General features: G+C 70.3%; 53 protein-coding genes (1 of these 53 running past the window's edge). 30 read left to right on the top strand and 23 right to left on the bottom strand.

From position 1 onward, the window contains the following. The 4 genes in view from AC0HS0_RS17145 to AC0HS0_RS17130 are tightly spaced (at most 45 nt apart) and all read right to left on the bottom strand, a layout consistent with a single transcriptional unit that may run on beyond the window. On the bottom strand, positions 1 to 884 hold the start of the coding sequence (locus tag AC0HS0_RS17145; RefSeq protein WP_472965348.1) for a beta-xylosidase/alpha-l-arabinosidase. 1,435 nt of this gene lie to the left of the window's left edge; the window shows 884 of its 2,319 coding nt (coding positions 1-884); the start codon lies at positions 882 to 884; the stop codon falls past the left edge of the window. A gap of 45 nt (positions 885 to 929) precedes the next feature. Then, complete coding sequence (locus tag AC0HS0_RS17140; RefSeq protein WP_472965347.1) at positions 930 to 1,811, bottom strand: carbohydrate ABC transporter permease; 882 nt, start codon at positions 1,809 to 1,811, stop codon at positions 930 to 932. After that, positions 1,811 to 2,914 carry a carbohydrate ABC transporter permease gene (locus AC0HS0_RS17135; RefSeq protein ID WP_472965346.1) on the bottom strand — a complete coding sequence of 368 codons (1,104 nt, stop codon included), beginning with the start codon at positions 2,912 to 2,914 and terminating at the stop codon, positions 1,811 to 1,813. Before AC0HS0_RS17135 ends, AC0HS0_RS17140 begins: the two co-directional genes overlap by 1 nt. Before the next feature lie 11 nt (positions 2,915 to 2,925). Beyond that, a complete protein-coding gene (locus AC0HS0_RS17130) occupies positions 2,926 to 4,212 on the bottom strand; it encodes an ABC transporter substrate-binding protein (protein ID WP_472965345.1) in 1,287 nt (428 codons plus the stop codon). A gap of 237 nt (positions 4,213 to 4,449) precedes the next feature. On the opposite strand from AC0HS0_RS17130, the gene AC0HS0_RS17125 reads away from it, so the two are divergent. Then, positions 4,450 to 5,448: a LacI family DNA-binding transcriptional regulator gene (locus AC0HS0_RS17125; protein WP_472965344.1), complete on the top strand. Its 999-nt coding sequence runs from the start codon at positions 4,450 to 4,452 to the stop codon at positions 5,446 to 5,448. A gap of 137 nt (positions 5,449 to 5,585) precedes the next feature. On the opposite strand, the gene AC0HS0_RS17120 is transcribed toward AC0HS0_RS17125, so the two are convergent. After that, positions 5,586 to 6,551 (bottom strand): Gfo/Idh/MocA family protein, encoded by a 966-nt coding sequence (locus tag AC0HS0_RS17120; RefSeq protein ID WP_472965343.1) that lies wholly within the window; start codon positions 6,549 to 6,551, stop codon positions 5,586 to 5,588. Positions 6,552 to 6,645: 94 nt separating this feature from the next. After that, entirely contained in the window at positions 6,646 to 7,248 is a 603-nt protein-coding gene (locus tag AC0HS0_RS17115) for a TetR/AcrR family transcriptional regulator (RefSeq protein WP_472965342.1), read from the bottom strand. Between the two features lie 111 nt (positions 7,249 to 7,359). Between AC0HS0_RS17115 and AC0HS0_RS17110 the strand changes: the two genes are divergently transcribed. Then, positions 7,360 to 9,060 (top strand): amidohydrolase, encoded by a 1,701-nt coding sequence (locus tag AC0HS0_RS17110; RefSeq protein ID WP_472965341.1) that lies wholly within the window; start codon positions 7,360 to 7,362, stop codon positions 9,058 to 9,060. Between the two features lie 46 nt (positions 9,061 to 9,106). Further along, on the top strand, positions 9,107 to 10,498 hold the full coding sequence (locus AC0HS0_RS17105; protein WP_472965340.1) for an APC family permease: 1,392 nt from the start codon (positions 9,107 to 9,109) through the stop codon (positions 10,496 to 10,498). Between the two features lie 126 nt (positions 10,499 to 10,624). Here AC0HS0_RS17105 and AC0HS0_RS17100 read toward each other — a convergent pair whose 3' ends face one another. Next, positions 10,625 to 12,100, bottom strand: coding sequence for an MFS transporter (locus AC0HS0_RS17100; protein WP_472965339.1), 1,476 nt, complete (start codon positions 12,098 to 12,100; stop codon positions 10,625 to 10,627). Between the two features lie 88 nt (positions 12,101 to 12,188). Between AC0HS0_RS17100 and AC0HS0_RS17095 the strand changes: the two genes are divergently transcribed. The 5 genes from AC0HS0_RS17095 to AC0HS0_RS17075 all read left to right on the top strand — a co-directional run bounded on the left by AC0HS0_RS17095 (position 12,189) and on the right by AC0HS0_RS17075 (position 15,768). Beyond that, the gene (locus AC0HS0_RS17095; protein WP_472965338.1) at positions 12,189 to 12,578 is read left to right on the top strand and encodes a MarR family winged helix-turn-helix transcriptional regulator; all 390 of its coding nucleotides are present in this window, start codon (positions 12,189 to 12,191) and stop codon (positions 12,576 to 12,578) included. A 10-nt stretch (positions 12,579 to 12,588) separates the two neighbouring features. Continuing rightward, on the top strand, positions 12,589 to 13,566 hold the full coding sequence (locus tag AC0HS0_RS17090) for a zinc-binding dehydrogenase (protein WP_472965337.1): 978 nt from the start codon (positions 12,589 to 12,591) through the stop codon (positions 13,564 to 13,566). Positions 13,567 to 13,939: 373 nt separating this feature from the next. After that, on the top strand, positions 13,940 to 14,407 hold the full coding sequence (locus tag AC0HS0_RS17085) for a hypothetical protein (RefSeq protein ID WP_472965336.1): 468 nt from the start codon (positions 13,940 to 13,942) through the stop codon (positions 14,405 to 14,407). 96 nt (positions 14,408 to 14,503) lie between these two features. Continuing rightward, a complete protein-coding gene (locus tag AC0HS0_RS17080; protein ID WP_472965335.1) occupies positions 14,504 to 14,980 on the top strand; it encodes a hypothetical protein in 477 nt (158 codons plus the stop codon). 119 nt (positions 14,981 to 15,099) lie between these two features. Further along, positions 15,100 to 15,768 (top strand): phosphatase PAP2 family protein, encoded by a 669-nt coding sequence (locus AC0HS0_RS17075; protein WP_472965334.1) that lies wholly within the window; start codon positions 15,100 to 15,102, stop codon positions 15,766 to 15,768. Between the two features lie 100 nt (positions 15,769 to 15,868). On the opposite strand, the gene AC0HS0_RS17070 is transcribed toward AC0HS0_RS17075, so the two are convergent. Then, positions 15,869 to 16,750 (bottom strand): PhzF family phenazine biosynthesis protein, encoded by an 882-nt coding sequence (locus tag AC0HS0_RS17070; RefSeq protein WP_472965333.1) that lies wholly within the window; start codon positions 16,748 to 16,750, stop codon positions 15,869 to 15,871. A 134-nt stretch (positions 16,751 to 16,884) separates the two neighbouring features. Between AC0HS0_RS17070 and AC0HS0_RS17065 the strand changes: the two genes are divergently transcribed. From AC0HS0_RS17065 to AC0HS0_RS17050, 4 genes are all read left to right on the top strand, one after another. After that, on the top strand, positions 16,885 to 18,138 hold the full coding sequence (locus AC0HS0_RS17065; RefSeq protein WP_472965332.1) for an SfnB family sulfur acquisition oxidoreductase: 1,254 nt from the start codon (positions 16,885 to 16,887) through the stop codon (positions 18,136 to 18,138). A gap of 14 nt (positions 18,139 to 18,152) precedes the next feature. Next, entirely contained in the window at positions 18,153 to 19,538 is a 1,386-nt protein-coding gene (locus tag AC0HS0_RS17060) for an LLM class flavin-dependent oxidoreductase (protein WP_472965331.1), read from the top strand. Between the two features lie 150 nt (positions 19,539 to 19,688). Continuing rightward, entirely contained in the window at positions 19,689 to 21,170 is a 1,482-nt protein-coding gene (locus AC0HS0_RS17055; protein ID WP_472965330.1) for an APC family permease, read from the top strand. A gap of 59 nt (positions 21,171 to 21,229) precedes the next feature. Then, a complete protein-coding gene (locus tag AC0HS0_RS17050) occupies positions 21,230 to 21,970 on the top strand; it encodes a glycosyltransferase (protein WP_472965329.1) in 741 nt (246 codons plus the stop codon). A 21-nt stretch (positions 21,971 to 21,991) separates the two neighbouring features. Here AC0HS0_RS17050 and AC0HS0_RS17045 read toward each other — a convergent pair whose 3' ends face one another. The 3 genes from AC0HS0_RS17045 to AC0HS0_RS17035 are packed head-to-tail and all read right to left on the bottom strand — an operon-like array spanning position 21,992 to position 24,206. Then, positions 21,992 to 22,450, bottom strand: a complete 459-nt coding sequence (locus tag AC0HS0_RS17045; RefSeq protein ID WP_472965328.1) for a DUF3237 family protein — start codon at positions 22,448 to 22,450, stop codon at positions 21,992 to 21,994. Next, positions 22,447 to 22,950 carry a MarR family transcriptional regulator gene (locus tag AC0HS0_RS17040; RefSeq protein ID WP_472965327.1) on the bottom strand — a complete coding sequence of 168 codons (504 nt, stop codon included), beginning with the start codon at positions 22,948 to 22,950 and terminating at the stop codon, positions 22,447 to 22,449. The genes AC0HS0_RS17045 and AC0HS0_RS17040 overlap by 4 nt, the downstream gene beginning before the upstream one ends. After that, on the bottom strand, positions 22,947 to 24,206 hold the full coding sequence (locus AC0HS0_RS17035) for a flavin-dependent oxidoreductase (protein WP_472965326.1): 1,260 nt from the start codon (positions 24,204 to 24,206) through the stop codon (positions 22,947 to 22,949). Before AC0HS0_RS17035 ends, AC0HS0_RS17040 begins: the two co-directional genes overlap by 4 nt. Positions 24,207 to 24,327: 121 nt before the next feature. Here AC0HS0_RS17035 and AC0HS0_RS17030 point away from each other — a divergent pair, with 121 nt between their 5' ends. Continuing rightward, positions 24,328 to 25,089: an alpha/beta hydrolase gene (locus AC0HS0_RS17030; protein ID WP_472965325.1), complete on the top strand. Its 762-nt coding sequence runs from the start codon at positions 24,328 to 24,330 to the stop codon at positions 25,087 to 25,089. 15 nt (positions 25,090 to 25,104) lie between these two features. Here the strand turns inward: AC0HS0_RS17030 and AC0HS0_RS17025 are convergent, their stop codons facing one another. From AC0HS0_RS17025 to AC0HS0_RS17010, 4 genes are all read right to left on the bottom strand, one after another. Continuing rightward, positions 25,105 to 25,494 carry a cupin domain-containing protein gene (locus AC0HS0_RS17025; protein ID WP_472965324.1) on the bottom strand — a complete coding sequence of 130 codons (390 nt, stop codon included), beginning with the start codon at positions 25,492 to 25,494 and terminating at the stop codon, positions 25,105 to 25,107. Then, a complete protein-coding gene (locus tag AC0HS0_RS17020) occupies positions 25,491 to 26,222 on the bottom strand; it encodes an alpha/beta hydrolase (RefSeq protein WP_472965323.1) in 732 nt (243 codons plus the stop codon). Before AC0HS0_RS17020 ends, AC0HS0_RS17025 begins: the two co-directional genes overlap by 4 nt. Positions 26,223 to 26,408: 186 nt before the next feature. Continuing rightward, positions 26,409 to 28,310 (bottom strand): Na+/H+ antiporter NhaA, encoded by a 1,902-nt coding sequence (locus AC0HS0_RS17015; RefSeq protein ID WP_472965322.1) that lies wholly within the window; start codon positions 28,308 to 28,310, stop codon positions 26,409 to 26,411. A gap of 95 nt (positions 28,311 to 28,405) precedes the next feature. Further along, positions 28,406 to 28,798 (bottom strand): SRPBCC family protein, encoded by a 393-nt coding sequence (locus AC0HS0_RS17010; protein ID WP_472965321.1) that lies wholly within the window; start codon positions 28,796 to 28,798, stop codon positions 28,406 to 28,408. A gap of 146 nt (positions 28,799 to 28,944) precedes the next feature. Between AC0HS0_RS17010 and AC0HS0_RS17005 the strand changes: the two genes are divergently transcribed. Further along, positions 28,945 to 29,166, top strand: coding sequence for a hypothetical protein (locus tag AC0HS0_RS17005; RefSeq protein WP_472965320.1), 222 nt, complete (start codon positions 28,945 to 28,947; stop codon positions 29,164 to 29,166). A gap of 227 nt (positions 29,167 to 29,393) precedes the next feature. On the opposite strand, the gene AC0HS0_RS17000 is transcribed toward AC0HS0_RS17005, so the two are convergent. Continuing rightward, positions 29,394 to 30,074: a Type 1 glutamine amidotransferase-like domain-containing protein gene (locus AC0HS0_RS17000; protein ID WP_472965375.1), complete on the bottom strand. Its 681-nt coding sequence runs from the start codon at positions 30,072 to 30,074 to the stop codon at positions 29,394 to 29,396. A gap of 156 nt (positions 30,075 to 30,230) precedes the next feature. After that, the gene (locus tag AC0HS0_RS16995; RefSeq protein WP_472965319.1) at positions 30,231 to 30,821 is read right to left on the bottom strand and encodes a hypothetical protein; all 591 of its coding nucleotides are present in this window, start codon (positions 30,819 to 30,821) and stop codon (positions 30,231 to 30,233) included. A gap of 354 nt (positions 30,822 to 31,175) precedes the next feature. Between AC0HS0_RS16995 and AC0HS0_RS16990 the strand changes: the two genes are divergently transcribed. The 6 genes from AC0HS0_RS16990 (at position 31,176) to AC0HS0_RS16965 (ending at position 35,880) form a co-directional block, all read left to right on the top strand. Further along, complete coding sequence (locus tag AC0HS0_RS16990) at positions 31,176 to 31,985, top strand: COG4705 family protein (RefSeq protein WP_472965318.1); 810 nt, start codon at positions 31,176 to 31,178, stop codon at positions 31,983 to 31,985. Then, positions 31,985 to 32,119 carry a hypothetical protein gene (locus AC0HS0_RS16985; RefSeq protein WP_472965317.1) on the top strand — a complete coding sequence of 45 codons (135 nt, stop codon included), beginning with the start codon at positions 31,985 to 31,987 and terminating at the stop codon, positions 32,117 to 32,119. The genes AC0HS0_RS16990 and AC0HS0_RS16985 overlap by 1 nt, the downstream gene beginning before the upstream one ends. A gap of 35 nt (positions 32,120 to 32,154) precedes the next feature. After that, positions 32,155 to 32,808 carry a DedA family protein gene (locus AC0HS0_RS16980; protein ID WP_472965316.1) on the top strand — a complete coding sequence of 218 codons (654 nt, stop codon included), beginning with the start codon at positions 32,155 to 32,157 and terminating at the stop codon, positions 32,806 to 32,808. A gap of 369 nt (positions 32,809 to 33,177) precedes the next feature. After that, positions 33,178 to 33,489: a hypothetical protein gene (locus tag AC0HS0_RS16975; RefSeq protein ID WP_472965315.1), complete on the top strand. Its 312-nt coding sequence runs from the start codon at positions 33,178 to 33,180 to the stop codon at positions 33,487 to 33,489. A 200-nt stretch (positions 33,490 to 33,689) separates the two neighbouring features. After that, positions 33,690 to 35,432 (top strand): MFS transporter, encoded by a 1,743-nt coding sequence (locus AC0HS0_RS16970; RefSeq protein WP_472965314.1) that lies wholly within the window; start codon positions 33,690 to 33,692, stop codon positions 35,430 to 35,432. Then, the gene (locus AC0HS0_RS16965; protein WP_472965313.1) at positions 35,416 to 35,880 is read left to right on the top strand and encodes a MarR family winged helix-turn-helix transcriptional regulator; all 465 of its coding nucleotides are present in this window, start codon (positions 35,416 to 35,418) and stop codon (positions 35,878 to 35,880) included. Before AC0HS0_RS16970 ends, AC0HS0_RS16965 begins: the two co-directional genes overlap by 17 nt. Before the next feature lie 76 nt (positions 35,881 to 35,956). Here AC0HS0_RS16965 and AC0HS0_RS16960 read toward each other — a convergent pair whose 3' ends face one another. From AC0HS0_RS16960 to AC0HS0_RS16950, 3 genes are read right to left on the bottom strand one after another with little or no spacing between them, the layout of a single operon-like run. Next, complete coding sequence (locus tag AC0HS0_RS16960; RefSeq protein ID WP_472965312.1) at positions 35,957 to 37,525, bottom strand: amino acid permease; 1,569 nt, start codon at positions 37,523 to 37,525, stop codon at positions 35,957 to 35,959. Between the two features lie 58 nt (positions 37,526 to 37,583). Then, complete coding sequence (locus AC0HS0_RS16955) at positions 37,584 to 38,429, bottom strand: EamA family transporter (RefSeq protein ID WP_472965311.1); 846 nt, start codon at positions 38,427 to 38,429, stop codon at positions 37,584 to 37,586. After that, positions 38,429 to 38,998, bottom strand: coding sequence for a dihydrofolate reductase family protein (locus AC0HS0_RS16950; protein ID WP_472965310.1), 570 nt, complete (start codon positions 38,996 to 38,998; stop codon positions 38,429 to 38,431). Before AC0HS0_RS16950 ends, AC0HS0_RS16955 begins: the two co-directional genes overlap by 1 nt. 112 nt (positions 38,999 to 39,110) lie before the next feature. On the opposite strand from AC0HS0_RS16950, the gene recQ reads away from it, so the two are divergent. Beyond that, on the top strand, positions 39,111 to 41,120 hold the full coding sequence (gene recQ / locus AC0HS0_RS16945) for a DNA helicase RecQ (protein WP_472965309.1): 2,010 nt from the start codon (positions 39,111 to 39,113) through the stop codon (positions 41,118 to 41,120). A gap of 88 nt (positions 41,121 to 41,208) precedes the next feature. Here recQ and AC0HS0_RS16940 read toward each other — a convergent pair whose 3' ends face one another. Both AC0HS0_RS16940 and AC0HS0_RS16935 read right to left on the bottom strand, forming a co-directional pair. Further along, complete coding sequence (locus tag AC0HS0_RS16940) at positions 41,209 to 41,784, bottom strand: dihydrofolate reductase family protein (protein ID WP_472965308.1); 576 nt, start codon at positions 41,782 to 41,784, stop codon at positions 41,209 to 41,211. Positions 41,785 to 42,003: 219 nt separating this feature from the next. Next, positions 42,004 to 42,816 (bottom strand): DeoR/GlpR family DNA-binding transcription regulator, encoded by an 813-nt coding sequence (locus tag AC0HS0_RS16935; protein ID WP_472965307.1) that lies wholly within the window; start codon positions 42,814 to 42,816, stop codon positions 42,004 to 42,006. 122 nt (positions 42,817 to 42,938) lie between these two features. Here AC0HS0_RS16935 and melA point away from each other — a divergent pair, with 122 nt between their 5' ends. The 9 genes from melA (at position 42,939) to AC0HS0_RS16890 (ending at position 54,444) form a co-directional block, all read left to right on the top strand. Next, on the top strand, positions 42,939 to 44,291 hold the full coding sequence (gene melA / locus AC0HS0_RS16930) for an alpha-galactosidase (protein WP_472965306.1): 1,353 nt from the start codon (positions 42,939 to 42,941) through the stop codon (positions 44,289 to 44,291). Positions 44,292 to 44,443: 152 nt separating this feature from the next. Continuing rightward, the gene (locus tag AC0HS0_RS16925; RefSeq protein ID WP_472965305.1) at positions 44,444 to 45,325 is read left to right on the top strand and encodes an SIS domain-containing protein; all 882 of its coding nucleotides are present in this window, start codon (positions 44,444 to 44,446) and stop codon (positions 45,323 to 45,325) included. A gap of 62 nt (positions 45,326 to 45,387) precedes the next feature. Continuing rightward, complete coding sequence (locus AC0HS0_RS16920; RefSeq protein ID WP_472965304.1) at positions 45,388 to 46,734, top strand: ABC transporter substrate-binding protein; 1,347 nt, start codon at positions 45,388 to 45,390, stop codon at positions 46,732 to 46,734. Between the two features lie 19 nt (positions 46,735 to 46,753). Beyond that, the gene (locus AC0HS0_RS16915) at positions 46,754 to 47,713 is read left to right on the top strand and encodes a carbohydrate ABC transporter permease (RefSeq protein WP_472965303.1); all 960 of its coding nucleotides are present in this window, start codon (positions 46,754 to 46,756) and stop codon (positions 47,711 to 47,713) included. After that, positions 47,713 to 48,603: a carbohydrate ABC transporter permease gene (locus AC0HS0_RS16910; RefSeq protein ID WP_472965302.1), complete on the top strand. Its 891-nt coding sequence runs from the start codon at positions 47,713 to 47,715 to the stop codon at positions 48,601 to 48,603. The genes AC0HS0_RS16915 and AC0HS0_RS16910 overlap by 1 nt, the downstream gene beginning before the upstream one ends. Next, entirely contained in the window at positions 48,600 to 49,556 is a 957-nt protein-coding gene (locus tag AC0HS0_RS16905) for a carbohydrate kinase family protein (protein WP_472965301.1), read from the top strand. Before AC0HS0_RS16910 ends, AC0HS0_RS16905 begins: the two co-directional genes overlap by 4 nt. A gap of 162 nt (positions 49,557 to 49,718) precedes the next feature. Continuing rightward, complete coding sequence (locus AC0HS0_RS16900) at positions 49,719 to 51,518, top strand: glycoside hydrolase family 3 protein (protein WP_472965300.1); 1,800 nt, start codon at positions 49,719 to 49,721, stop codon at positions 51,516 to 51,518. Between the two features lie 185 nt (positions 51,519 to 51,703). Further along, entirely contained in the window at positions 51,704 to 52,156 is a 453-nt protein-coding gene (locus tag AC0HS0_RS16895; RefSeq protein ID WP_472965299.1) for a DapH/DapD/GlmU-related protein, read from the top strand. A gap of 164 nt (positions 52,157 to 52,320) precedes the next feature. Continuing rightward, a complete protein-coding gene (locus AC0HS0_RS16890) occupies positions 52,321 to 54,444 on the top strand; it encodes an acyl-CoA dehydrogenase family protein (RefSeq protein WP_472965298.1) in 2,124 nt (707 codons plus the stop codon). 136 nt (positions 54,445 to 54,580) lie between these two features. On the opposite strand, the gene AC0HS0_RS16885 is transcribed toward AC0HS0_RS16890, so the two are convergent. After that, a partial coding sequence (locus tag AC0HS0_RS16885) for a malate dehydrogenase (protein WP_472965297.1) occupies positions 54,581 to 55,522 on the bottom strand: 942 nt, incomplete at its 5' end.

Here is a 55,522-nt window from a genome sequence, read left to right as displayed (position 1 = left end):
GCCGCGATGCGATGCATGGTGTGCAGGAAGGCCACGGAGAAGTAGTCGGCGACGACCGTCCCGTCGAAGCCCCACTCGTCGCGGAGCACGCCGGTGAGGTACTCGGGATTCGCGGCGACGGGCACGCCGTCGATCTCGGCGTAGGAGTTCATCACCGAGCGCACGCCGCCGTCGCGGATCGCCATCTCGAACGGAGGCAGCAGCACGTCGCGCACCTCCCGCACGCCGGCGTGCACCGGCGCGTGGTTGCGGCCGGCCTGCGACGCCGAGTAGCCGACGAAGTGCTTGAGGGTCGCGTGCACGCCGGACGACTGCAGGCCGCGCACGTACGCGGTGCCGATCGTCCCGACCACATACGGATCCTCGGCGATGCATTCGTCGACGCGGCCCCAGCGGGGGTCGCGGATGACGTCGAGCACCGGTGCGAGGCCCTGGTGGATGCCGAGCTCGCGCATCGACGCGCCGATCGCGGCGCCCACCTCCTGCACCAGAGCGGGGTCGAACGCGGCGCCCCACGCGAGCGGCGTCGGGAAGGTCGCGGCCTTCCACGCGGCCAGACCGGTCAGGCACTCCTCGTGCACGAGCGCGGGGATGCCGAGCCGGGTCTCCTCGCGCAGGCGACGCTGCTCCGACCACAGCCAGCTCGCGCGCTCCACCGGGTCGACCGGACGGGTGCCGTAGACACGGGTGAGGTGCCCGATGCCCTGCTTCGTCGCGTCGTCGTAGCTCTGACCGGTGGTCATCTCGCCGTCGAGCGGCGCGACGTTGTCGTCGCCCTTGTCGACCCAGTAGCCGACGATCTGTGCGAGCTTCTCGTCGAGCGTCATCTCGCTCAGCAGGCGGCGGACCCGATCGGAGGCGGCCGGGAGGTTGTCAGTAGTCATAGGTCTTTCCTGCGTACGTGGGGTGTGCGTCGAGCCCGGAGGGGCTCAGCCCTTGACCGCGCCGGTCAGGCCGCCGACGATGCGGCGCTCGAACAGGCTGAAGAAGATCAGGGCGGGAATCATCGAGAGGGACGTGAAGGCGAGCACCTTCGACGTGTCCGTCGCGTACTGCGACGAGAACGCCTGCACGCCCAGCGGGAGGGTGAAGCTGGCTTGGTCGTTCAGGATGAACAGCGGGAGCAGGTAGCTGTTCCAGCTGGCGATGAACGCCAGGATGCCGACCGTGATCACGCCGGGTAGCGAGAGCCGCAGCACCATCCGGAAGAAGAAGCCGATGCGGCTGCAGCCGTCGATGAAGGCGGCCTCCTGGATCTCGTCGGGGATCGCCCGCAGGAACGGCACCAGGATGATGATGGTCGTCGGCAGGGCGAACGCGATCTGCGGGATGATGACGCCGGCGAGCGAGTTCATCAGGCCGAGGTTGCGCACCACGATGTACAGCGGTGTGATGGCCACCGTGATCGGGAACATCAGGCCGGCGGCGAACAGCGCGTAGAGGAAGCCGCTGCCGCGGAAGGTGTATCGGGCGAGCACGTAGCTGGCCATCAACCCCAGCGCGACGGCACCGATGGTGGTGACGAGCGCCGTGATCGTCGAGTTGAGCACCTGGCCCCAGAAGACGCCGCCGGTGAGCACGTCGAGGTAGTTCGCCGGGTTCCACGGGTTCGGGAAGCCGGCCGGGTCGACCGTGATCTGCGAGTTGGTGCGGAAGCCTCCGATGATGATGTACGCGATCGGCACGATCATCAGGGCGATCACGATCAGCGCGATGAAGTAGACGGCGGGGGATCCCCAGGGGAGGCTCTTCCGCTCGGCGCGGCGCGCAGCGCGGGACCGGGTGGTGGAGGGAGCGGTGAGGGTGGTCATCACGCTGTCCTTTCTTTCGCGGCACCAGTGTCTTTGGAGGAGTCAGCGCGGCGGCCCTTGCGGTCGCTGTTCTTCGCGGTCGGCCCTGTCTTCTTCGTCGTGAGGGCGCCCGCAGTGTCGCGGCGGAGCACGAAGCGCTGGTAGATGAGCGCGACGACCAGGGAGATGAGGAAGATCACGACCGCGACTGCGTTGCCGTAGCCGTAGTTGCCGGCGTTGCGGCCGTTGGCGACCATGTAGGTCGCCATCGTCGAGGTGCCGGCGGTGGAGGCCACGTACTGACCCCAGATGATGTACACGAGGTCGAACAGCTGCAGCGCGCCGATGACGGAGAGGAACGCCCAGATGCGAAGCGTCGGGGCGAGCAGCGGCAGGGTGATCCTGCGCTGGATCTGCCAGTACGACGCGCCGTCGAGGGCGGCGGCCTCGTAGAGTTCCTCGGGGATCCCCTGCAGCCCGGCGAGGAAGAGGATGACGGCGAAGCCGACGTACTTCCAGGTCAGGATGCCCACCAGGGTCCAGATGGCGATGCTCGAGTTGGACAGCCAGTCCTGGGCCATCCAGCCGAGGCCGACGTTGTGCAGGAAGCCGTTGAGCGCGCCGTTGGTGGCGAGCATCAGGCTCCAGCCGGTGCCGACGACGACCTCCGAGATCACGTAGGGCACGAAGATCAGCACGCGGATGATCGACTGACCCTTCATCTTCCTGTTCAGCAGCAGTGCCAGGAGGATGGCGACCGGGCCCTGGATGACGATGGACATCACGACGATGAAGGCGTTGTGCCCGAGGGCCGCCAGGAATGCGGGGTCGGTGAGGATGACGGCGTAGTTCTGGAGTCCGACGAAGTCGGTGGGCGTTCCGTATCCGGCCCAGCGGAAGAAGCCGTAATACGCGGCCATGATGACCGGGAAGATGACGAACGCCAGGAAGACGATGACGGCGGGGCCGGCCAGGAGGAGGATCTCGGCACGGAGGCCCCAGCCCGCGCCGCGGCGGCGGCGCTGCGGCGACGGGAGCGACGCGGCTGCGCCGCTCCCGTCGTGCTGCGCGAGATCCGCCGTCGACAGGTGCTCGGTCGAGGTTGACTCGCGGGTGTTGCTCACAGTGCGGCCTCTCAGCCCTTCTTAGCGGCGTCGTTCGCGGCCTGGATCATGCCCTTGGCGTCGGTCTTGCCGGCGAGCATGTCGACCACGGCGACGTTGAGGGCGTTACCGATGTTTTGGCCGAGCACGGTGTCGAGCCACTGCGAGACGTACGGAGCCTTGTTGTAGGCGGCGAGGACGTCCTTCAGGTAGGGCTCGGTGACCTCCTTCTGCGCGTCGGTGTTGACCGGCGGCGAGTTGAAGGCCTTGTAGTAGTTGATCTGCTGCGGCGTGGTGGCGATGAAGTTGAGGAAGTCCGCGCACTCCTTCGGCGCCTTCACCGAGCACGAGTAGCCGTCGACGCCACCCATGATCGAGCCGGGCTCACCCTTGCCGCCGGACAGCTCCGGGAACGGGTAGAAGCCGAGGTCGGGCAGGGGCTTCTGGTCGGGGGTCAGGGAGGCGATCACGCCCGGGTCCCAGGCTCCCATGAGCTCCATCGCGGCCTTGTGGTTGGCCACCAGACCGGCGGAGGAGCCGGCGCCCTGCTGGGCGGAGGTGGTCAGGAAGCCGTCGTTGAACGGCTTCTTCGCGGCGAAGTCCTGGAGGTCCTGGGCGGCCTTGGTCCAGCAGGAATCGCTGAACGACTTCGAGTCCGCCGTCTTCTCCATCGTGGCGCCGGAGCACTCGCGGAGTGCGAACCAGTAGAACCAGTGCGCGGCGGGCCAGGCGTCCTTGGCGCCGAGGGCGATCGGGGCGACGCCCGTGGCCTTCAGCTTCTGGACGTCGGAGGTGAGGTCGTCGATCGTCGCGGGAGCTTCGGTGATCCCGGCGGCCTTGAAGAGGTCCTGGCTGTAGAACAGTCCGCCCGGGAGGACGGCGAGGGGCATCGCCCACACCTTGTCCTGGTAGGTCTCGGCCTTGAACGAGCCGGAGGAGATGACCTTCTTGGTGTCGGAGGACACCTTGCCGGTGAGGTCCATCAGCTGGCCGGCCTGCACCATGGCGGCCATCTTGCCGCCACCGCGCTGCAGGAAGATGTCGGGCGCGTCGCCGGAGTTGAGCGCCGTCTGCAGCTTGCCGTCGAGGTCCTCGTTCTGGATCGACTGCATCTTGATGGTGACGTTGGGGTTGGCCTTCTCGAAGGCCGCGATCGCGTCCTTCCAGTACTGCTGGCCGGGGCCGGTCGTCGAGTTCTGCCACAGCGACATGGTGACTTTGCTGTTGCTGGAGCTGTCCGAGGTGCCGCTGCAGGCGGTGAGCGCGAGCGAGCCGGCGGCCAGGACAGCTGCTCCGATGAGGAGCTTCTTGGCTTTCATGTGATTCCAACCTGTTCTCTTCGTTGAGCGGCACCCACGTGTTCGTCGATGCCCGGTGACGGGAGTCCGTGTGGGGGTTACCGGGCCTGCGAAGCCTCTCGCCTGCGCCGGTGCACGTTCTCGTCGGGGTCCGGGAGGCTGACCGGACCGTGTCAGTGTCGCAACCCCTCCTGGGAGTGTCAAACGTTTTCGAAATCCTTTTCGAAATCCTTTTCCAACTTGCTATGCTGCACGGTCATGGGACGACGACCAACCATCAACGACGTGGCGGAAGCAGCCGGTGTGTCCGCTGCGACGGTGTCGAAAGCGGTCAACGGCCGCTACGGTGTGGCCTCCCACACGGCCGAGCGCGTCCTCCAGATCGTGGAGGAGCTCGGCTACGAGTCGAGCCTCGTCGCGAGCAGCATGCGCAACCGCCAGACCGGCGTGATCGGCGTGCTGGTCGCCGACTTCGAGCCGTTCAGCGCCGAGGTGCTCAAGGGCGTCGGAGCCGCGCTCGCGGAGTCGCGTTACGACCTCCTGGCCTACAGCGGGTCGCGGCAGCTCACGCCGGAGGGCTGGGAGCGCCGTTCCCTCAGCCGGCTGAGCGGCACCCTGATCGACGGCGTCATCATGGTGACGCCGACGGTCGTCAACGCCAACGCGGACGTTCCGATCGTCGCGGTCGACCCGCACACCGGCCGAGCCGACCTCCCCACGGTGGAGTCGGACAGCTTCGGAGGGGCGCGCAGCGCGGTCGACTTCCTGGTCGGCCTCGGACATCGCCGCATCGGCTTCGTCGCCGGCCGCCCCGACCTCCGGTCGTCGGCCGCGCGCGACGCGGGCTACCGGCGGGCGCTCAGCGAGGCCGGCATCGCCTTCGACCCGGCGATCGTCGGCGTCGGCAACTACGAGCAGGAGAGCGCGCGGGAGGCCGCGCGGCGCCTCCTCGCCGCACCGGAGCGGCCCAGCGCGATCTTCGCCGCCAACGACCTGTCGGCCATCGTCGTCATCGAGGTCGCGCACGAGCTCGGGCTGGAGGTGCCGCGCGACCTCTCGGTGGTCGGCTTCGACGACATCCCGGAGGCCTCCCGGTTCTCGACGCCGCTCACCACCATCCGCCAGCCGATGGGACGCCTGGGCGCCGCCGCGGCCGAGATGGTCGTGGCGCTGATGTCGGGCGAGACGCCCGACCCGACGCACGTGCGCCTGCCGACCCGCCTCATCCGCCGCGCGAGCACCGCCCCGCCGGGCTGACGCCCGCGCTCGCGCGCTCGCCGAAGGGCACGTAATTGTCACTTTCGACGCCCGAAAGTGACAACAACGTGCCCCTCGGGAGGCCCGCGGGGCGCGGGCGCGGGGCGCGGGGCGCGGGGCGCGGGCGCGGGGCGCGGTCAGTAGGTGAGGCGGATGCGGGCGCGCACAGTGTCGAGGGTGCCCATGATCGCGACGGACTGGCTCAGGGGCATGAGCGGGTCCTCGCCGCCGCCGGCTGCGATGAGACGCTCCATGGCCTCCGCCTCGTACTGCATGCCGCGCCCGGTGATCCGCGCCTCGAAGCGCTCGACCTCCCGATCGTCGGCGTCGAGGACGCGCAGCCAGGTGGGCGTGAAGTAGAACGGGCCGAGTTCGATGCGGCCCTCCGTGCCGACGACGAGCGCGGTGTTGCTGCCGCGCGCCTCCAGGCCGCAGGTGAGCACCGACTGCGCGCCTCCCGCGTGGCCCAGCAGGATCGAGGTCAGCGCGTCGACGCCCGTCGCGGTCGGCGTCGAGAGGGCTTCGACGGCCGTCGGCTCGCCGAGGACGTCCCACGCGAACGACACCGGGTAGATGCCGAGATCGAGCAAGGAGCCGCCGCCCAGGGCCGGGTCGAGCATCCTCCCTGCCGGGTCGGGATCGACCCGCTGCGCGTGTTGCGCGATCACGGTTCGCACCTCGCCGATGGTGCCGTCGTCGATGATCTCGTGCATCCGCCGGATGTGCGGGAGCCAGCGCGTCCACATCGCCTCGAGGGCGACGAGGCCGGAGGCGCGGGAGGCCTCCGCGACGCGCTCGGCCTCGGCGCGGTCCATGGTGAACGGCTTCTCGACCAGCACGTGCTTGCCCGCGGCGAGGGCGAGGAGCGCGTTCGGCGCGTGCTGGGGATGCGGCGTCGCGATGTAGACGACGTCCACCTCCCGGTCGGCGACGAGCTCCTCGTAGCTGCCGTGCGAGCGCCGGAGGCCGTGCGCCGCCGCGAAGCGCGCCGCCGACTCGCCCGTGCGCGAGCCGACGGCCGTGACAGCGTGGCCGTGCAGCTGGAGGTCGGCGGTCATCGCCGCGGCGATCCCGCCCGTGCCGAGGATTCCCCATCGCGTCATGGGGTCGATCCTCCCAGTTTCGGTCGCCGAGGGGCACGCAAACGCCCCTATTCCGCGGTTTCAGGGGCGTTCATGTGCCCTTCGGCGGTGCGAGTCAGAGCGTCGTGGGCGCGCCGAGGCCGTCGGCGGCCGCGCGCATCGCGGCTTCGGCGCTCGCGACCGTGATCAGCGAGTTGCCCGCCACGATGTGCAGTCCGTACGCGTCCTCCAGCGCCACCAGGTTCATCGCCAGGGTCGGGAGGGGCAGTGCGGGTGCGAACACGCCGGCAGCCACGCCGCGCTCCAGTATCCCGGTGTACGTCGCGAGCTGGCGCTGGTACATCCGCTCGACCAGTTCGTCGTGGAGCGTGGAGGTGCCCGCCAGCACGTCGAACTCGTAGAGCAGGCGCATGAGCGCGTCGTCCGGACCGCTCGGGAGGCCCTCCCGGATCGCGGCCGCGAGCTGCAGCTGCGGTTCGGCGATGCCGGCGACGACCGTGTCGCGATGGTCGCAGAAGCGTTCGAGCCCCGCGCGGTGGGCCTCCACCAGCAGCTGGTCGAGGTCGTCGTAGTAGTAGAGGATCGCGCCGCGGGTGAGTCCGGCCTTCGCCGCGACATCGGCGAGCGAGAGCGAGCGGAGGCCGCGCTCGCCGACGGCGCTCAGCGCCGCCTCGATGAGGTCGGCGCGACGCTCGTCCTGCTTGCGGGGTCGTGCCATGCCCTCGACCCTACCGGCGCTCGGAGGCGCCGTTCGCTTGACACTTCTCGCGGCAGCGTGTCACACTGCTGGAATTCTTTGACGCAAGTGTCAAAGAATTCCTTCACGCCGATGGGAACCACCGTGAGCGCACCGCAGAACACCGATCTCCTCCTCACCGGAGCCCGCGTCCGCACCTTCGACGACGGCCTGCCGTGGGCCGAGGCGGTCGGCGTGACCGACGGCCGGATCAGCTACATCGGCCCGGCCGCCGATGCGCCGGCGGCCCGCGAGACGCGCGATCTCGGCGGCGCGCTGGTCACGCCCGGCATCATCGACAGCCACAACCACCTCTTGCTCGGCTTCGACCCCGACGCGGTGAGCCTGGAGGGTGCCGAGACGCTCGACGAGGTGCGCCGCCGCATCCGCGACCTCGCCGACCGCCGCCCCGACCTCGACTGGATCTGCGCGGAGAACGCGGTCTACTCGGTCGTGCCCGGCCGGCGCCCGAACGCCGCCGACCTCGGCGGCCTCACCGACCGGCCGGTCTTCGTGACCACCTACGACCAGCACTCGGTCTGGCTCAACGACGCGGCCCTCCGTGCCCTCGGCATCGCGGCGGGCGGCGACATCCCCTGGGGCCGGCCCGAGCGCGACGAGCGCGGAGAGCCGACCGGCTGGGTGACCGACTTCTACACCAGCGCGATGACCACGGCCGGGCTCGCCGGGCTGCAGCGCGACATCCCGATGTACTCGCCAGAGCACCGCTACCGCAAGCTGCTCGGCAGCCTCGCGCTCGCCACCGCGAGCGGGATCACCACCGTCGTCGAGCCGCAGGTTCCTCTGGCGGAGCTCGGCCTCCTCGACCGGGCGCGGGAGGCCGGGCTGCTGTCGTCGCGCGTCATCGCGGCGCTGTTCCACCCGATCGACGCCGACGGTGCGTTCCGGCGCGAGTTGCGGGAGGCCGTCGACGGCGCGACCGTGAGCGACCTGCTGCGCTTCGGCCCGGTCAAGCTCTACGCCGACGACGTGATCGAGCCGCACACCGCGTGGATGCTCGACGACTACGCGAACCGTCCGGGGCACCGCGGCCACCCCTCGGCGCCGGTCGGCGAGCTGACCCGCATCGTCACCGAGCTCGACCGGCTCGGGTTCCAGACCCACACGCACGCGACGGGCGATGGCGGCATCCGCCTCGCCCTCGACGCGATCGAGGCCGCGGGACGAACCAACGGCACGCGCGACCGCCGGCACGGGATCGTGCACGTCGAGTGTCTGCACCCCGACGACCTCCCACGGTTCGCCGCCCTCGGCATCACCGCCGCGATGCAGCCGCGGCACTGCTCGCCCGACCTCGTCGCCGGCACCTGGATGGACAACATCGGCGAGCAGCGCTGGGACCGCGCCTGGCGCATCCGGTCGCTGATGGCCTCCGGAGCCCACGTCGCCCTGTCGAGCGACTGGCAGGTCGGAGAGATGGACCCGCTGGTGGGGCTCTACTCGGCGCTCACCCGTGCCGGCCTCGACGGCCGCGACGCCTGGACGCCCGCCGAGCGCATCGGCCTCGACGACGCCCTCCGCGGCTACACCCGCGAGGGCGCGTGGGCCTGGCACGCGGAGGCGGACCTGGGCGTTCTGCGCGTCGGCGCGCGCGCAGACATCGTCGCCTGGTCGACCGACCTCTACGAGCACGAAGGCGACCCGGCCGCACTGCTCGACCAGCACGCCGCGCTCACCGTCGTCGGCGGCGCGATCGTGCACGACGCCGACCGCGACGCGCCCCTCCCCGAGCAGCACGGCGCCCTCGCCCACTGCTCCGCCGCCTCCCACTAGACCTGCACTCCCGTCCTCTCCCGCCGTCGCGAAAGGATCCACCCGAATGTCCCAGCTCGACCCCTCCATCGCCCCCGCACGTTCGGCCGAGACGCCGGGCGACCTGGAGGCCGCCGGCCTCCGCCGCAGCCTCACCCTGCGCCACATCGTCTTCCTCGGGCTCGCCTACATGGCTCCGCTGGCGGTGTTCGACACCTTCGGGATCGTCGCCGACATCACGCACGGGCACGTGCCGCTGTCGTACCTGCTGGTGCTCGTCGCTGTGCTGATCACCGCGCTCAGCTACGCGAAGATGGTGCGCTTCTACCCGCGCGCCGGGTCCGCCTACACGTACACGCGGGAGGCGATCAATCCGCACCTGGGCTTCCTGGTGGGCTGGGCGGCCACTCTCGACTACCTCCTGCTGCCCATGATCAACGCGCTGCTGTCGGCGATCTACATGACGGCCGCGTTCCCGGAGGTGCCGTCGTGGGTGTGGATCCTGTCCACCATCGTCGTCTGCACCGTGCTCAACCTCATCGGTGTGCGGATCGCGGCCAAGGTCAACGTCATCCTGGTGGTCATCCAGGTGGTCGTGGCCGTCGCCTTCGTCGTGTTCACGATCAAGAACATCGCGGAGGGCGCGAACGGGTCGTCGTTCTCGCTGACGCCGTTCTTCTCGTCCGGGATCGACGCCGGAGCGATCGCGGCGGGCGCGGCCATCCTCGCGCTGTCCTTCCTCGGGTTCGACGCAGTGAGCACGCTCGCCGAGGAGGCCGAGCACCCGCGCCGGGACATCCCGCGCGCCATCCTCATCATCGTCGGCGTCGCGGGGCTGTTCTTCGTGAGCGTCACCTATGTCATGCAGGTGCTGTTCCCGGACGTGTCGGCGGTCGGCAACATCGTGGGCGCCTCTCCGGAGATCGCCAAGTACATCGGCGGCGCCGCCTTCCAGGCCGTGTTCATCGGTGGCTACATGGTGGCGGTGCTGGGCTGCGGCATCACCCAGCAGATGAGTGCGGCGCGCCTCCTCTACGCGATGGGCCGCGACGGCGCGCTGCCGCGGCGGTTCTTCGGGCGGCTGAACCGTGCGGGCGTGCCGGCGGGGAACGTGCTGCTCATCGCGGCGCTCGCGTGCTCGGCGGTGTTCCTCGACCTGAGCCGCGCTGCCTCCCTGATCAACTTCGGCGCGTTCGTGGCGTTCATCTTCGTGAACCTGTCGGTGATCTTCACCTACCTGCGCTTCGTGAAGGAGCGCGGGTGGCGGAAGGCCCTCGGGTTCCTGGTGCTGCCGGCGCTCGGCGTGGTGATCAACGTCGCGCTGTGGTTCAGCCTGGAGCCGAGCGCGATGATCGTCGGCGCGGTCTGGGTCGCGCTCGGGCTCGGCTATCTGTTGTGGCGCACCCGGTTCTTCCGCGTCGCGCCGCCGGCGCTCGCCGGGCCCGTCGAGCAGCGCTGAGCAGCGCCGAGCAGCGCCGCCCAGTGCCGCCCAGCACCGAGGGGCACGTCGTTGTCACTTCGGAGGCCCGAAAGCGACAACGACGTGCCCCTCGTGGGAGGAACGCGCGGGAGGAAGGCGCGAGCGTTACGGCTCGACGACGAAAGCGCGGCTGCGGCGGCGCGGGAGCGCGGCGATGATGAGCCCGGCGACCGCGAGGCCGGCGCTCAGGTACAGTCCCGGCCGGTAGTGCGCGAGCTGCTCGGCGAGGCCGGCCGCACCTCCACTGCTCGCGCCTGACGAGCCTCCCGCGATCAGTGCGGTCGTGACGGCCAGCGCGAGCGCACCTCCGACCTGCGAGCTGGTCTGCACGAGCCCGGCCGCCAGCCCCTGCTCGTCGTCGTGCACGCCGGTCGTCGCCTGCACCTGGATGGCGGGGAAGCCGATCCCGAAGCCGACGCCGAGCAGCACGACGGGAGGCAGCACGTCGAGCCAGTAGACCGGCGCGGTGCCCAGCCGCAGGAACAGCAGGTAGCCGGCCGAGAGCGCACCCAGCCCGATGACGATCAGCACGGTCGATCCGAAGCGGTCGATCAGGCGGTCGGTGAAGGGTGCGCTGAGCACCACGACCAGACCGGTCGGCAGGAGCGCGAGCGCCATGGCGAGCGGCGACCAGCCGAGGACGTCCTGCAGGTACAGCGTGAGCACGAACTGGAACGAGACGTACGACCCGAACAGCGTGATCGCCGTGAGGTTCGCGCGCAGTACGGAGGCCACCCGGAAGATCCCGAACCGGATCAGCGGGTGCCGCACCCGCAGCTCCAGCACGACGAACGCGGCGAGCAGCGCGGCCGCGACGACGAAGCCGAGGATCGTCGGCAGCGAGCCCCAGCCGACGCCGGGAGCGGACACGACCGTGTACACCAGCAGCAGCATGCCGGCGGCGAGCAGGATCGCGCCGGGGATGTCGTGGCCGCTGCCGCGCTCGCGGCGGTCCTTCGGCACGAAGAAGAAGCCGAGCACGAGGGCGAGCACCGCGAGCGGCACCGAGAACAGGAACGTCCACCGCCAGCTGAGGGAGGTCATCAGCCCGCTCATGATCAGGCCGAGCGAGAACCCGCTCGCGGCGAACGTCGTGAAGATCGAGATCGCCCGGTTGCGCTCCGGACCCTCCTCGAAGTTGGTCGTGATCAGCGAGAACGCGGCGGGTGCGGTGAAGGCGGCGGCCACGCCTTTGACGAAGCGGCTGGCGATGAGCAGCCCGGCGTCGGCTGAGAGGCCTCCGGCGAGGGAGGCGATGGTGAAGACGCTCAAGGCGACCAGCAGCACGGTGCGGCGGCCGAGCAGGTCGGCCAGACGGCCGCCGAGCAGCAGGAGGCTGCCGTAGCCGAGCACATAGCCCGACACGATCCACTGCAGGGCGCCCGGCTCGAGGTTCAGCTCTTTGCCGATGGAGGGGAGGGCGACGCCGACCATGGAGACGTCGAGGCCGTCGAGGGCGATCACGATGCAGGTGGCGAAGAGGAGGAGCCAGCGGGCGCGGCTCCAGGTGACGCGGGTGGATCCGGCGGGCGTCGCCGGCGGCCGGACGGCGGGGCGGGAGGCGGTATCGGAGTTCAGCACCGGGCAAGTCTATGACACGGAATAGATTGTGTCAGCAAAGTATGCACATTCATCTAATTCGCATCTAAACGCGCGTATCATTGCAGCCGTGAACGAACCGGTCGACGTCTCGGCCCGCTGGCGAGAGCTGCAGGGCCTCTACCTCAGCACGGCGGCGGAGCTCGAGCGCACCCTCCAGCAGGCGCATCAGCTCGGCTTGAGCGAGTACGAGGTGCTCGACCTGGTCGCCGGCTACCAGAACGACTCCTGCACGATGCGCAACCTCGTCGACCTGACGCCGATGACGCAGAGCGCGCTCTCCCGCATCGTCGACCGGCTGGTCAAAGCCGGCCTCGTCGAACGCAACACCTGCGACTACGACCGTCGCGCGCTCTTCGTGGGCATCACGGCCGAAGGGTCGCGCGTGCACGACGACGCCAAGCGCGCGTACGAGGGGATGCTCGAGAAGGCCCTCGCAGCGGGGTCGCCCTCGGCCTAGGCTGAGGGCCATGCGCGCGATCGTCCAGGACGAGTTCGGCGACCCGGCCCGGGTCTTGAAGGTGGAGGAGCGGCCGCTCCCCGAACCGGAAGCGAAACAGGTGCGAGTGCGCACCGTGCTCTCACCCATCCACAACCACGACCTGTGGACCATCCGCGGCACGTACGGCTTCAAGCCGACGCTGCCCGCAGGCGCCGGAACCGAAGCGGTCGGCATCGTCGACGCCCTCGGTGAGGGTGTGGAAGGGCTCGCCGTCGGCCAGCGTGTCGTCACCGGAGGCACGTTCGGCGTCTGGGCGGAGGCGTTCGTCGCTCCGGCGGGCGCGCTCATCCCCGTGCCGGACGGGCTGAGCGACGAGATGGCCTCCCAGCTGGTCGCGATGCCCTTCAGTGCGCTGAGCCTGCTCGACTTCCTCGAGGTGAAGCCGGGGGAGGTCGTGCTGCAGAACGCCGCCAACGGAGCGGTCGGCCGGCTGGTCGCCCAGTTCGCGGTGGAACGCGGCGAGAAGGTCATCGGCCTGGTGCGCCGGGGGCGGGACGTCGACGAGCTCACCGCGCAGGGCATCCCGAACCTGGTGGCGACGAGTGACGACGACTGGCGCGACCGCGTGCGCGCGCTCACCGACGGCGCACCGATCGCGGTCGCGGTCGACTCGGTCGGCGGAGAGTCCAGCGGCGACCTCCTGTCGCTGCTGGCCGAGAACGGCACCCTCGTGTCGTTCGGCGCGATGGGCAGCGACGGGATGCAGCTGTCGTCGGGCGACCTGATCTTCAAGCAGGCGACGGTCAAGGGGTTCTGGGGCAGCAAGGTGAGCGCCGCGATGGCGCCGGCGAAGCGCGGCGAGCTCTTCGGCGAGCTGATCCGGGCGGCGTCGACCGGCGCGATCACCCTCCCGGTGGAGGACGTGTTCGCGTTCGACCGGGTGCGGGAGGCTGTGGAAGTCGCGGCCCGCTCGGGTCGCACGGGCAAGGTGCTGCTGCGGCCGTAGGGGTCGTCGGCTATTCCGGAGGCCTCCGGCGACACACCGGGGGGATGTCCGTTCGTCCGGAGATTCCGCCGGCCGCCGACCGGTTCTCCGGAGTTCCGGATCGACCCGAGGGTCGCGTGCGCCGTCGGCAGGTTCGGAGATGTTGCTGGTCAGGCAGGAAATCTCCGGAGATACGGACCAGCACGCGGCGTGTCGCACGCGGCCTCCGGAACACCGCTGTCCTGCTCGCCGTGTCGCCTGAATTGGGGGACAGGATCGTGTCCTCCAAACAACCCACAGACCGGTCTTTCTAGCTATGCTCCTCACTGACGCATCGCAGCGTCGACCAGCTACAACCTTTTGCACCGACCCGACGCAAGCGGAAGGACGTACCATGACCCAGCCCTACGGCGCCGTCGATCCCGAGACGGCAGCGGAGCGCGCGCACGTGCTCCTCGAATCCGAGATCACCGCCCGGCTCGACGCCGTGCGCGACCTCGCCAAGCGACTCAACGACCTGGATGCCGCCATCGCCGACTACGTGTCGGGCTGGCAGAGCGCGACCCGCGCCGGCTGGACGGAGAGCACCCTCGCCGACATCGGCCTGCGTACGCCCGACTCCCTGCCGTCCCCGAGCGGACGTCGCGCCGCGGAGAGCACTCCGGCCCCGTCGAGCCCGACCTCGGCCCCGGCCTCGCCGACGCTCGCCCCGGTCGTCGCGCTCACCCCGCCGCCCGTGCCCACGTCGTCCGCCGTGACCGCTCCCGCGTTCGGGCCGGCCCCGACGCTCGCCTCGGTCGCGCCGCTCTCCGCGCCCGCCGCGCCGGCCTCCCCCTCGGTGGTCTCGACCCCCGTCAACTGACGCGCGAGGCCCCACCCGACGGGCGCCCTCGCAGTTCCACGCGCACACCCGCACCACCTACCCGACGACAGTCACGTCTACCCGAAGGACACGTCTGTGAACACTCTGTCTGCCTACGACCGCGCCCACGACGAGGCACAACGCCTCGCCCGCCGCCACGAGCGCGACCTCCACTGGGCCAAGGAGCGCCGCCGCCAGCAGGAGCGCGAGATCGCCGAGGCCGCCGCGCTGCTCGCGATCCCGGCGCTGACGCTCGCGCGGCGCACCCTCGTCGTCTCGGTCGTTCTGCTGGTTCTGACGGGCGCGGGCTTCGACGTCGCCCTCAACGCCGGGCTCACGAGCGGCTGGCTGCTGCTCGCCGGAGCAGCCGCGGTGGCCGTCGCGCTGACCGTCGTCATCTGCGCCGCCGTCTCGCTGTTCGGCATCCGCTCGCGCCGGTCGGCCGCCCGCAACGCGCTGCACTCGCGCGACGCGCGCCTGTCGCACACGCAGTACCACATCCACGAGAGCGTCCACTCGTTCATCGACTCGCACGTGGAGGTCGTCAACACGAGGCCCGCCAACGTGGCGTGAAGCCCGGGCCCCTCGACTGACGCCGGCTGCGGGAACGCTCAGGTTGGCCTCCTCCTCTTAGAAGTTGCTGAGCCGTACAGTGTTTGACTGGCAGTTCCGCCCGAGAGGAGACTCCGCCCGTGAAGCCAGCCCAGCTCCGCATCCCCCGTCATTGGATCGTCTGGACCGTGGTCCTGTTCGCCCTGACCTTCGCGCTCGGCTTCGCGGCCAAGTGGGTCGTCGCGTTGCGTTTCGAGTCGCTCGACGCCTCCATCAACCGCGTGAACTCGCCGCTGCTCGACAGCCTCGCCCTGGTGCTCGACAGGCTCGACCAGGTGACGGTCGTCGCCGTCATCCTGGTGATCGTCTTCATCGTCCTGCTCTTCGTGACGGGCTGGAGGCTGGCCCTCGGCGCCGTCATCGTCACCGGTCTCGGCTGGATCACGACCCTCGTGGTCAAGACCGTCGTCGCCGAGCCGCGTCCGACCACTGCGGGGCTGACCCACCTGCTGCACGTGAACCCGGCGACACTCAGTTATCCGAGCGGTCACGTCGTCTTCGCGACGGCGCTGGTGACGGCACTCGCGATGGTGTGCCGAGGGACTCTGTCGCGCACCATCGTCCTCGTGGTCGGCGTGCTCTTCGTCCTCCTCGTGATGTGGTCGCGACTGTACGTCGGCGTGCACTACGGGTCGGACGTCGTGGGCGGTGTGCTCAACGGGGTCGCCGGCGTGCTGCTGTTCGCGGGGCTCTGGAACCTGGTCGCGTCGCGGGTGTTCGCCGGCCGCGGCCGCCGCGTCGCGGCGTAGCCACCCCGTCAGCGAACGGTTCAGCTGCCGCACATTCGTGACGAATGTGCAGATTCGTGCCACGAATCTCGAGATTCGTGACGAACCGCGGCGGCCACGCTCAGAGGTGCAGCGTTCCGGCGGCCGCGATCACGCCGGAGCCGGTCAGTGTCACCCGCGCGCCTTCGACGGTGACGGTCAGCAGGCTCGGCCTCCCGAGCGCGCGGCCCTGCTCGATGCGCACAGGCTCGCCCGCCGCGGCGACCCCGTCGCGCACCAGGAGAGCGGCCAGGGGTCCTGCCGCCGTTCCCGTCGCCGGGTCCTCCGCGATCCCGACCGTCGGGTTGAAGAACCGCGCCGAGGCGTGGAGGCCATCGCCTGCGTCGAGGGTGTAGACGTAGCAGCCCTCGCCGCCGGCCTCGGCGAGCACGGCTGCGAGCGCGGCGCTGTCGGGGCGGGCCGCCTCCACCGCCGCGGCCCCCGCCACCCGCACGAGGAGGTGGCCCGCGCCGGTCGAGCCGACCTCGGGGCCGGGGGCTGCGATCACGTCGACGGCGGCCAGGCCGAGTGCCGCCGCCAGCCGTCCGATGTCGACGGGAGGCGTCCCGGGGAACACCGGAGGAGACTGCCGCATCGACACCACCGGGCGACCACTCTCCGCGTGCGCGACCAGGACCTCCAGCAGTTCGTCCCCGATCTGCTGCACGAACCGATCGCGCCCCTGCTCGAGCCGCCCGGACCCGGCCAGCCAGATCCACGCGCCCATCGCGTTGTGACCCGCTCCGCCGACCTCCACCCCCGCCGGCGTGAACGAGCGGAGGCGCACGTCAGCGCCGGCCGCGGTCGAGGCGCACAGGAACGTCGTCTCCGACTGGTTGAACTCGCGCGCGATGGCGCGCAGCTGCGGCTCAGTCAGCCCGTCGGCATCGGGCACCAGGGAGAGCGGGTTGCCCTCCAACGAGTGCTCGGCGAACACATCGATCCAGAAGAACGGCACGTCCATGCGCCCATAGTGCCGCACCAGACCGGCGCCCGGCTCACGTTACGGCGCATTGCGACCGCGCCACGGTCCACCGATGCCGGGCGATAGCGTTCTGCGCAACGCAACCCGTCCCCAGACCCTCCCGAGGGAGCAACATGCCCAGCGACACCGCCGTCAGCCCCGCGACCGACCACCCGGGCGCGACCCCGCTCGGGCCCGCCCGCGTCATCGCCTCCGATGCGGAGGCCCGCGCAGCCGCCCGCGATTTCGCCGAGACCGTGCGGCCGTACGCAGCGCAGATCGACGCCGAGCGGTGCATCCCGATCGAGGTGGTCGACGCGTTCAGCGCGACCGGGCTGTGGGCGATCACCATCCCGCGGGAGTACGGCGGCGCCGAAGTCTCGCATGCCACCCTCGCCGACGTCATCGCCACGGTCTCGGCGGTCGAGCCGTCGCTCGGGCAGATCCCGCAGAACCACTTCTGCCTGGTGGAGGACATCCGCCTCTCCGGCACGCCAGAGCAGAAGGCCTTCTTCTTCGGTCTCGTGCTGTCGGGCGCCCGGTTCGCGAACGCCTTCTCGGAAGCCGGAGGCAAGAACGTGGCCGAGATCCAGACCAAGCTCGTCCGCGACGGCGACGAGGTCGTCGTCACCGGACGAAAGTTCTACTCGACCGGTTCGGCGTACGCGCACTGGATCCCGGTGCTCGCCGTCGACGAGGACGGCCTCGAGCAACTCGTCTTCGCCGAGCGCGACGCCGAAGGGCTCACCGTCGTCGACGACTGGTCGGCGTTCGGGCAGCGGGCGACCTCCAGCGGATCGGTCGTCCTGGAGGGCCTCCGCGTGCCGGCCGAGCGCGTCTTCCCGATGCACACCGAGTACGAGAATCCGACCATCGCCGGGCCGTTCGCCCAGCTGACCACGGCTGCGATCGACCTCGGGATCGCGCGGGGCGCCATCCGTGAGACCCACGACGCGGTGCGGGCTGCGCGACCATGGATCGACAGCGGCGTCGACTCCGCCGCGAAGGACCCGCTCACCCTCGAGCGCCTCGGCCGCCTCGACATCGACCTGGCCGCCGCCGAAGCGCTCACCGAGAAGGCGGGGGAGGCCATCGACGCGGCCAAGCCGGCGGCGGACGCAACCGGTGCCTCCGATGAGCACCGTGTGGCTGCGGCCTCCATCGCCGTCGCCCGCGCCAAGGTGCTCACCACCGAGCTGTCGCTGGAGGCCTCCAGCCGCCTGCTGGAGCTCGGCGGCACCCGCTCGGCCCTCGGCGCCAAGGCGCTCGACCGCTACTGGCGCAACGCGCGCGTGCACACCCTGCACGATCCGGTGCGCTGGAAGCCGGTCATCATCGGCGACTACGCGCTCAACGGCACGCTGCCCGCGCGGCACTCCTGGATCTGAGCGGCGGCGACGGCATGGCCCAGCAGATCCGGCTCAACGCCTTCACGATGAACACGGTCGGGCATCTCTCGCCCGGCCTCTGGCGGCACCCGCGCGACGAGTCGCGCCGCTACCTCGACCTCGACTACTGGATCGAGCTGGCGCAGACGCTGGAGCGCGGTCTGATCGACGCGGTGTTCCTCGCCGACGTGCTCGGCGTGTACGACGTCTACGGCGGCAGCCCGGAGGCGGCCCTGCGCGGCGGTGTGCAGGTGCCGGTGAACGACCCGCTGCAGGTCATCCCCGCCATGGCGGCGGCGACCGAGCACCTCGGGTTCGGCGTGACCGCGAGCGTCTCGTTCGAACACCCCTACCCGTTCGCCCGGCGAATGTCGACGCTCGACCACTTGACGAACGGCCGCATCGGCTGGAACATCGTCACCTCATATCTGAACAGCGGTGCGCTGAACCTCGGCGTGAGCGGCCAGGAGGCCCACGACCGCCGGTACGAGATCGCCGAGGAGTACCTCGAGGTGGTCTACAAGTTGTGGCAGGCGAGCTGGGACGACGACGCCGTGGTCGCCGACCCCGCGACCGGCGTCTACGCCCACCCGTCTCGGGTGCGGCCGATCGCCCACGAGGGCGAGTTCTTCCGCGTTCCCGGCATCCACCTCAGCGAGCCGAGCCCGCAGCGCACGCCCTTCCTGTTCCAGGCCGGCGCCTCCGCCCGCGGCCTGGCGTTCGCGGCCAAGCACGCCGAGAACGTATTCGTCGCCGCGCCCAGCCGCGCGGTGCTGACGCAGCAGGTCACCGGGCTCCGGGAGGCTGTCTCTGCCGCGGGCCGCGACGCGGCCTCCGTGGCCGTGATCAACCAGCAGACGGTCATCGTCGCGGAGACCGACGCCGAGGCCCAGCGGCGACTCGAGGAGTACCTCGAGGTCGCCTCCTCTATCGGAGCGCTGACCTTGATGTCGGGCTGGACCGGCATCGACTTCAGCACTCTCGACGACGACGCGGTGCTGCGCGATCAGGACTCCAACGCCATCCAGTCGGTGGTGAAGGCGTTCAGCGCGGCCGACCCCGACCGGGAGTGGACCGTGCGCGAGATCGCCGAGTACGCCCGCATCGGCGGCGACGGACCGGTGATCGCGGGCTCGGCCTCCACTGTGGCGGACGCGCTCGAGGAGTGGGTGGACGAGACCGGCGTCGACGGCTTCAACCTCGCCGCCGCGGCCGTGCCGGAGACCTTCGAGGGCGTCGTGGACCTGCTGGTGCCGGAACTGCAGAAGCGTGGGCGCTACCAGACCGCATACCGGCCGGGGACGCTGCGCGAGAAGCTCGGCGGCGCGGGCGCCCGGCCGACCGAACCGCACCCGGCGGCACGAGTCGTGCTCGGCGAGCGCATGCCCGCGTCCGTCTGAGAGCCGCCGTCCGGGCGCCTTCCGTCCGGGCGCCTTCCGTCCGGGCGTCTCCGGCAACATTCGGTAACTCACCGCGACACGGACGACCGCCCGTCGCTACTGTCTGCTGACACCCGTCCCGCTCCACTCCTCCCACCCGAGAGACCGACCATGGCCATCGAAGACCAGACCAGCGCCGCACCCGCGGCCGCATCCTCCGCGACAGCTTCCGCCCCCGCACGCTCGCGCCTTCGCGGCAACCTCGGCGTCGCATCCATCGTGTTCATGGTGGTCGCGGCCGCCTCGCCGCTCGGCGTGATCGGCGGCCCGGTCCCGCTCGGCATCGCCATCGGCAACGGCACCGGCTTCCCGTTCACCTTCGTGATCGCGACCGTCGTGCTGCTGCTGTTCGCGGTCGGGTTCACGACCATGACCCCGTACGTGAAGTCGGCGGGCGCGTTCTACTCGTACGTCGACCGCAGCCTCGGCCGCGCCGCCGGCCTGGGCACCGGCTTCGCGGCCCTGCTGTCGTACATCACCCTGGAGGCCGCGGTCTTCGGCCTCATCGGGCCTGGCGTGAACTCGCTGCTCGGCTCGTACGGCGTCCCGAGCATCCCGTGGTGGATCTACGCGGCCGTCGCGTTCGGCGTGGTCGTCTTCCTCGGCTACCGCAACATCGAGCTGTCCGGCCGCGTGCTGGCGGTGCTCCTCGTCGCCGAGGTGCTGATCGTGCTCGTGCTCGACGCCGTCATCGTGTTCGGCGGCAACACGCCGGAGGGCCTCTCGACCGGGATCGTGACGCCGTCGGCGATCCTGTCCGGAGCCCCGGGCATCGGCATCCTGTTCGCCATCCTGAGCTTCATCGGCTTCGAGGCGACCGCGGTGTTCCGCGACGAGGCGCGCGACCCCGATCGCACCATCCCGCGCGCCACCTACCTCTCGCTCGTGCTCATCGGCGTCTTCTACGCACTTTCGAGCTGGGCACTGATCAGCGCGGTCGGCGACTCGAGGGCCGTGAAGACGGCGACCGACCACGGCGGAACGCTGCTCGCGGACGTCACCCAGAAGTACCTCGGCACCGTCGGCGAGCACATCATCCAGGTGCTGTTCGTCACCAGCCTGTTCGCGTGCATCCTGTCGTTCCACAACATCGTCTCGCGCTACGTGTTCACGCTGTCGGGCCGCGCCGCCCTCCCGCAGCGCCTCGGCCACGCGCACGCCCGCCTCGGCTCACCCCACCGCGCCTCCGTCGCCACGGGTCTCGTCGTCGGCGTGCTGCTGCTGGTCGGCATCGTCACCGGCCTCGACCCGATCAACCAGTTCTACACGTGGCTCGCCGGTTTCTCGTCGGTCGGCATCGTGCTGCTCCTGGGCATCACGAGCGTCGCCGTGCTGGTGTTCTTCGCCCGCAACCGCGGCACGGGCGTCTCCCTGTGGCGGCGCGCGATCGCGCCGGCGCTCGGCCTCCTCGGGCTGCTGGTGTTCCTCGTGCTCATCCTCCAGAACCTGCCCACCCTGGTCGGTGGCAGCCTCCCGCTCGCGATCGGGATCGTGGTGCTGCTGCTCGCGGCGTTCGCGCTCGGTCCCGTCGTGGCGCGGCTGCGGGCCCACGCCGGCGTCGCCGCTGATGAGGACTCGTCGCCCCAGCCCTGATCGGTGACGGATGTGTGCTGCCCGCGTGACGATTAGGGCCTCCCGACGTCTACCCGGGTATGGATGATGACAGCGCGGCCGCGGCACCACCGCTCACCGGGGTCTCGGTGGTGGTGCCGACCTTCAACGAGGCCGGGTCGATCGCCGAGCTCCTGCGTCGGCTGTCGCTGCTCCTCGATCCCGAGTACAGCGAGGTGCTGGTCGTCGACGACTCCACCGACGACACCGTGAGGGAGGCCACGGCCGAGGCCGAGCGCCTCCCGCATGTGATCCGCATCATCCACCGCTCGCACCCCGACGGCGGGCTGTCCGGGGCGGTGATCGTCGGGATGCGGCTCGCCGCGCGCCGGTGGGTGGTGGTCATGGACGGCGACCTCCAGCACCCTCCGGAGGCCGTGCCGCGGCTGGTCACCACCGGCCGGGAGCGGGGAGCGGGGCTCGTCCTCGGCTCCCGTTACTGCGAGGGCGGGAGGTCGTCCGGGCTGGATGGCCACCTGCGCCACGTCGTGTCGTCGGCGAGCACGGTCGCGGCGCGGGTGCTGTTCCCGCGGAGACTGCACGGTTGCAGCGACCCGATGTCGGGGTTCTTCGCCGTGCGGGTGGATGCCCTCGACCTCGACGCGCTGCACCCGATGGGGTTCAAGATCCTGCTGGAGGTGCTGGTGCGGCACCGCCTCACCCTGGTGGAGGTGCCGTACGACTTCGGCGTACGCCACCGCGGGAAGTCGAAGGCGTCGCTGGCCGCCGGCACGGCCTACCTGCGCCAGTTGGTGTCGCTGCGCTTGCACCACGCGCGGTGACGCCTCCGCAGATCTCGCACTCTACGAGACGCGGTACGCGGTGTAGACGACCTCGTTGCGATGGCGCGCGCACGCGGCCACGAAGAGCTGATTCGCCAGCTCCGGATGCGCGGACGACTCCAGCCAGACCGTGGTGCGGAAGTAGTAGGCGCGCGGGTCGACCTCCTCGCGGCGGCCGAGCGCCGCGAGAACCTCGTCGGGGCCGGTGCGCAGGCCGATCGCCCGGATGTAGAGGAAGGCACCGTCGTCGCTGCGCGCCGAGTAGCGCGAATCGATCTCGATGGTGCCGTCGTCGCGCACGACCTGCCAGTCCGCTCCGCCCGGGAGGATCGCGCCGGTGAAGTCTCCGGTGACGGCGCCTCCGACGATCGGGACCACGCGGCGGTGGCCGGCGGCAGTACGGCCGTGGTCCTCCAGGTCGGCCAGCTCGACCCGCACCTGCAGCGAGGGGACGAGCCCGGGGACGGGGAGCGGCGTCATTCGGAATCCTTCTCGATGGTGCGGCGGCGGCGGTCGACGAGGGCGTCTCCCAGGTGCTCGAGCGCGGGCACCGCGGCGGTCAGGGCGGCGAGGTCGTCGGCGGCGAGGGTCGCTGCGGCCTCCGCGAGCAGGTGGGCGCTGGTCGCGTCGAAGCGGTCGAAGATGCTGAGCGCGTGCGGGCTGGCCAGCACCTCCACGCGCCGGCGGTCGTCCGGGCTCGGGCGGCGCACCACCAGTCCGGCGGCCTCCATCGCGGTGAGGAGGTTGCTCATCGTCGACTTGCGGAGGCCGAGCCGGTGGGCGAGCGCCCCCGGCGTGCTCACGGTGCCGCGGGGGAGGGCGCGCAGCACCTCGACCTGCGAGTCGGGAACGTCGGGCAGCCCCGCGGTCTCGCGGCTGAGGGCGAGGAGGTTGCGGCGCAGCGGCGAGATGAGCGCGGCGAGCCGACGCGCGTCGAGGATGCGCGTGTCGAGGCCCGAGGTGGTATCGACGTCGCTCATGCGCCCGCTCCCCGTGTCGCGTCCAGCGACGCCCGGGTGTTGAGCGCCTCGGGATGGAAGCCCGCGGTGCGCTTGTACCCGTCGGCGATCTCCTGCAGCTCCGCGGCGGGGATCACGTCGGTGATGTCGGCGAACCCCTGCGGCGCCCGCTCGTGCGCGAGGACCATCACGCGCTCCGGCCCCTGTTGCCGGGTGAGGGTGAGGAGGTCGGCCGTCGCGGGGCGCCTCGCCTCCTCGTAGCGGCGGAGGCCCTCCGCGAGGTCGCCCGCGGTAGCGAGCGAGTGCGCGAGTGTGCGGGCGTCGAGGATCGCCTGCGAGGCGCCGTTCGATCCGTTCGGGTACATGGCGTGCGCGGCGTCGCCCAGCAATGTCGACCGGCCGAACGTCCACTGCGGTAGGGGATCGCGGTCGACCATCGGGTACTCCAGCAGCTCGTGCGCACTCGCGATGACGGCCCGCACGTCGAGCCAGTCGAACCTCCACGCGTCGAACAGCCCGGCGATCGGGGCGATGGGCACCGGGCGGTTCCAGTCGACCGTCTCGGCCCGCGACCCGTCGGAGCGCTGCTCGGCGATGAAGTTCACCGTCACCGATCCGTCGGGCTCGTGCCGCAGCGGGTAGGCCACGAACTTCAGCTCGTCGTCGCCGGCCATGATCATGGTGGCTCCGTCGAGGAACGCGGGGACGACCGCGGTGCCGCGCCACAGGGTGAGACCGTTCCAGCGCGGCGCGCCCTCCTCGGGATAGCGCAGCGCCCGCACGGCCGAGTGGATGCCGTCGGCGCCGATCACGAGGTCGGCGTCGACGGTGACCTCCCCATCGGCGGTCCCGAAGACGGCGCGGGCTCGCTCGTCCGTCGCGTGGAGCCCGGTGAGCCGGTGGCCGAGGCGGATCGTGCCGGCGCCGAGCCGGTCGCGCACGGCCTCCACCAGTGCCAGCTGCAGCTCGCCGCGGTGCACCGAGAGCTGCGGCCAGCGGTAGCCGGCCGCGGTGCCGCGGGGCTCGCTCCAGATCGGCTGGCCGTGGCGGTTGAAGTAGCTGAGCCGGCGGGGCGCGGCGGCGATGGCCTCCACGTCGTCGCGCAGCCCGAGCTCGGTGAGTTCGCGGACCGCGTGCGGGAGGAGGTTGATGCCGACGCCGAGCGGTCGCAGCTGCCGCACCCGCTCGTAGACGCGGATGTCGTCGAAGCCCGCCCGGTGGAGGCTGAGGGCGGTGACCAGCCCGCCGATGCCCGCGCCGATGATCGCGATCGTCATGTACGACTCCTCTGTCGTGGGTCCCGCTGCGCGGGAAGATTATCCACATAGTACGGGGAACAAAACCATTTGCGCCAGGGGTGCGACGGGTTTCGTCATACGGACGCGATACGGTCGCAGCATGGATCGTCGCCCCCCTCGCACTGGTGGACATCGACCCGTCATCGTCCGCGTGCTCGCCTGGATCGTGAGCGCGGTGGTGCTGGTCGTGCTCGGCTTCCTCGCGTGGGCGAACACGCCCATGATGGGGGAACGTCCCGCCGCGTTACAGGTCTGGCGTGACTCGCGCGTCGCCGTCACCGACCTCGGCGACGCGGTCGAGCTCGCGCCGGTCGACGGGCGCTCGGGCACCGGGCTGGTGTTCATCCCCGGCGCGATCGTCGACCCGTATGCGTACCTGTACAAGCTGTCGGAGACGGTCGCCGACACCGGTCTGACGGTGCTCATCACGAAGCCGACTCTGAATCTCGCCTTCTTCGACACCCGCCCGCTCAGCGCGTTCACCTCTCACGTTCCGGAGGTCGAGCACTGGTACGTGGGAGGCCACTCCCTGGGTGGCGTGCGCGCCTGCCAGCTCGCCGCCGCCGACGAGGCTGAGGGGCTCGTGCTGTTCGGGAGCTACTGCGCGAACGACCTCTCCGGCACCGACCTGCGCGTGCTGTCGATCTCGGGCAGCCGCGACGGCCTGTCCACGCCCGCGAAGATCGACGCCACCCGCGGGCTGCTGCCGAAGAACGCGACGATGGTGCAGGTCCACGGGATGAACCACGCGCAGTTCGGGAACTACGGGCCGCAGTCGGGGGATGGAACCGCGACGATCAGCGATGTGGAGGCGCGCCGGGGCGTGACGGTAGCCCTGGGGGAGTTCTTCGGGGAGGGGTAGCCGGCCGCCGCGCGGTCACGGCGCCTCCACGAAACTCGCCAGCGGCTCCGCCGGGCCCACGAGGTAGGTGGAGAGCATCATCCCGGTCTCGGGGCCGAGGTCGAGGGCGTTGTGGGGAGTGCCGGGCGGCATGAGGAACGGGTCGCCGGCGTTCAGGAGCAGCGGCTCCCGGCCGGCGATCTTCATCTCGACATGCCCGGCGAGGATGTATCCGACCTCTTCTCCAGGATGCGTGTGCCAGCCCGACTCGACGCCGGCGGGGATCTCGGTGAGCACCTGGACGATGTCCCGCCCGGGGATGGACGACGGCTGGTGCTGCAGCTCGGTCCGCCTCAGCCGGCCGGCCAGCGCGTCGTGCGGCGCGGCGTCGTGCGGCGCGGCGTCGTGTGGCGTGTCCGCGGTCATTCCGCCGCGGCCTTCAGCGCCGTCATGATGACCTCGGCGACCCGTTGCGGCTGCGAGACCATGATCAGGTGGGAGCCCTCGAGCTCGAGGATCTTCGCGCCGGCGCGCTGAGCCATCGACAGGAGGACGTCGGAGCCCGCCGCCTTGTCACCACGGGCGACGACGGCCCACGACGGCAGCGACTTCCACGCCGCGGCCCCGGCCTTCTCGTCGAACGCGGATGCCGCGACGGGGCGCTGGGTGGCGGCGAAGACCCTCCCTTGGTCTTCGGGCAGGTCGCCCGCGAAGACCCGCGGGAACTGCTCGATGTCGACGTAGAGCTCGACCGCGGTCCCGCCGTCTCCGGTGGGGTAGGTGCGTTGCACGAGTGCCGGGGCGAGCGCGCTGTCGCGCGACGTGCCCTCCACTTCGCCCAGGGCCTCGCCGACCTCCGGTGAGAACCCGGAGACGAAGACCAGGGCCTTCACGTTCCGGGCATCCGCGGCGGCGATGCTGATCAGCGCCCCACCGTAGGAGTGGCCGACCGCGACGACCGGCCCGTCGATCTGCGCGAACACCGAGGCGACGTATGCCGAATCGCCGGCGAGCCCCCGAAGCGGCACGCCGGGGGCGAGGACCGCGACACCGGCCTTCAGCAGGATGTCGGTGACGGCGGCCCAGCTCGAGGCGTCGGCGAATGCGCCGTGCACGAGCACGACGGTGGGTGAACTGGAGGAGGTATCGGTCATGAGAAGTCCCCTGAGCAAGGAAGAGCGCACGTGTGAGCGGCGCGGATGGAGGCGAGCGGCACGCAGCGGCGCGCTCGTGGTCGCCACGGCGGCAACAGCGCGCTCGTGGGTGTTCTCGGGGGCCCGACGCGCTCAGCGTAGCGCCCGGCCGTCTGCGTTGCCTAGACGATCATGAGGATTCGTCGATCACGCCGGCGCGGTCGCGCCGACACGGGCGGCCTCGATCGACTTCGAGAGCGAGTCGATGTCGACCGGGCCCTCGTGGCGCTGGCCGTTGATGAAGTAGGTGGGCGTTCCTGCCGCACCGCTCTCTTCGGCGCTGGCGATGTCCTGGCGGATGCGGTCGGCGAACACATGCGACTGGAGGTCGTCCAGGAAGCGCTCCGGATCGATCCCGAGCCGCCGGGCGTAGCCTTCGAGGTCGCGGATGGTGAGATGCTCCTGGTTCGCCAACAGGAGGTCGTGCATCGGCCAGAAGGCGCCCTGCGCGCCCGCGGCCTCGGCCGCTTCCGCCGCACGCAGCGCGTTGGGGTGCACGTCGGTGAGGGGCAGGTGCCTCCACGCGAGCGCCACGTCGGGGTGGCGTTGGAGGAGCTCCCGCACCGTCGGTTCGCCGCGGCCGCAGAAGCCGCACTCGAAGTCGCCGTACTCGACGACGGTGACGCGCGGGTCCTCTGCGCCGCGCAGGTGGTCGGCGTCCGGATCGATGGGGCTGAGCAGGTCGAGGGTGGGGTCGGGGCGCCCGTTGACGGCGAGAGTCCGTCGATTCGCCGGGATGAATCGCACGCAGGCGAAGACCAGCCACGTCAGCGCGGCCGAGCCGATCACCGAGAAGAAGATGCCGATTTTCGCCTCCGCCAGTTCTGGCCCGGCCAGGGCGATCCCGGCGATGAGGAGCGAGACGGTGAAGCCGACGCCCGCCGCGGTTCCGCTCCCCAGGACGGAGAGCCAGCCCACCTGCGGGTGGATGCGTCCCCGGGAGAACCTGCTCAGCAGCCACGAGCTGCCGACGACCGAGACTGGCTTGCCGATCACGTAGCCGACGACGATGCCGATCGCGACGGCGCTCGTGGCGGAGCGGCCCAGCAGTTCCGGAGTGATGACCACGCCGGCGTTCGCCAGCGCGAAGAGCGGCACGACCACGTAGCTCGTCCACGGGCTGAGCCGGTAGAGGATGCGCTCGTTCTCGGACAGCGAGTCCGCGAGTCCGGCCGCGGCCGACCGCGCCAGCTCGGCGTTAGGGCTCACACGGTAGTCGCGCACCAGCCCGGTGGCGCGTTCCAGATCGGCGCGGACCGGGACGTACGCCGTCGTCGCCAGCCCGATCGCCAGGCCGGAGACCACCGGGTCGATCCCGCTCAGCAGCAGTGCCAGCCACATCAGCACACCCAGGACGATGGCGAGGTTGCGTCCGAGGGTCCGGTTGAGCCTCCGCACCACGATGATGCCGGCGAACGCGACGACCGCGGCGATCAGGGGGATCGGCGAGATCGGCCCGCTGTAGAGCACGGCGATGATGATCAGCGCGGCGACGTCGTCGACGACGAACGCGGTCAGGAGGAACGTGCGGGTGCGCTTCGGCGCCCGCCGGGCCAGGAGCGTCAGGATGCCCAGCGCGAGAGCGGTGTCGGTCGACATCGCCACACCCCACGCGCGGGCCGACTCGTGTCCCTGGTTGATCAGCAGGTAGATGGCGACCGGCAGAGCCATGCCGACGAGTCCGACGGTGATCGGGAGGATCAGGCGACTGCGCTCGCGGAGGTCGCCGAGGTCCAGCTCCCGGCGGGCCTCCAGCCCGACGGCCAGGAAGAAGAGGGTCATCAGGCCGCTGTTGACCCAGGTGCGGAGGTCGTACGAGAGCGCGAACGGGCCGACCGTGACCCCGGCCCGCTGGGTCCAGAACGCCTCGTAACCGCCGATGTTCGCCCAGATCAGCGCGAGGAGGACAGCCACCACGAGGAGGATCGATGCGAGCGCGCCGGCCCGGAGGATCCCGTGGAAGGTGCGGCGGGGGTGCATCATCACGGTGCGCTCGTCGTCGTCGCCGTCGGCGGCCTGCACCACCTCGGCAGGGGATTCAGAACTCACTCGGGTCACCGCCATCGCCGTCGCTCAGCCGGCTGAGGTCGAGCCGGTAGCGACAATCTAGTCCGGCGGCGGCCTCCGCCGGGCCGGTGACGGTTCTAGGCCGTGCGCTGGAGGTTCGCTGCGATCGCGTCCAGCGCGTGCTCCAGCGACTGCTGGATCCCCGGGATGTCCTCCGTCGTGTCGATCGTCAACTCGGCCGCGCCGTCGGCGATCCGCAGCGACCCGCTGTAGTCGTGGGGCCCGGGAGCCGACCAGCGGATCTCCTTCGCGGCGAAGTCGGCGTCGAAGCGGGCGTCCGCCGTGACGGTCTCCTCTTCACCATCGCGGTCGGTGTCGACGCGAGCGGTCGTCTCGACGGTGCCGTCGGGCTGCTCGTGGGCGCTCACCATGTGCGGGAAGTACTGCGGCAGGTTCTCGGGGTCGGCGATGTACGAGAAGTAGGCGTCGGTGTCGCCGTCGATCGGCTTGGTCGCGGTGTAGGTCGTCATGCCCGGGACGGTAGTACCGGAGGTCAGCGGTGGTAGGCGGTTGACGGCGGCCCGCGCGGGTGGTGGCGGTCTGCCGGGGGACGATCCCTCGTTCCGGGATTTCTCAATCCCCTATCCACGTTCTCTCTTGAGCGGATGGTGGGTGCATGCGTAAAAACCTCCTCATTCTCGCCATCGTCGCTGTCGCCGGATACCTTGTCGGCGTCGAATCGGCCAAGGCCCGAGGGCGGCACTACGAAGACCTCCGCCACCAGATGGAGCGGCTGTGGATGGACCCGCACGCGCGCAAGTCGCGCAAGCGGATGGCGAAGAAGGCCGCGGACGCGGCGAAAGACCTCGGCCGCTCGATCGACAAGAAGCTCTCATGACGTCGGAGGCCGGTGGGAGACCGAGCCCCGGAGCAGCGGTCTGTCCGGTGTGCGGCGCGCCCCTGACGGTGCAACGCCGGCTGATGCCGCGCGCGGGCGGCACCTGGACGGTCGCGACGCTCCCGCCCCGCTGCCCGCGCTGCAGCCAGCGCCAGGGTGCGGATCCCCGGAGGGGGCCCGCCGCGACCATGCGCTGAGCGCCCTCCACGACCCCGAGGCGGGGGCCGCTAGACGGCGCCCCCGTCGAGCAGCTCCCAGTGCCCTTCGGAGATGACGGACACCTGGTCGTCGACGACGGAGATCGCTGTCTGGTCGTCGATCGCATATGCCGGGCCGGGAATGTTCTCCGCCCAGGCGTGCGCGCTCGCACGGGTGTTCGCCGACCAGTCCGGGTGGTCCAGGTGGGGGAATATCGAGAAGTCGACCAGGCCCAGCGTCTCGTCGCCGCCCTCCGGGCGCCAGTCGACGAACTCGCGGCCGATCCGCGGGGTCATCACCATGCTGCCCCCGCTCACGCCGACCCACACCGTGTCCTGCAGCGACGGCAGCAGCTCGGCCAGGCCGGACTCCCGCATCCAGTGCGCGAGATACATCGCCTCGCCGCCGTCGACCAGCAGGACGTCGGCGTCGCGAACCCATGGGGTCCACCGCTCCGTCGCGATGCTCGGCAGGGCCGTGAGCTCGAGAACCCCGACGGATTTCCAGCCCAGGTCGCAGAGGCCGACGGCATCCGGTTCATCCCCTGCGATCGACGCGTAGACCGACTCGGGCGAGCACAGGGGATGGCCCCACTGCGCGGTCGGGATGAACAGGGCGCGGGACTCGGCGACTTGCCTGCCCAGGAGGTCGACCAGGGCGGCGGCGATGCTCGGGTTGGTGACGCCTCCGGAGGTGAGCAGAAGTTTCATCATGCGCCCATCGATACCGGAGACGGGCGGGTTCGGGGAGTCCGTGACAGCTGTCGAATTGGTCGAGACGACGATGTGTTTGCCGACACGGGTGAGGAAGGCCCCGTGACGGTGAATGCCCGGACGCGTGGAGTCGCCGCCATGAATGAGCAGGACTCATGACCGGCTGCTGAGCGCCGCGACGATGGTCTGCGCCTTGTCCCAGTACTGGGCGTAGTAGCCGGGATCGGTGTTCACCTGGACAGCGTGCGCGAGCGCCGATGGCGCCATCGTCTGCCAACCGTCGATGCTCGTGAGCTTGCCGAAGAAGTTGGCCGCGGCGGTGTAGGGGTCCATCCGGTCGGCGAGAGTGCCCCACGCCCCGTTGTCGCGCTGCTGGAAAAGGCCACGGCTGTCCGGACCGGCCGTATCGCCGTAGGCGAGGTTGCGAAGCCCGGACTCGCCGATCGCCGTCATGACGCCGACGGCCTGGGTGTGCGTGCCGAGGCCCTGGTCGTGGGCCGCGTTCATGATGTGTGCGGCCCTGACGAGCTCGGACTGGCAGAACCCGGCCACCGGGCCGGCGGGGACGACGATGGTGCCCACCATGACCGGAGCTGCGGCGGGGCAGACCGGAGTTGTCGGCGCGCTTGAGGCCCTCGCTCCTGCCGCACGGGAGACCAACGCGGGTGCGACGCACGACGCGGCGAACCAGCCACCGACGACGATCGCCGCGGTGACGATCATCCCGACGAGCAGTTTTCGCATACCGTCCTCACCTCCCGGCGTTGTCGTTCGTCTGGAGACCGTATGGGGACGAGCTGGGTGCGTTCTATGCGGCAGCTGACGGGTCGCTGCGGCGGTCAGTCGGGTACGCCGTCGCCTTCGAGCCGCGCCTCCGCCGACTCGTAGGCCAGTACTGCCACAAGGGTCATCGCCGCCGCGGCAGCGGCCGCAAGCAGAACGATGACGAGTATGCGCATGGTCGCATTCTGGTTCGCGCTCTCCCATGAACCTCCAAGAGGCGGGCCCCTTTTTCTTAGTGGCCCCTTGGGACGCGGACCGTAGCGTTCGAAGGGTTCCGACCCGATCAGTCGATCCGATCCTTCGAAGGGGAGCCCCATGACCGAGCCGAGCCGCACCGTCCTGCGCGAGAACAAAGTCCCCGAGCCCACCGCATCGTTCTGGGCGATCAAGATCCTGGCCACCACCGTCGGAGAGACGGCGGCCGACCTGCTGTCCTCCAGCCTCCATCTCGGCACCCAGGTCACCAGCCTGGTCACGGCCGTCGTCTTCCTCCTCGTCTTCGCGGTGCAGTTCCGCAGCGCGCGTTACATCCCGGGCGTCTACTGGCTGACCGTGGTGCTGATCAGCATCGTCGGCACGCTCATCACCGACAACCTCACCGACGGTCTCGGTGTCCCGTTGATCGTGTCCACTGTGGTGTTCGCGATCGTGTTGATCGCGACGTTCGCGGTCTGGTACGGGTTTGAGCGCACGCTCTCGATCCACGACATCGTGACCCGCCGCCGGGAGGCGTTCTACTGGCTGGCCGTGCTGTTCACCTTCGCGCTGGGCACTGCAGCGGGCGACCTCGTAGCCGAGCAGCTGAACCTGGGCTATCTTCTCTCGGTGGTCGTCTTCGCGGCCGCGATCGGCATCGTCGCCCTGGCCCACTTCGGGTTCAAGATGAACGCGATCGTAGCGTTCTGGATCGCCTACGTGCTCACGCGGCCTCTCGGTGCGTCGCTCGGCGACTTCCTGTCGCAGCCGACCGCTGACGGTGGTCTCGGGCTCGGGACGATCGTCACCAGCGTGATCTTCCTCGCAGCGATTCTCGTGCTGGTCGTCTACCTCACGGTGACCGGGCGCGGCCGCCCCCCGCGCGTCGAGGCCGTGGCGGCAGAGCAGGAGCAACGAGTGGAGGCCTGATGGCACGGCTGCTGGTGGCCGAAGACGACGAGTCGATCGGCTCATCTCTCGAGTGGTCGCTGCGCGCGTCCGGTCACGATGTCCGCTGGAGCCGCAGCGGGCGGCGTGCTCTCGCCGTCGCGATCAGTTCTTAGAGGCTCCTTGTGCCGGGCCCGCGACCATCGGGGCTATGGCATTCCACACCGCGATTCCGCTTCTTGACGCCTCGACGTGGCTGCACGCGTTCGGGCCCTGGGTGCTCGTCGGCATCGCCGTCATCGTGTTCATCGAGTCCGGGGTCCTGTTCCCGTTCCTTCCCGGCGACTCGCTGCTCATCACGGCCGCCATCCTCGCACCGCACCTTGGCATCTTGGCGTGGCAGGTCGCTCTAGTCGCCGCGGTCGCCGCATTCGCGGGCGACCAGGTCGGCTACTGGCTCGGCAAACGGTTCGGCAGGCGCCTCTTCAAGCCCGACGCGCGCGTCCTCAAGACCGAGCGGCTGGAGCAGGCCGACGCGTTCTTCGCCCGATACGGGGGCGTCTCGCTGGTGCTCGGCCGCTTCGTGCCGTTCGTGCGCACCTATGTGCCCCTGGCCGCCGGCATCGCGGCCATGAGGTACCCGCGATTCCTGGTATGGAACGCGCTCGGCGGCATCAGCTGGACGATCGTCATGGTGGTTCTCGGAGTGCTGCTCGGCGGCATCCCGCTGGTGGCGAACAACATCGACGTGCTGATGATCGTCATCGTCGTCGTGTCCATCCTGCCCATCGTGATCAGCGCACTCCGCCGCCGGCGAGCACGTTCGCGGGAATCCGAGCCGCAAGACAACGCCAGCGTCGAGTGACCTATCCCGCGAAGGGGAAGCGTCGAATGTCCATCGGAAGTCCTCCATGTCCGCGGCGACCGGGCGTGTGGCGACTGCGGTAGCCCCCCAAGGCGTCGCGTGGAAGTCAGACCTCCACTGGTCGAGCGCACGACGCTTCCTGCGATCTGCTGTAGCGCGGGACTCGCGCGGATCGCTCACGGCCTCGGCATCTCGGCAGACCAGCTCAACGCGGACCTGAGCCAGTGGAAGACGCAGGCTCCGGAGACACCGCCGTCGCCCAAGCCCTAGCCGCGGCGGACCTCAGTGCGACGACGACCGTGGCCGTGGCGAACGCCACGGCCACGGCCAGGTCTTGCCCATACGCGGGATCGGGTTCAAGCTACGAACATGGGCGCCCGGCCGGTCGTCGATGCACTGAGCCTCGTTCGTCATCCGAGCGGGTGGCTCCCGCTTGCCCTTCCCGTCCTGCTCGCGGCATTCGTCGTCGTGAGCGTGACCACGACGGACGTCGGGAGCAACCGCGACGAGGGCACTGCTGCGCATGTCTTTCAGATGGCCATGGTCGTCGAGTTCGTCCTCATCGCCGGTTTCGCCATTCGATGGCTTCCGCGCGCACCGCGTCAGGCGGCTGTCGTGCTGATCGCCCACATCGTGTCGGCGTTCCTCCCCCTCGCGATCGTCTTCACCCTGGGTCTCTAGCCGGCATCCTCCAGATACGTCCGCCTGGTGTCCTGAATCGCCAACTGTTATCCGCATCCCGATGCTTCCCTCATCTCCTGGCCGGTTATATAGTTAACGCATATAAATCATCAGCGCACCGCAGCGCTCCCGCTCCGGTGCGCTCCGCGCCTGGGGCCGGCGACCGACGACACACGACACGAAACGCACGAAGGACTCCCTTGCCCCGCACCGGCATCTTCACCAAAGACCACCCCCACTACCGCTGGGTGGCCCTCTCCAACACCACCCTCGGCATGCTGATGGCGACGATCAACTCGTCGATCGTTATCATCTCGCTCCCCGCGATCTTCACGGGCGTCAAGCTGAACCCGCTCGAGCCCGGCAACGTCTCCTACCTGCTCTGGATGCTGATGGGCTACATGCTCGTCACCGCCGTGCTCGTCGTGATGTTCGGCCGGATGGGCGACCAGTACGGGCGCGTGCGCATCTACAACCTCGGCTTCGTGATCTTCACCATCGCGGCGATCGCGCTCTGCCTCGACCCGTTCTCCGGCGGCCCCGGCGCGATGTGGCTGATCGCGTGGAGGTTCGTGCAGGGCATCGGCGGCGCCATGCTGTTCGCCAACTCGACGGCCATCCTCACCGACGCGTTCCCCGCCAACAAGCGCGGCTTCGCGCTCGGCCTCAACCAGGTCGCCGCGATCGCCGGGTCGTTCATCGGCCTCATCCTCGGCGGCGTGCTCGCCGAGATCGACTGGCGGGCCGTCTTCTTCGTCTCGGTGCCGTTCGGCGTCATCGGCACGATCTGGTCGATCAAGTCGCTGCACGAGGTCGGCCAGAAGAACCCGGGCAAGATCGACTGGCTCGGCAACGTCACGTTCGCGATCGGCCTGATCGCCCTCCTCACCGGCATCACCTACGGAATCCAGCCCTACGGCGGCAGCTCGCAGGGCTGGGGCAACCCGTGGGTGCTCGGCTCGATCATCGGCGGCATCCTGCTCCTGATCGCGTTCGTGCTCATCGAGCTCAAGGTGCCGTCGCCGATGTTCGACATGCGGCTGTTCAAGATCCGCGCCTTCTCGTCGGGCATCTTCGCCGGGTTCCTCGCGGCGATCGGCCGAGGCGGCCTTCAGTTCATGCTGATCATCTGGCTGCAGGGCATCTGGCTGCCGCTGCACGGCTACAGCTACGAGTCCACGCCGCTCTGGGCCGGCATCTACATGCTGCCGATCACGATCGGCTTCCTCATCGCCGGCCCGATCTCGGGTGCGCTCTCCGACCGGTTCGGGTCGCGGGCGTTCGCGACGGTCGGCCTCGTGCTCGTGGCGGTCACCTTCATCGGCCTCCTGCTGATCCCCGTGAACTTCGAGTACTGGCAGTTCGCACTGCTCACGGGCCTCAACGGCATCGGCTCCGGTCTGTTCTCGTCGCCCAACCGCACGGCCATCATGAACAGCGTGCCGCCGAACGAGCGCGGCGCGGCCTCCGGCATGGCGGGCGTCGCCCTCAACGCCGGAAGCTCGCTCTCCATCGGCATCTTCTTCTCGCTGATGATCGCCGGCCTCTCGGTGGCCCTGCCGACCGCGCTCACCACCGGGCTCACCTCCCACGGCGTGCCGCAGAACGTCGCCGCGCAGATCGGCGCGACGCCTCCCGTCGGGAGCCTGTTCGCGGCGTTCCTCGGCTACAACCCGATCGCGAGCCTGCTCGGGCCCACCGGCCTCCTGCAATCGCCGCACGTCGATGCGGCCACACTCACGGGCAAGGAGTTCTTCCCCCAGCTGATCTCCGGCCCCTTCCACGACGGCCTCGTCGTCGTCTTCATCGCCGCCGCCGTCATGAGCCTCATCGGTGCGATCGCCTCCTTCTTGGGCGGATCCAAGTATGTTCATGAGGAGGCCGTCGCAGCTGCGCGGCCGGCCACGGTGGAAGGCGAGGAAGTCGGTGCAGGTCGAGCGTGAGCATCCGGAGCGGCCGGCGACCGGTGACGACGATGTCCCCGGCCGCCTGGCCCTGGCTGTCGGGCGGCTGAACCGCCGTATCCGATCGGCCACGGGAGGCCTCAGCCACGGTCAGTTGTCGGCGCTCTCGACGATCGTGCGCAACGGTCCGCTGCGCCCCAGCGAGATCGCGGCGATCGAGGTCGTCGCCGCTCCGACGATCACCCGGGTCGTCTCTGATCTGGAGGCCCGCGGGCTGGTCGAGCGCACGCCCGATCCCGACGACGGGCGCTCGTTCTTCGTGTCGGGCACGCAGGATGGCATCGACCTGCTCCTGGCCGCGCGCTCCGACCGCGCCCGCGCGGTAGCCGCGATCCTCGCAGAGCTCGAGCCGGCCGACGTGGAGGCGCTCGGCCGCGCCCTCCCCGCCCTCGAGCAGGCGGCGCACATCGCCCGCCCGGCCCCCTGACCTCCCGCCCTGCCGCCGAGGGGCACGTAGTTGTCACTTTTCGCGCCCGAAAGTGACAACAACGTGCCCTTCGGCGTCAGGAGCGCGGGGAGCGCGAGCGGCGCGGCGGGCGCGCGGCGACGACGGGGTGCGCGCCGGTGTAACCCTCGCGGGCCTGTGCGATCGCGAGGATGCGCGAACGCTGCGCGTACCAGCCGAGGATCAGCAGCGGGATGATGACGACCAGTGAGGCGACCGTGAACGTCCCCGTCGGATAGTCGAACGCCATCAGCACGATCACCGCCGCCAGGAACGCCAGCGTCAGATAGGCCGTGAACGGCGCGCCGAACAGCCGGAACGACGGCCGTGCGAGCCTGCCCTGCAACGCCCAGCGGCGCAGCTGCATCTGGCAGAGGATGATCATCGCCCAGCTCGTGACGATGCCCAGCGAGGCCACGTTCAGCACGATGTTGAAAGCCTCCGCCGGGACGATCAGGTTGAGGAACACACCCAGCACGCCGATGCTCGCCGTCAACAGGATGCCGCCGTAGGGGACTCCGCGCGGGTTCATCCGAGCGGTGAACGCCGGCGCAGCACCGGTCTGCGCCATCGAGTGGAGGATGCGGCCGGTGGAGTACATGCCGGCGTTCAGGCTCGACAGGGCCGCGGTCAGCACGACGAAGTTCATGACCGACCCGATGATCGCGCTCAGCTCCGGGCCGCCGAGGTGGCTGAAGAACGTGACGAACGGGCTCTCGCTGCCGCTGTAGACGCTCGCGGGCAGCAGGAGGGCGAGCAGCAGGATCGAGCCGCAGTAGAAGACCGCGATGCGGAAGACGACGCTGTTGATCGCCCGCGGCATGATCTTCTCCGGGTTCTCGGTCTCGCCGGCGGCGATGCCGACCAGCTCCACGCCCGCGTACGCGAAGACGACGCCCTGCACGAGCACGATCGCCATCGCAATGGTCGCGACCCCGTGCGGCAGCAGCCAGCCGTTGGCGGCGAGCATCGGGAGGCCGGTCGGCCCCTCATCGGTCGGCCAGCCGGCCGCGAGCACGACGATGCCCACGACCAGGAAGGCGACCAGCGCGCCGACCTTGATGATCGCGAACCAGAACTCCATCTCGCCGAACACCTTCACCGAGATCAGGTTGAGGCTGACGACGACGACCAGCGCGATGAGGGCGAGCAGCCACTGCGGCACGGCGGTGAAGAGCGTCCAGTACTTGACGTAGAGCGCGACCGCCGTGGAGTCGACGATCGCGGTCATGGCCCAGTTGAGGAAGTACATCCACCCGGCGACGTACGCCATCTTCTCGCCGTAGAACTCGCGGGCGTACGAAACGAACGATCCCGACGAGGGCCGGTGGAGGACGAGCTCGCCGAGCGCGCGAAGCACCAGGAACGCGAAGAAGCCGCAGACCGCGTAGACCAGCACCAGCAGCGGCCCGCCCTGCTCGAGCCTCCCGCCCGCTCCGAGGAAGAGGCCGGTGCCGATGGCGCCGCCGATCGCGATCATCTGCAGCTGCCGCGACGACAGCGCCTTGTGGTACCCCTCCTGCTCGCTGGCGAAGTCCTGCACCGCCTGGGACACATCGCCCAGGTGCTCGCGGCGGTTCTCGAGGTCGTCGGCCGGGTCGTGCTGCTGTGGCTGCTCTTGGTTCATCGCGCCTTTCCTGTTCCGGCGACCCACAGTACCCGCTGGCGCCACGGCTTCCGGAGGATCAGGCGACGGCGAGCATCCCGGCGGCCGTGATCGCCAGCACCAAGCCGACCCACTGCACGGGTGCGATGTGCTCGCGCAGCACCACTGCGGCGAGCACGATGGTGCCCGCCGGGTAGAGCGCTACCAGCACCGACATCGTGGCCAGGTCACCCGCGCGCAGCCCGATCAGGATGAGGGTGTTCGCCGAGGCGTCCAGGAGGCCCGAGCCGATCGCGAGCAGCACGCCCTGCCGGGTGAACCTCCTGGTGACGCCGCGGAGCGCGAGGAGGCCGATGACCGTCCACATGATGACAGCGTTGACCGTGCGGTTGGCGACCAGCGGCACCAGTCCCGAGTCGGCCGGGGTCTGGTCGAGCACGATGAGGAAGACGCCGATAAGTGTGCCGGCAGCGACCGCCATCCCGAGCGCACGGGCGCTGGGCCGCACGGCGCCGCGCTCCGGCACGAAGCCGACGAGGACGACCGCGACGAGCGCGAGCGCCAGCGCCACATAGCCGATCGGCGCGAAGCGGTCGCCTCCCAGCAGTCCCCAGGCCAGCGGCACGAGCGCGGACACGAGTGCGGTGAGCGGCGAAAGGATGCTCATGGGTCCGATCGCGAGGCAGGCGTAGAGCAGCGCCACGGCCGCGGCGCCGATCGCCCCGGAGACCGCACCCCAGCCGAGCGCGGCGGCCGACCAGACGCCCCCGACGAGCGGCAGTGCGACGAGCAGCAGCGCCAGGCCGCCGACCGCCCCGATGGCCGTCGTTCGCAGAGGCCCGATCACGCGCGACGCGACGCCGCCGACGAAGTCGGCGGAACCGTAGACGAGAGCGCTGACCAGGCCGAGGATCGCGGCCGGCATCAGCTCCGGGCCAGCCGGTAGACGTGCAGCACCGCGTCGCTGGAGAAGCGCTGCAACCCGGCGAGCTCGTAGACCCATTTGCTGCGGTCGTCCGGGAAGATGCGGGCGCCTCCGCCCACCAGCACCGGGTAGACGAGGAGGCGCAGCTCGTCGACCAGCCCCCAGACGAGCAGCGAGCGGGCGAGCGTGGCGCTGCCGGCGACCAGGATCGGGCCGCCCTCGGCCTCCTTGAGCGCGGCGATGCCGTCACGGACGCCGTTCGCCGTGTCGAGGCGGGTCGCGTTCCAGCCGAGGTCGTCGGTGCGCGTCGTGACCACGGTCTTCGGCATCGCGTTCATCTTCTCGGCGAACTCGCCCTCACGGGGAGGCCACGCCTCCGCGAACTGCTCGAAGGTGCGCCGACCGAGCAGCAGGGAGTCGGCATCGCGGGTCTCTTGCAGCTTGAAGGCGTACAGGTCGTCGGCGGAGTAGGGCATCGTCCAGCCCGCGTGCCGATGACTCGTCTCGCCGCCCGGCGCCTCGACGACGCCGTCGAGCGTCAGGAACTCGGACACGATGAGCTGCCGCATGCGCCCGATCGTAGCGGAGCGGCCGGATCCTCCACAGGGCAGGGAGGATGCGGACTTTCCACAGATCCGCCATCCGGCGGTCGCGGTCAGCGGCGCTCGTTACGATCGAGGAATGAGCTGGAACACCGGGGAGCCCGACGGCCGCGAGGCGCCGCCCTTCGACGAGGCGCCGTTCGACATCGAGCCGCCGCTGCCCGACTTCGGGGAGGACCCGTACGCCGGCGTTCCCCTCATGGACGAGCCCCCGGCCGATGAGGCGCGTTCCGGTGGAGGTCGCGCCGGTGCCCCCACGGCGGTCCGCCCGGCGCCGCCGAAGTTCGCGAGCGCCGCCGAGGCCCTGCGTACGGTGTTCGGCTACGACGCATTCCGCGGCCAGCAGGCGGCCATCATCGAACGCGTGATCTCCGGCGGCGACGCGGTCGTGCTGATGCCCACCGGCGGCGGCAAGTCGCTCTGCTACCAGATCCCGTCCCTCGTCCGCGAGGGCACGGGCATCGTGGTGTCGCCGCTCATCGCGCTCATGCAAGACCAGGTGGACGCCCTCACCGCCGTCGGCGTTCGTGCCGCCTTCCTCAACTCGACGCAAGACGGGGGGCAGCGCGCAGCGGTCGAGCGCGACTACCTCGCCGGCGACCTCGACATCCTGTACGTGGCCCCCGAGCGGCTGTCGAACGAGGCGACCAAGCGCTTCCTCGAGCGCGGCCGCGTCGCGCTGTTCGCCATCGACGAGGCGCACTGCGTGTCGCAGTGGGGCCACGACTTCCGGCCCGACTACCTCGCCCTGTCCGAGCTGGCGGAGCGCTGGCCCGACGTACCGCGCATCGCCCTGACGGCGACCGCGACCGAGGCGACCCACCGCGAGCTGACAGAGCGGCTGCGCCTCGAGCACGCGGAACACTTCGTCGCCGACTTCGACCGCCCCAACATCCAATACCGCATCGTGCCCAAGGTGGAGGTGCGCAAGCAGCTGCTCGACTTCATCACGGTCGAGCATCCGGGCGACGCGGGCATCGTCTACGCGCTCTCCCGCAACTCCGTCGAGCGCACGGCGGAGTTCCTCGCCGGCCGCGGCCTCACGGCGCTTCCGTACCATGCCGGCCTCGACGCCCAGACGCGTGCGCGCACACAGGCGCGGTTCCTGCGGGAGGACGGCGTCATCGTCGTGGCGACGATCGCGTTCGGTATGGGCATCGACAAGCCCGACGTCCGCTTCGTGGCGCACATCGACCTCCCCAAGTCGGTCGAGGGCTACTACCAGGAGACCGGTCGCGCCGGCCGCGACGGCCTCCCGTCGACCGCCTGGCTCGCCTACGGCCTTCAAGACGTCGTGCAGCAGCGGCGCATGATCGACGACTCCCCGGGCGACCTGGCGCACCGGCGTCGCCTCACGCAGCACCTCGACGCCATGCTCGCGCTGTGCGAGACGGTGCACTGCCGCCGGGTGAACCTGCTGAACTACTTCGGTCAGCGCTCGACGCCGTGCGGCAACTGCGACACCTGCCTCAACCCGCCGGAGACGTGGGACGGCACGGTTCCGGCTCAGAAGCTGCTGTCGACCGTCGTGCGGCTCCAACGCGAGCGCGGGCAGCGGTTCGGCGCGGGCCACCTCATCGACATCCTGCGCGCCAAGCGCACGCCGCGGGTCGACCAGTACGGTCACGACGGGCTCGCGACCTGGGGCATCGGCGACGACCTCGGCGAGAGCCAGTGGCGTGGTGTGGTCCGCCAGCTGATCGCGCAGGAGCTGCTGAAGCCCGAGGGGGAGTACGGCGTGCTCGCACTCACCTCCGCCGGAGGCGAGGTGCTGTCCGGCGCGCGCGAGGTGGTGCTGCGCCGCGAGCCGGAGCGCGCGACCCGTTCGTCCCGCAGCGCGCGCTCGGTCGCCTCGACCGACCTGGCTCCGGCCGACGCCGGCCTGTTCGAGGCGTTGCGCGCCTGGCGGGCGGGCGAGGCGAAGACGCAGGGCGTCCCCGCGTACATCGTCTTCGGCGATGCGACCCTGCGCGCGGTCGCGGCCGCGCGGCCCTCCAGCCTCGACGAGCTCGACGGCATCAGCGGCATCGGCGCCAAGAAGCGCGACGCCTACGGCGAGGCCCTCCTGCAGGTGGTGGCGAGCCAGTAGGCGTGCCCCAGGTTCGTGACGAATCGGCGGATTCGTGGCACGAATGTCGTGATTCGTGACGAAGGTCGTCGCCGCGGAAGGCGGCCGCTCAGTCCGGCGACCCTACCTCGTATTCGAGCGCGACCTGGCCGCCCGGGTGGATGTTCGACGCGACGAGCCGCAGCGGCGTGACCGGCAGAGCCGTGGGGGCGACACTGCGCCCGCCGCCGACCAGGCTCGGGAGGATCCGCAGCCGCAGCACGTCGACCTCGCCCGCGAGGAAGGCCGCATCCGCGAGGCTCAGGCTGCCCCACAGGATGACCTCACCGGGGTACTCGCCCTTGAGCCGCCGCAGCGACTCGATGACATCGCCGCGCTCGACGACCGCTGGCGCGAGATCGCCCCATGGCGCCGCATCGAGAGTGTTGCTCAGGACATGCTTCGGGAGGCGGTTGATCAGGCCCGCGATCGGGTCGTCCGCCTCCGACGCCGTCGGCCAGTACGACGCGAACATCCGATAGGTGTTCGCCCCGAGAACGATCGCCTGGAGATCCGCCAGCCGCCGCAGCTGCTCGCGGTCGGCCTCCCCGCCGGCCGACTCCGGCATCAGAAAGCTCATGCCGCCCTCGGAGTCCTCCGCGGTACCGTCCGCCGACACGATCTGCTCCACGATGAGCCTCGCCATGGTGTCCCCCTTCGACGACGGCATCTGCCGACGCCGCCACCCTAGGCAGCCGATGTTCGCGCGGTCAACCGTTGGCAAGGGAGGAGTTTTGCGGCGCCGCGCCGCGTGATGGCGGCCAACGGAGGAGATCGGCGGCGGGAATCGGCGGAACTCCTCCGTTGACGACGCAGCGCTCGGCGCCACTACGCAACGCCTCCCGACGCCCACTCCGCGACACCCTCACGCGTCCGCGACCACGACCTCCACGCCCGCTGCGCGCAGCCGGTCGAGTTCGTCGGGGTCCGCCGAGCTGTCGGTGATGATCAGGGCGACCTGGTGGAGGTCGGCGATGGGTGCCAGCGCTACGTTGCCGATCTTGGAGCCGTCGGCGACGACGACGGTGCGCTGGGCCTTGGCCACCATGGCCCGATTGGTGCGGGCCTCGGTCTCGTCGTGCGTGGTGACGCCCGACCCGACGCTGATGCCGTCGGCGCCGAGGATCGCCGTGCCGACGTTGACGGCGTTGAAGGTGTTCTCGGCGATGGCCCCGACCAGCTCGAGCGATTGCGGCCGCAGGAAGCCGCCCGTCATCACGACCCGGACACCCGCGAACCCCGAGAGGAGGTTGGCGATCGTCAGCGAGTTGGTGACCACCGTGATCTCCCGGTGGTTCGCCAGCGCCCGCGCCACGCTTGCCGTGGTGGTGCCGCCGCTCAGCGCGACGACGTGGCGCTCGGCGGGCAGGCGCGCGACCATGGCCTTCGCGATGGCGCGTTTGGCCTCCTGGAACCGGGTGTCGCGCAGGGCGACCGGGAGTTCCTGGCCGCGCTCCAGCGCCGCGGCGCCGCCGTGCGTGCGCAGCAGCAGCTGCTGGTCGGCGAGGTCGGAAAGATCGCGCCGCGCGGTGGGCGCCGAGATGTCGAGCGTCTCGGAGAGCTCGGCGAGGCTGATCGAGCCGCGCTCCGACACCAGCTCGAGGATCTCGAGCATGCGTCGCGCGCGGCGACCCGAGCTGACGCGGGCGATCGCCGATTCGGCGGACGGAGCGACCATTGCAGTGTCCCTTTCGAGCGACTCGTCATCGAAGCGATCAACCGATCAACTGATGTGATCACTTTAGGCGCTATTCGATCATAATGTTGCGCGGAGTGAACACCATACCGCAGGATCGCCCCATGCCTCAGATTGTTTTCCTCGGTGCCGGCAGTGCCGTCTTCACCCGTCAGCTGCTCGCCGACCTGTTCCGTTTCGACGACCTTCCGACGCTGAGGATCGTCCTCCACGACATCGACGCCGAGCGCCTCGCCGTCGCCGCAGCGACCGCCGAGCAGCTGGTCGAGCGGTTCGGGAGGACGGCCGAAATCGTCGCCACCCTCGACCGCCGCGAGGCCCTCGACGGCGCCGACTTCGTGATCAACATGATCCAGGTCGGCGGCATCGACGCCACGCGCATCGACCTGGAGGTCCCCGCGGCCGCCGGCCTCCTGCAGACCATCGGCGACACCACCGGCGTCGGCGGCGTGTTCCGCGGGCTGCGCACGTTCCCCGTGCTGTCGGGCATCGCCGCCGACATGCTCGACCTGTGCCCGGACGCCTGGTTCCTCAACTACACGAACCCCATGGCGATGAACGTCTGGTGGATGTCGGTCGTCGCCCCCTCGATCAAGACCGTGGGCCTCTGCCACAGCGTCTACTGGACCGTGCACGACCTCTGCGAGCTCATCGGCGTGCCGATGGAGGGCACCCACTATCGCGCCGCCGGCGTCAACCACCAGGCCTGGCTGGTCGAGTGGTCGCGCGACGGCCAAGACCTCTACCCGCTGCTCCGGGAGGCCATCGAGCGCGACCCCGGGCTGCGCCGCCGTGTGCGCGTCGAGGTCTTCGAGCGCATCGGCTTCTACCCGACCGAGACCAGCGAGCACTCCTCCGAGTACCTGTCCTGGTTCCTGCGCTCGCCCGAGCAGATCGAACGCTTCCGCCTGCGCCCTCTGGAGTACGTCGGCATCTCGGAGGAGAACGTCGCCGAGTTCGAGCACGCCAAGGCCGCGCTCGCCGCGGGGGAGCCGCTGGAGCTGGAGGAGGGCGCCGCCGAGTACGCGCCGCAGGTCATCCACTCGATGCTGACCGGCACCGAGCGCATCATCCACGCGAACGTCGTCAACCGCGGCCTGATCGCCAATCTGCCCGAGGGCGCCGTGGTGGAGGTGCCGAGCCGCGTCGACGCGGACGGCGTGCACCCGCTGCCGTTCGGTGACATCCCGCCGCAGGGCGCCGCGCTCAACCGCACCTACCTCTCGGTGGCTGAGCTGGCGGTGGAGGCCGCCCGCACCGGCGACCCGGCCCTCGTGCGCCGCGCGGTGCTGACCGACCCCAACGCCAGCTCGTCGCTGACGCCCGAGCAGATCTGGGCGCTGTGCGACGAGCTGACCCTCCGCCACGCCGAACGACTGCCCGTCGCGCTCGGCGGCACGCTCGAGTCGGCGAGTCCGGCGGCGAGCCTGTCACCGAGCCCGCAGGCAGCGCACTGACAGCCGTTCGAAACACGTTTGTTACAAACGATCACTCCGAGTGAGCGAACCGAGCGGTTTCGTTGTCAAACGATCAACCACCAGCCAATGATGAAGAAGGCGCGACGCCGCGACATCCGCGGATCGCGCAGCACCGCACGAAGGAGCACCCCGTGACACTGACCTCCCGCGAGATCGACAGCCAGCCCGCCGTCTGGCGTGAAGCCCTCGACCGCCACGCCGACCGCGCCCGCGACCTGCTCACCCTGCCGGGTGCGCGCGTGCTCGTGCTCGGTTGCGGCACCTCGGCGTACGTCGCCGAGTCGTTCGCCGCGCTGCGCGAGGGCGCCGGCTTCGGGATGACCGACGCCGCCTACGCGTCGGAGCCGTGGCCGTGGCGCGACTACGACGCGGTCGTCGTCCTCAGCCGCTCGGGCACCACGACGGAGGCGATCGAGGCGATCGAGGGCCTGCCCGAGGGCGTGCGCGTGATCGCGGTCACCGGAGTCGCCGACTCGCCCGTCGCCGAGCGCGCCGACGACGTGCTTCTGCTCGACTTCGCCGACGAGGAGTCGGTCGTGCAGACGCGCTTCCCCACGACCTTCCTGGTGCTCGCCCGCTCCGCCTTCGGCGAGGACGTGAGCGGCCTCCCCGACGAGGCCGAGGCCGCGCTCGCCCAGCCGCTCGGTCTCGACACCGCGTCGCTCGAGCACTTCGTCTACCTCGGCAGCGGCTGGACCTACGGCCTGGCCCAGGAGGCCGCGCTCAAGATCCGGGAGGCCGCGCAGGCCTGGGCTGAGTCGTACCCGCTGCTCGACTACCGGCACGGCCCGCTCGCGGTCGCCGGCGAGAAGTCGCTGGTCTGGATCATCGGCCGCAGCGAGCCCAGCCTCGTGGAGGACATCGAGCGTGTCGGCGCGACCGTGCGCACCAGCAGCCACGACCCGCTCGTCGAGCTCGCCAACGCGCAGCGGCTCGCGGTCGCCATCGCCGCCCACCGCGGCCTCGACCCCGACAACCCCCGTCACCTGACCCGGTCGATCGTTCTCGGCTGACCTGCCGGCGCACCGCGCAGCCCCAGCCACCGTCGACGCAGACCACCCGAGAGGAACCGAAGATGCTACCTCGCCCCCCGAAGAACACCGGACCCGCCCGCAGCGCTGTCCGCCGCCACGCCCTCCGCACCGCCGCCGCCCTCACCGCGACCGCCGCCCTCGTGGCGCTCGCCGGCTGCAGCGGGACGCAGGGCGCGACCACCCTCGACAAGTCCGCCAAAGTCACGATCCAGGTGTGGTCGGGTCAGGCCGACGCTTTCGAGAAGTCGATCGAGCAACTGGGCAAGGAGTTCGAGAAGGCGCACCCCAATGTCACCGTCGACATCTCGCCCGGCGCCTCCTCGACCGACGGTCTGTTGCAGAAGCTGTCGGCCGGGTTCGCCGGCAACCAATACCCCGACATGTCGTACTCGTACGGCTCCTGGGCGGGACAGCTGGAATCCTCCGGCCGCACGCTCGACATCTCCGCCGACGTCAAGAAGCCCGGCGTCAACTGGGACGAGTTCACCGCGGCCGCCCGCGGCACCGCGCAGCCCTCCGGGTCGAAGATCATCGGCTTCCCGGCGGTCGTCGACAACATCGGCCTCCTCTACAACAAGACGCTGTTCGACAAGGCCGGCCTCGCCTACCCGACCGCCGACTGGACCTGGGAGGACTTCCGCGCCGCGGCGAAGAAGCTGACCGACCCGGCGAACCACGTCTACGGCTACGGCTACTCCGTCTCGGGCAGTGAGGAGACGACCTGGCAGTTCTGGCCGCACCTGTGGCAGAACGGCGGGTCCATCCTGAACAGCGATGGCAAGGCCGCGTTCAACTCGACCGCCGGCGACGACGCGCTCACCTTCCTGCGCTCGATGGCGGTCGATGACAAGAGCGTCTACCTCGACCAGACCGACGAGAAGTTCGGCCAGCTGTTCGTCAGCAACCGCATCGGAATGATCACCTCCGGCCCGTGGGAGCTGTCGGACCTGAAGACCGGCGGCACGAAGTACGGCGTCGTTCAGCTTCCGGGCACGAACGGCGACCACCAGACGGTGTCGGGCCCCGACATCTGGGCGCTGTTCGACCACCACGACAAGAACCGCGCCTACTGGGCGACCCAGTTCGCGCAGTGGCTGACCTCGCCCGCGCAGGACGAGCGCTTCAACGTGGACCAAGGCAACCTCCCGCTGCGGTCGTCGGAGGCGACGTCGGACGCCGTCGCCAAGCAGACCGCTGAGTACCCGGGCTACGACGTCTTCGTCGCCAACTCGAAGAACGTCAAGCAGACGCGCCCGACCACCGAGAGCTACGCCTCCCTGTCGGTCGCGATCGGCAAGTCGATCTCGCAGGTTCTGCAGGGCCAGGGCGAGCCCGGTCCGGCGCTCGACCAGGCCGCGAAGACGGCCGACGCCCAGGCGAAGAAGTAGGAACGCGGAGCACCACCACATGGCAGACATGACCGTGCCGCGCCCAGGGTCGCCGGCGCAGGGTGTGCCGGCGGATGCGAAGAGCAGCCGCCGCGCCCGCCGCAAGCAGGGGCTGACCTCGGCTCTCACCGGTTGGGGGTTTGTCGCCCCGGCGACCATCATCATCCTGGGCCTGTCGATCTTCCCGGCGCTCTGGGCGTTCGTGCTCTCGTTCCAGAAGTGGGACGGCTTCAGCCAGGCCACTTGGGTGGGCGGCCAGAACTACGCCGACCTGATGTCCGACGCCGACTTCGGCAATGCGGTGCTCAACACGGTGGGCTTCACCCTCCTGTTCGTGCCGGCCTCGGTGCTGCTCGGGCTGTTCCTCGCGGTCGCGCTGAACCGGCGCATCCGCTGGATGGGCTTCTACCGCACGGCGATCTTCGTGCCCTTCGTGGCCTCCGCGGCGTCGACCGGCATCCTGTCGACGTACCTGTTCAGCCCGCAGTTCGGTCTCGTCAACAACGTGCTCCGGGTGCTCGGCCTCCCGCAGCAGGGCTGGCTCGACGACCCGCACCAGGCCATGATCGTCATCGCGATCATGTCGCTGTGGGGCGCCGCCGCGTTCACCACCGTGATCTACCTGGCCGCCCTCCAGGACGTGCCGGCCGACCTCATCGAGGCGGCCCGCATCGACGGCGCGAACCGCTGGCAGACGTTCTGGCGGATCGTCTGGCCGCAGCTGGCGCCGGTGACGGTGTTCGTCACGATCTGGCAGACGATCGAGGCCATCCAGCTCTTCGACCTCGTCTACACGACGACCAAGGGCGGCCCGCTGGACGCCACCACGACGATCGTGTACTTCCTCTACGACAAGGCGTTCCACGCGCTGCAGTTCGGCTACGGCTCCGCCGCGGCGTACGTGCTGTTCGCGGTCACGCTGCTCATCACGATCGGCGTCGTGCTGTACTCGCGGCGCCGGGGATCGGAGGCGATCTGATGGTCAGCGTGCTCGACCAGGTCTCGTCGGCGACCGAACGGGTCGCCGCCCAGAGCGGCAGCGGCCGCGGCAAGCGAAGGCTGAAGTTCAGCGGGTGGCACTTCGTGCTGTTCCCGATCGCGATCCTCTTCCTGGTGCCGTTCCTCCAGATGACGCTCGCGTCGTTCTCGCCCGCGAAGGAGCTGGTGGCCTTCCCGCCGCCGTTCATCCCGTCGCACTTCACGCTCGACGGCTACGCCAAGCTGTTCGGCACGACGGACATCATGCTGTGGCTGGGCAACACCGTGATCGTGTCGACGGCGGCGATCGTCTCCAACCTGGTGCTGTGCTCGCTGGCCGGCTACGGCTTCGCGCGGCTGAAGTTCGCCGGGCGCAACTTCGGCTTCCTGATGATCCTGGCGACGATCATGATCCCGACCCAGCTGCTGATGATCCCGACGTACATCCTGTTCGCGACTCTCGGCCTCCTGAACGGGCTGGGCGCGGCGATCGTGCCCTGGCTGGCGACGGCGTTCGGCATCTTCCTGATGCGGCAGTTCTTCCTCTCGCTTCCCGCTGAGCTGGAGGAGGCCGGAGCGATCGACGGCTGCAACCGCTGGCAGATCTTCTTCCGGATCGTTCTGCCGCTGGCCCGCCCGGCGCTCGCGACGCTCGCGATCTTCACGCTGCTCGGCGCGTGGAACGACCTGGTCTGGCCGCTCATCGCGATCAACAACCAGCAGGCGTTCACGCTGCAGCTGGGCATCGCGAACTTCCAGGGCGCCCACCAGACAGACTGGAGCCTGATCATGGCGGGCAACGTCGTCGCGACGCTGCCTCTGATCCTGTTCTTCCTGTTCGCGCAGCGGCACTTCATCGCGACGATGACGTTCTCCGGGCTGAAGGGATGAGCGGGGACGACGGCCTCGTGGACGTGCTCGTGGTCGGCGACGCCAACCCCGACCTCCTGCTCACCGGCGACACGGTGCCGCGGTTCGGCCAGGCCGAGCAGCTGCTCGACACCGCCGATCTGCTGCTCGGCGGCAGCGCCTCGATCGTCGCCTGCGGGCTCGCCCGCCTCGGCGCGCGCACGGCGCTCGCCGCGGTGGTCGGCGACGACCGGTTCGGCTCGTTCGTGCTCGACGAGCTGCGTGCCGCAGGGGTCGACGTCTCCGCCGTGTCCGTCGACGACTCCGTGCCCACCGGGCTCTCCGTCGTGCTCTCGGAGCCGCACGACCGCGCCATCCTCACCCTGCCCGGCACCATCCCGAGCCTGACCGCCGCATCGGTGCGGGAGGCGGTCGAGCGGCTGCGACCGCGGCACGTGCACGTCGCGTCGTACTTCTTGCAGCCCGGCCTGGCTGCCTCCCTGCCCGAGCTGCTCGCCTGGCTGGGCGAGCGCGGCGTCACGGTCAGCCTCGACACCAACTGGGACCCGTCCGAACGCTGGAGCGGCCTCGACGCGGTGCTGCGGCGGGTCGCGGTCTTCCTCCCCAACCGTGAGGAGGCGCTGGCGATCGCCGCCTCCGTCACCGGCACGGCCCCGGCAGGGCTCGAGGAGGCCGCGGCGGTGCTCTCGGAGCTCGGCTGCCGCGTGGTCGTGAAGGCGGGCGCCGAGGGTGGCATCGCTTTCGAGGCCGGCGCGCGCGTCGCCTCCGCCCGTGGGTTGCACGTGGAGGTCGCCGACACCACCGGCGCCGGCGACAGTTTCGACGCGGGCTACCTCGCCGCGCTGCTCGACGGAGTCCCCGACGAGCAGGATCGGCTGCGCTGGGCGGCGACCGCCGGTTCGCTCTCGGTGCGCGGCCGCGGCGGCACCGCCGCCCAGGCCACCCGCGACGACCTGCACGTCGCCGTCGCGTAATCCTCCAGCACCACTCGAAGGGCACGTTGTTGTCGCTTTCGGAGCCCGGAAGCGACAACAACGTGCCCTTCGTCGATTCTTCGAGAGCGATTCACGGCGAAAACCAAGTGTTGCTCGGTTTATGATGATGGACGTCAACCCGTGACGCCCGAAGGAGTGCGAATGACCGACACCGACCAGACCACGACCGCCGCCGAGAACACCGCGCCGGAGGTCGACTCCCGCTACCGCGACGCCGGCCTCCCGATCGACGAGCGCGTCGAGAACCTGCTCGCGCAGATGACTCTGGAGGAGAAGGCCGGGCTCTTCTTCCAGACGATGATGACCATCGGCGAGGGCGGCACTGTCGCCGGCCCGGACCCCGCGTTCGGCATCGCCGACAGCACCGAGATGATCCGCGACCGCCACATGACGCATTTCAACGTGTTCGGCGCCGCGAGCTCGGCCGCCGAGATGGCCGAGTGGCACAACCGCGTGCAGGAGGTCGCGGCGAGCACGCGCCTCGGCATCCCGGTCACCTTCTCCACCGACCCGCGGCACTCGTTCAGCGACAACCCGCTCGCCGCGATGATGGCAGGACCGTTCTCGCAGTGGCCGGAGACCATGGGGCTCGCCGCGATCGGCGACGAGGAACTCGTGGAGCGCTTCGCCGACATCGCGCGCCAGGAGTACACCGCAGTCGGCATCCGCGTGGCCCTGCACCCGCAGATCGACCTCGCCACCGAACCGCGCTGGGCGCGTCAGTCCGCCACTTTCGGCGAAGACCCGGAGCTGACCTCCCGGCTCGGCGCCGCCTACATCCGCGGCTTCCAGGGCTCCGAGCTCGGCCCGGACTCCGTCGCCACCATGACCAAGCACTTCCCGGGAGGCGGCCCGCAGAAGGACGGCGAGGACCCGCACTTCCCCTACGGCCGCGAGCAGGTCTACCCCGGCGGCCGGTTCGAGACGCACCTGAAGCCGTTCGAGGCGGCCTTCGAGGCGGGCACCAGCCAGATCATGCCGTATTACGGCATGCCGGTCGGCACCGAGTACGAGGAGGTCGGCTTCGGCTTCAACAAGTCGGTCATCACCGGCCTGCTGCGCGAGCGCTACGGCTTCGACGGCATCGTCTGCACCGACTGGGGACTGATCAGCGACGGCGAGATCGGCGGAGAGCCCTTCCCGGCGCGTGCCTGGGGAGTCGAGCACCTGTCGCCGCGCGAGCGGATGCGCAAGGTCCTCGACGCGGGGGCCGACCAGTTCGGGGGCGAGTCCATCCCGGAGTTGCTGATCGACCTCGTGCGCAGCGGCGAGCTGCCGGAGGACCGTCTCGACGTGTCGGCGAGGCGCCTCCTGCGCGAGAAGTTCCGCCTCGGCCTGTTCGACGCCCCGACGGTCGATCCCGCGCGGGCCACCGCGGTCGTCGGCAACGCCGAGTTCGTCGCGGCGGGTGAGGCGGCGCAGCGCGCCTCCGTCACCCTGCTGAAGAACGAGGGACTCCTGCCGCTCGCCCGAGGCGCCAAGGTGCTCGTGCGCGGCTTCGACCCTGCGCTCGTCGCGGGCTACGCGACTGTGGTCGACACCGTCGAGGAGGCCGATGTCGCGCTGGTGCGTCTGCACGCCCCGTACGAGCAGCGCTCGACGATGTTCGAGAACTTCTTCCACGCAGGCTCGCTCGACTTCGCCCAGGAGACGGTGGATGAGGTGCTCGCCGTCGCGCGGGCTGTTCCGACGGTCGTGCAGGTGTTCCTCGACCGGCCGGCCATCCTGACCCCGATCGCGGAGGAGGTGGCCGCGATCTCGGTCGACTACGGCGCGAGCGCCGTCGCCCTGCTCGACGTGCTGTTCGGCGAGGCCGCGCCGCAGGGCCGGTTGCCGATGGACCTCCCGTCGTCGATGGAGGCCGTGGAGGCGAACCGCCCGGACGTGCCGTTCGACACCGCCGATCCGCTGTTCCGCTTCGGGCACGGGCTGAGCTACTAGCGCGATCGGGCCTGCGCCTCCTGCGAGGGTCCGGCGTTCAGCAGGTTCCGAGCGTTCCCCCTGGTCGTCCCGCGGTACTGGGCGTACTGTGCCCGTTCCGTGGGGCGATCAGGGAATCTTTCCCTCCCGCCCGCGGTTATGTCAGGTGACATAGTTTTCGCGACGATCTCGAAGGAGGGGATGAAATGGCACGGAGGATCGAAGAGCTCGAGGACGAGACCGGCGCAGTCATCAAGTACAGAAGGCACGCGAACGGGAAGGGCCTCGTGTCGCCGTCGGCGCGCGTCGCCGAGTCGGCCCACATCGAGCCGAGCGCGTACGTGGAGGCCGACGCCCGCATCGGGCTCGACGCCTACATCGGCGCCGGCAGCTGGATCGACAGCGGCGTGACGATCGGCGACCGCACCTTCGTGGGCGCCAACGTCCACGTCGGCAAGGGCTGCGTCGTCGGCAGCGGTGTGCGCATCGGCAGCAACGTCAAGATCGGGGAGAACTCGATGATCGGCAACGGCGCGCGCGTCGACCGCGACGAGCAGGTGCCGGCCGGCACCGTGATCGAACTGCGCGGTGCCGCGGCGGCGAGGGCCGCGCTCTCGGCTCCGCCGCGCGGAGCGCGACTGACGCGTCGAGCAGCCTGATCGTTGTCGACATCCGCTGAGGAGGCGGAGGTCGATTTGGAGCTTCCCACAAACGGCCCGCGGACCCCGCGGGCCGTTTTTGTAGCCGCCGCACCGACGGTTTCCGCCCGCGGCCCGGCAGCCGTAGCGTGGCGAGCACCGTAGAGAGATCGAAGAGGAAACTCATGGTTGACACTGCCGAGCGCGCCACCCAGAAGCCTGACAACACCCTGTCCGTCACCGACGTCGCCGCGTCCGAAGCGGCTGCAGCCGCCGCGGCCACTGCGCCGTCCGGCGCCGCACCGCACGTCGATGTGGAGGCGCTGGGCCGCCAGCTGCTGGGCCAGTGGGCGGAGGCGCGGCTCGCCTCCCGCGAGCTGGCCGCGCGTCCCGACCTGCAGAAGGTGGAGGGACTGTCCGTCGCCGACCACCGGTCGCGCGTCTTCGAGCAGCTGAAGCTGCTGGTCGAGCACGGCCAGGTGCACCGCGCCTTCCCGAAGTCGGTCGGCGGCGCTGACGACCACGGCGGCAACATCGCGGCGTTCGAGGAGCTCGTCGCGGCCGACCCGTCCCTCCAGATCAAGTCGGGCGTGCAGTGGGGGCTCTTCGGAGCCGCCGTGCTGCACCTCGGCACGCAGCACCACCACGAGACCTACCTGCCGGCGATCATGTCGCTGGACGTGCCCGGCGCGTTCGCCATGACCGAGACCGGCCACGGCTCCGACGTCGCCGCTGTCGCGACCACGGCGACCTACGACCCCGAGACGCAGGAGTTCGTCGTCGACACCCCGTTCCGCGGGGCGTGGAAGGACTACCTCGGCAACGCCGCCGTCGACGCGACCGCCGCGGTCGTGTTCGCCCAGCTCGTCACGCAGGGCGTCAACCACGGCGTGCACGCGTTCTACGTGCCGATCCGTGACGCGAACGGCGACTTCCTGCCGGGCATCGGCGGCGAGGACGACGGCCAGAAGGGCGGCCTCAACGGCATCGACAACGGGAGGCTGCACTTCACCGGTGTGCGCATCCCGCGCACCGACCTCCTCAACCGCTACGGCGACGTCGCGGAGGACGGCACCTACACCTCGCCGATCGCCAGCCCCGGCCGTCGCTTCTTCACGATGCTCGGCACCCTCGTGCAGGGCCGCGTCTCGCTCGACGGGTCCGCGACCATCGCATCGAAGATCGGCCTGAAGATCGCGATCACCTACGCCGACCAGCGCCGCCAGTTCACCGCGGGCAGCGACACCGACGAAGAGGTCATCCTCGACTACCAGCGCCACCAGCGCCGGCTCCTGCCGCTGCTCGCCACGACCTACGCGGCCGGGTTCGCGCACGAGGTGTTCCTGCGCAAGTTCGACGACGTGTTCAGCGGCAAGGCGGACACCGACGCCGACCGCCAGGACCTGGAGACCATCGCGGCCGCCCTCAAGCCGCTGAGCACCTGGCACGCGCTCGAGACGCTGCAGGAGGCCCGCGAGGCCTGCGGAGGCGCAGGCTTCCTCACCGAGAACCGCATCACCTCGCTGCGGCAGGACCTCGACATCTGGGTGACGTTCGAGGGCGACAACAACGTCCTCCTGCAGCTGGTCGCCAAGCGACTCCTGACCGACTTCAGCCGCAAGTTCGCCAAGGCCGACGCCGGTGCGCTCGCCCGCTACGTCGTCGTCCAGGCGGCCGGCAAGGCCTACCACGGAACCGGGCTGCGCAGTGTCGGCCAGACCGTGCGCGACTTCGGTTCGACGGCACGGTCGGTCAACTGGCTGCAGGAGTCGGCGACGCAGCGCGAGCTGCTGACCGATCGGGTCGAGACGATGATCTCGGAGATCGGCGGGCGTCTCCGCCCGGCCTCCAGGCTCGGCAAGAAGGCGGCGGCCGACCTGTTCAACTCGCAGCAGAACGAGCTCATCGAGGCCGCGCGGGCGCACGGCGAGCTGCTGCAGTGGGAGGCGTTCACGGAGGCCCTGGAGCAGGCTCCCGACGCCGGCACCAAGCAGGTGCTGACCTGGCTGCGCGACCTGTTCGGTTTCGGCCTGATCGAGAAGCACCTGTCGTGGTACCTCATCCACGGCCGGCTGTCGCCGCAGCGCGCGCAGGCGGTGTCGGCGTACATCGACCGGCTGCTGTCGCGCCTGCGCCCGCACGCGGTCGACCTCGTCGACGCGTTCGGCTACGGGCCAGAGCTCGTCCGCGCGAAGATCGCGAGCGGCGCGGAGGGCGAGCGCCAGGCCGAGGCCCGCGCCTACTACGCCGAGCGCCGCGCCGCGGGCACGCTGCCGACGCCCGAGAAGGCGCCCTCGAAGCACCGCTGACCCGCGCCTCCCACATTCGTCACGAATATCGCCGCCTCCCCCCGAGGGGGCTGCGACATTCGTGACGAATGTCGCGTTTCGTGCCACGAATGTCGTGGTTCGTGACGAATGTCGGGGCCCTCGCGCGGGAGCGGCGCTACAGGAGGCCGAGGGCGCGGACGGCCTCGCGCTCGGCGACGAGCTCGGCGACGGAGGCGTCGATGCGCTCGCGTGAGAAGGCGTCGATCTCCAGGCCCTGGACGACCTCCCAGCGGCCATCCACGCCGCGCACCGGGAACGACGAGATGAGTCCCTCGGGCACGCCGTAGGAACCGTCGGACACCACGGCGGCGGAGGTCCAGCGGGCGCCGGTGCCGTGCACCCAGTCGTGCATGTGGTCGATGGCGGCGCTCGCGGCGGAGGCCGCCGAGGACGATCCGCGCACGGCGATGATCTCGGCGCCGCGGTTCGCCACCCGCGGAATGTACTCGTCGGCCAGCCAGTCCTCTTCGACGAGGTCGGTAGCGGGGCGCCCGTCGACCGTGGCGTGGCTGAGGTCGGGGTACTGGCTCGCCGAGTGGTTGCCCCAGACGATCACTCCGTCGATCGCCGAGACCGGCACGCCGAGCTTCGCGGCGAGCTGGGCGACGGCACGGTTGTGGTCGAGCCGGGTCATCGCGGTGAACCGCTCGGCCGGGATGTCGGGCGCGTGCGCGCTCGCGATCAGCGCGTTGGTGTTGGCGGGGTTGCCGACGACGAGCACGCGCACGTCGTCCGCCGCCCCCGCGTTCAACGCGGCGCCCTGTGGCCCGAAGATGCCGCCGTTGGCCTGCAAGAGGTCGGCGCGCTCCATCCCGGCGGTGCGCGGGCGCGCGCCGACGAGCAGAGCGGCGCTCACGCCATCGAAGGCCGTGCCGGCGTCCTCCGTGACCTCGAGCGAGTGCAGCAGCGGGAAGGCGCCGTCGAGCAATTCGAGGGCCGTGCCCTCGGCCGCGGCGCGCCCGGCCGGGATCTCCAGCATCCGGAGCCGCACGGGGACCTCCGGCCCGAACAGCTGGCCGGAGGCGATGCGGAAGAGGAGGGCGTAGCCGATCTGTCC

It is taken from the genome of Leifsonia sp. PARNA 1/14 (assembly GCF_055720965.1).
Note: the sequence above shows the minus strand (reverse complement) of the source record. Positions and strands in the feature narration are given on the sequence as shown.

Excerpts from the sequence above, each read along its gene's own strand:
- AC0HS0_RS17140 (WP_472965347.1), bottom strand. The coding sequence starts at position 1,811 with ATGACCACCCTCACCGCTCCCTCCACCACCCGGTCCCGCGCTGCGCGC.
- AC0HS0_RS17130 (WP_472965345.1), bottom strand. The coding sequence starts at position 4,212 with ATGAAAGCCAAGAAGCTCCTCATCGGAGCAGCTGTCCTGGCCGCCGGC.
- AC0HS0_RS17125 (WP_472965344.1), top strand. The coding sequence starts at position 4,450 with ATGGGACGACGACCAACCATCAACGACGTGGCGGAAGCAGCCGGTGTG.
- AC0HS0_RS17120 (WP_472965343.1), bottom strand. The coding sequence starts at position 6,551 with ATGACGCGATGGGGAATCCTCGGCACGGGCGGGATCGCCGCGGCGATG.
- AC0HS0_RS17115 (WP_472965342.1), bottom strand. The coding sequence starts at position 7,248 with ATGGCACGACCCCGCAAGCAGGACGAGCGTCGCGCCGACCTCATCGAG.
- AC0HS0_RS17110 (WP_472965341.1), top strand. The coding sequence starts at position 7,360 with ATGGGAACCACCGTGAGCGCACCGCAGAACACCGATCTCCTCCTCACC.
- AC0HS0_RS17105 (WP_472965340.1), top strand. The coding sequence starts at position 9,107 with ATGTCCCAGCTCGACCCCTCCATCGCCCCCGCACGTTCGGCCGAGACG.
- AC0HS0_RS17090 (WP_472965337.1), top strand. The coding sequence starts at position 12,589 with ATGCGCGCGATCGTCCAGGACGAGTTCGGCGACCCGGCCCGGGTCTTG.
- AC0HS0_RS17085 (WP_472965336.1), top strand. The coding sequence starts at position 13,940 with ATGACCCAGCCCTACGGCGCCGTCGATCCCGAGACGGCAGCGGAGCGC.
- AC0HS0_RS17070 (WP_472965333.1), bottom strand. The coding sequence starts at position 16,750 with ATGGACGTGCCGTTCTTCTGGATCGATGTGTTCGCCGAGCACTCGTTG.
- AC0HS0_RS17065 (WP_472965332.1), top strand. The coding sequence starts at position 16,885 with ATGCCCAGCGACACCGCCGTCAGCCCCGCGACCGACCACCCGGGCGCG.
- AC0HS0_RS17060 (WP_472965331.1), top strand. The coding sequence starts at position 18,153 with ATGGCCCAGCAGATCCGGCTCAACGCCTTCACGATGAACACGGTCGGG.
- AC0HS0_RS17055 (WP_472965330.1), top strand. The coding sequence starts at position 19,689 with ATGGCCATCGAAGACCAGACCAGCGCCGCACCCGCGGCCGCATCCTCC.
- AC0HS0_RS17050 (WP_472965329.1), top strand. The coding sequence starts at position 21,230 with ATGGATGATGACAGCGCGGCCGCGGCACCACCGCTCACCGGGGTCTCG.
- AC0HS0_RS17045 (WP_472965328.1), bottom strand. The coding sequence starts at position 22,450 with ATGACGCCGCTCCCCGTCCCCGGGCTCGTCCCCTCGCTGCAGGTGCGG.
- AC0HS0_RS17040 (WP_472965327.1), bottom strand. The coding sequence starts at position 22,950 with ATGAGCGACGTCGATACCACCTCGGGCCTCGACACGCGCATCCTCGAC.
- AC0HS0_RS17035 (WP_472965326.1), bottom strand. The coding sequence starts at position 24,206 with ATGACGATCGCGATCATCGGCGCGGGCATCGGCGGGCTGGTCACCGCC.
- AC0HS0_RS17030 (WP_472965325.1), top strand. The coding sequence starts at position 24,328 with ATGGATCGTCGCCCCCCTCGCACTGGTGGACATCGACCCGTCATCGTC.
- AC0HS0_RS17025 (WP_472965324.1), bottom strand. The coding sequence starts at position 25,494 with ATGACCGCGGACACGCCACACGACGCCGCGCCGCACGACGCCGCGCCG.
- AC0HS0_RS17020 (WP_472965323.1), bottom strand. The coding sequence starts at position 26,222 with ATGACCGATACCTCCTCCAGTTCACCCACCGTCGTGCTCGTGCACGGC.
- AC0HS0_RS17010 (WP_472965321.1), bottom strand. The coding sequence starts at position 28,798 with ATGACGACCTACACCGCGACCAAGCCGATCGACGGCGACACCGACGCC.
- AC0HS0_RS17005 (WP_472965320.1), top strand. The coding sequence starts at position 28,945 with ATGCGTAAAAACCTCCTCATTCTCGCCATCGTCGCTGTCGCCGGATAC.
- AC0HS0_RS17000 (WP_472965375.1), bottom strand. The coding sequence starts at position 30,074 with ATGAAACTTCTGCTCACCTCCGGAGGCGTCACCAACCCGAGCATCGCC.
- AC0HS0_RS16995 (WP_472965319.1), bottom strand. The coding sequence starts at position 30,821 with ATGCGAAAACTGCTCGTCGGGATGATCGTCACCGCGGCGATCGTCGTC.
- AC0HS0_RS16990 (WP_472965318.1), top strand. The coding sequence starts at position 31,176 with ATGACCGAGCCGAGCCGCACCGTCCTGCGCGAGAACAAAGTCCCCGAG.
- AC0HS0_RS16985 (WP_472965317.1), top strand. The coding sequence starts at position 31,985 with ATGGCACGGCTGCTGGTGGCCGAAGACGACGAGTCGATCGGCTCATCT.
- AC0HS0_RS16980 (WP_472965316.1), top strand. The coding sequence starts at position 32,155 with ATGGCATTCCACACCGCGATTCCGCTTCTTGACGCCTCGACGTGGCTG.
- AC0HS0_RS16975 (WP_472965315.1), top strand. The coding sequence starts at position 33,178 with ATGGGCGCCCGGCCGGTCGTCGATGCACTGAGCCTCGTTCGTCATCCG.
- AC0HS0_RS16960 (WP_472965312.1), bottom strand. The coding sequence starts at position 37,525 with ATGAACCAAGAGCAGCCACAGCAGCACGACCCGGCCGACGACCTCGAG.
- AC0HS0_RS16955 (WP_472965311.1), bottom strand. The coding sequence starts at position 38,429 with ATGCCGGCCGCGATCCTCGGCCTGGTCAGCGCTCTCGTCTACGGTTCC.
- AC0HS0_RS16950 (WP_472965310.1), bottom strand. The coding sequence starts at position 38,998 with ATGCGGCAGCTCATCGTGTCCGAGTTCCTGACGCTCGACGGCGTCGTC.
- recQ (WP_472965309.1), top strand. The coding sequence starts at position 39,111 with ATGAGCTGGAACACCGGGGAGCCCGACGGCCGCGAGGCGCCGCCCTTC.
- AC0HS0_RS16940 (WP_472965308.1), bottom strand. The coding sequence starts at position 41,784 with ATGGCGAGGCTCATCGTGGAGCAGATCGTGTCGGCGGACGGTACCGCG.
- AC0HS0_RS16935 (WP_472965307.1), bottom strand. The coding sequence starts at position 42,816 with ATGGTCGCTCCGTCCGCCGAATCGGCGATCGCCCGCGTCAGCTCGGGT.
- melA (WP_472965306.1), top strand. The coding sequence starts at position 42,939 with ATGCCTCAGATTGTTTTCCTCGGTGCCGGCAGTGCCGTCTTCACCCGT.
- AC0HS0_RS16920 (WP_472965304.1), top strand. The coding sequence starts at position 45,388 with ATGCTACCTCGCCCCCCGAAGAACACCGGACCCGCCCGCAGCGCTGTC.
- AC0HS0_RS16915 (WP_472965303.1), top strand. The coding sequence starts at position 46,754 with ATGGCAGACATGACCGTGCCGCGCCCAGGGTCGCCGGCGCAGGGTGTG.
- AC0HS0_RS16910 (WP_472965302.1), top strand. The coding sequence starts at position 47,713 with ATGGTCAGCGTGCTCGACCAGGTCTCGTCGGCGACCGAACGGGTCGCC.
- AC0HS0_RS16905 (WP_472965301.1), top strand. The coding sequence starts at position 48,600 with ATGAGCGGGGACGACGGCCTCGTGGACGTGCTCGTGGTCGGCGACGCC.
- AC0HS0_RS16900 (WP_472965300.1), top strand. The coding sequence starts at position 49,719 with ATGACCGACACCGACCAGACCACGACCGCCGCCGAGAACACCGCGCCG.
- AC0HS0_RS16895 (WP_472965299.1), top strand. The coding sequence starts at position 51,704 with ATGGCACGGAGGATCGAAGAGCTCGAGGACGAGACCGGCGCAGTCATC.
- AC0HS0_RS16890 (WP_472965298.1), top strand. The coding sequence starts at position 52,321 with ATGGTTGACACTGCCGAGCGCGCCACCCAGAAGCCTGACAACACCCTG.